53 protein-coding genes, 9 tRNA genes, 1 other RNA gene and 1 pseudogene (1 of these 64 only partly in view) are annotated in these 56222 nt (G+C 71.6%); 31 read left to right on the top strand and 33 right to left on the bottom strand.

The window, feature by feature from the left end; all coding sequences use genetic code 11:
- The 5 genes in view from OG299_RS21440 to OG299_RS21420 are tightly spaced (each overlapping or abutting the next) and all read left to right on the top strand, a layout consistent with a single transcriptional unit that may run on beyond the window.
- Positions 1-117, top strand: the 3' end of a protein-coding gene (locus tag OG299_RS21440) for an NAD(P)/FAD-dependent oxidoreductase (RefSeq protein WP_327362324.1). Its footprint begins 1092 nt before the window's first position; only the last 117 of its 1209 coding nucleotides appear in the window; the start codon falls outside the window, past its left edge; it ends in the stop codon at positions 115-117.
- Positions 104-742, top strand: coding sequence for a serine O-acetyltransferase EpsC (gene epsC / locus OG299_RS21435; protein WP_266627892.1), 639 nt, complete (start codon positions 104-106; stop codon positions 740-742). Before OG299_RS21440 ends, epsC begins: the two co-directional genes overlap by 14 nt.
- Positions 739-2382 carry a methionine--tRNA ligase gene (locus OG299_RS21430; RefSeq protein ID WP_327362322.1) on the top strand — a complete coding sequence of 548 codons (1644 nt, stop codon included), beginning with the start codon at positions 739-741 and terminating at the stop codon, positions 2380-2382. The genes epsC and OG299_RS21430 overlap by 4 nt, the downstream gene beginning before the upstream one ends.
- Positions 2379-3515 (top strand): hypothetical protein, encoded by a 1137-nt coding sequence (locus OG299_RS21425; RefSeq protein ID WP_327362321.1) that lies wholly within the window; start codon positions 2379-2381, stop codon positions 3513-3515. The genes OG299_RS21430 and OG299_RS21425 overlap by 4 nt, the downstream gene beginning before the upstream one ends.
- Positions 3442-3945 (top strand): rhodanese-like domain-containing protein, encoded by a 504-nt coding sequence (locus OG299_RS21420; protein ID WP_266627886.1) that lies wholly within the window; start codon positions 3442-3444, stop codon positions 3943-3945. Before OG299_RS21425 ends, OG299_RS21420 begins: the two co-directional genes overlap by 74 nt.
- A 15-nt stretch (positions 3946-3960) precedes the next feature.
- On the opposite strand, the gene OG299_RS21415 is transcribed toward OG299_RS21420, so the two are convergent.
- Complete coding sequence (locus OG299_RS21415) at positions 3961-4944, bottom strand: helix-turn-helix transcriptional regulator (RefSeq protein WP_266627884.1); 984 nt, start codon at positions 4942-4944, stop codon at positions 3961-3963.
- A gap of 336 nt (positions 4945-5280) precedes the next feature.
- On the opposite strand from OG299_RS21415, the gene OG299_RS21410 reads away from it, so the two are divergent.
- Complete coding sequence (locus tag OG299_RS21410; RefSeq protein WP_327362320.1) at positions 5281-5448, top strand: hypothetical protein; 168 nt, start codon at positions 5281-5283, stop codon at positions 5446-5448.
- Between the two features lie 120 nt (positions 5449-5568).
- Here the strand turns inward: OG299_RS21410 and OG299_RS21405 are convergent.
- The 6 genes from OG299_RS21405 to OG299_RS21380 form a co-directional block, all read right to left on the bottom strand.
- Positions 5569-5641, bottom strand: a tRNA-Lys gene (locus tag OG299_RS21405).
- Between the two features lie 157 nt (positions 5642-5798).
- Positions 5799-8048, bottom strand: a complete 2250-nt coding sequence (locus OG299_RS21400; RefSeq protein ID WP_327362319.1) for a DEAD/DEAH box helicase — start codon at positions 8046-8048, stop codon at positions 5799-5801.
- A gap of 307 nt (positions 8049-8355) precedes the next feature.
- The gene (locus OG299_RS21395) at positions 8356-8868 is read right to left on the bottom strand and encodes a hypothetical protein (RefSeq protein ID WP_266627878.1); all 513 of its coding nucleotides are present in this window, start codon (positions 8866-8868) and stop codon (positions 8356-8358) included.
- Positions 8869-9098: 230 nt separating this feature from the next.
- Positions 9099-9473, bottom strand: a complete 375-nt coding sequence (locus OG299_RS21390) for a fluoride efflux transporter FluC (protein ID WP_266627876.1) — start codon at positions 9471-9473, stop codon at positions 9099-9101.
- Positions 9470-9967, bottom strand: a complete 498-nt coding sequence (locus tag OG299_RS21385) for a FluC/FEX family fluoride channel (RefSeq protein WP_327362318.1) — start codon at positions 9965-9967, stop codon at positions 9470-9472. The genes OG299_RS21390 and OG299_RS21385 overlap by 4 nt, the downstream gene beginning before the upstream one ends.
- Positions 9964-10314 carry a metallopeptidase family protein gene (locus tag OG299_RS21380; RefSeq protein WP_030160118.1) on the bottom strand — a complete coding sequence of 117 codons (351 nt, stop codon included), beginning with the start codon at positions 10312-10314 and terminating at the stop codon, positions 9964-9966. Before OG299_RS21380 ends, OG299_RS21385 begins: the two co-directional genes overlap by 4 nt.
- Positions 10315-10442: 128 nt before the next feature.
- Here OG299_RS21380 and OG299_RS21375 point away from each other — a divergent pair.
- From OG299_RS21375 to OG299_RS21365, 3 genes are all read left to right on the top strand, one after another.
- Positions 10443-10515: transfer RNA gene (locus OG299_RS21375), tRNA-Glu, on the top strand.
- A gap of 39 nt (positions 10516-10554) precedes the next feature.
- Positions 10555-10628 (top strand) — tRNA-Asp (locus tag OG299_RS21370).
- Positions 10629-10650: 22 nt separating this feature from the next.
- Positions 10651-10727: transfer RNA gene (locus tag OG299_RS21365), tRNA-Phe, on the top strand.
- 36 nt (positions 10728-10763) lie between these two features.
- Here the strand turns inward: OG299_RS21365 and OG299_RS21360 are convergent.
- From OG299_RS21360 to OG299_RS21350, 3 genes are read right to left on the bottom strand one after another with little or no spacing between them, the layout of a single operon-like run.
- A complete protein-coding gene (locus OG299_RS21360; protein WP_327362317.1) occupies positions 10764-11609 on the bottom strand; it encodes a cytochrome c biogenesis CcdA family protein in 846 nt (281 codons plus the stop codon).
- A complete protein-coding gene (locus tag OG299_RS21355) occupies positions 11606-12415 on the bottom strand; it encodes a DsbA family protein (RefSeq protein ID WP_327362316.1) in 810 nt (269 codons plus the stop codon). The genes OG299_RS21360 and OG299_RS21355 overlap by 4 nt, the downstream gene beginning before the upstream one ends.
- A gap of 55 nt (positions 12416-12470) precedes the next feature.
- Positions 12471-12629, bottom strand: a complete 159-nt coding sequence (locus tag OG299_RS21350; protein ID WP_266627866.1) for a hypothetical protein — start codon at positions 12627-12629, stop codon at positions 12471-12473.
- Between the two features lie 388 nt (positions 12630-13017).
- On the opposite strand from OG299_RS21350, the gene hrpA reads away from it, so the two are divergent.
- Positions 13018-16953, top strand: coding sequence for an ATP-dependent RNA helicase HrpA (gene hrpA / locus OG299_RS21345; protein WP_327362315.1), 3936 nt, complete (start codon positions 13018-13020; stop codon positions 16951-16953).
- Positions 16954-17022: 69 nt separating this feature from the next.
- A tRNA-Asp gene (locus OG299_RS21340) sits at positions 17023-17096 on the top strand.
- Between the two features lie 585 nt (positions 17097-17681).
- On the opposite strand, the gene bldC is transcribed toward OG299_RS21340, so the two are convergent.
- Together bldC and OG299_RS21330 are read right to left on the bottom strand one after the other, a co-directional pair.
- Positions 17682-17888: a developmental transcriptional regulator BldC gene (bldC, locus tag OG299_RS21335; protein WP_003949541.1), complete on the bottom strand. Its 207-nt coding sequence runs from the start codon at positions 17886-17888 to the stop codon at positions 17682-17684.
- A 558-nt stretch (positions 17889-18446) separates the two neighbouring features.
- Positions 18447-19301 (bottom strand): DUF8083 family protein, encoded by an 855-nt coding sequence (locus tag OG299_RS21330; RefSeq protein ID WP_327362314.1) that lies wholly within the window; start codon positions 19299-19301, stop codon positions 18447-18449.
- A 193-nt stretch (positions 19302-19494) separates the two neighbouring features.
- Here OG299_RS21330 and OG299_RS21325 point away from each other — a divergent pair, with 193 nt between their 5' ends.
- Positions 19495-20622, top strand: coding sequence for a Leu/Phe/Val dehydrogenase (locus OG299_RS21325; protein WP_327362313.1), 1128 nt, complete (start codon positions 19495-19497; stop codon positions 20620-20622).
- Positions 20623-20902: 280 nt separating this feature from the next.
- Positions 20903-21169, top strand: coding sequence for a DUF3073 domain-containing protein (locus OG299_RS21320; RefSeq protein ID WP_030292353.1), 267 nt, complete (start codon positions 20903-20905; stop codon positions 21167-21169).
- 139 nt (positions 21170-21308) lie between these two features.
- Here OG299_RS21320 and purM read toward each other — a convergent pair whose 3' ends face one another.
- The gene (gene purM / locus OG299_RS21315) at positions 21309-22379 is read right to left on the bottom strand and encodes a phosphoribosylformylglycinamidine cyclo-ligase (protein ID WP_266627856.1); all 1071 of its coding nucleotides are present in this window, start codon (positions 22377-22379) and stop codon (positions 21309-21311) included.
- A gap of 105 nt (positions 22380-22484) precedes the next feature.
- The gene (purF, locus tag OG299_RS21310; protein ID WP_266627855.1) at positions 22485-24002 is read right to left on the bottom strand and encodes an amidophosphoribosyltransferase; all 1518 of its coding nucleotides are present in this window, start codon (positions 24000-24002) and stop codon (positions 22485-22487) included.
- Positions 24003-24150: 148 nt separating this feature from the next.
- Here purF and OG299_RS42775 point away from each other — a divergent pair, with 148 nt between their 5' ends.
- Together OG299_RS42775 and OG299_RS21305 are read left to right on the top strand one after the other, a co-directional pair.
- Entirely contained in the window at positions 24151-24246 is a 96-nt protein-coding gene (locus OG299_RS42775; RefSeq protein ID WP_350325720.1) for a putative leader peptide, read from the top strand.
- Between the two features lie 116 nt (positions 24247-24362).
- Positions 24363-25784, top strand: coding sequence for a sulfatase family protein (locus OG299_RS21305; protein ID WP_327362311.1), 1422 nt, complete (start codon positions 24363-24365; stop codon positions 25782-25784).
- Between the two features lie 34 nt (positions 25785-25818).
- Here OG299_RS21305 and OG299_RS21300 read toward each other — a convergent pair whose 3' ends face one another.
- The 6 genes from OG299_RS21300 to purS all read right to left on the bottom strand — a co-directional run bounded on the left by OG299_RS21300 (position 25819) and on the right by purS (position 31188).
- Positions 25819-26625: an META domain-containing protein gene (locus OG299_RS21300; protein ID WP_327362310.1), complete on the bottom strand. Its 807-nt coding sequence runs from the start codon at positions 26623-26625 to the stop codon at positions 25819-25821.
- A gap of 38 nt (positions 26626-26663) precedes the next feature.
- Positions 26664-27446, bottom strand: a complete 783-nt coding sequence (locus OG299_RS21295) for a maleylpyruvate isomerase family mycothiol-dependent enzyme (RefSeq protein ID WP_327362309.1) — start codon at positions 27444-27446, stop codon at positions 26664-26666.
- Positions 27427-27921, bottom strand: a complete 495-nt coding sequence (locus OG299_RS21290; protein ID WP_327362308.1) for a hypothetical protein — start codon at positions 27919-27921, stop codon at positions 27427-27429. Before OG299_RS21290 ends, OG299_RS21295 begins: the two co-directional genes overlap by 20 nt.
- Before the next feature lie 86 nt (positions 27922-28007).
- Entirely contained in the window at positions 28008-30257 is a 2250-nt protein-coding gene (purL, locus tag OG299_RS21285; RefSeq protein ID WP_327362307.1) for a phosphoribosylformylglycinamidine synthase subunit PurL, read from the bottom strand.
- Positions 30254-30934: a phosphoribosylformylglycinamidine synthase subunit PurQ gene (purQ, locus tag OG299_RS21280; RefSeq protein WP_327362306.1), complete on the bottom strand. Its 681-nt coding sequence runs from the start codon at positions 30932-30934 to the stop codon at positions 30254-30256. The genes purL and purQ overlap by 4 nt, the downstream gene beginning before the upstream one ends.
- 2 nt (positions 30935-30936) lie before the next feature.
- Entirely contained in the window at positions 30937-31188 is a 252-nt protein-coding gene (gene purS, locus OG299_RS21275) for a phosphoribosylformylglycinamidine synthase subunit PurS (protein ID WP_008740952.1), read from the bottom strand.
- Positions 31189-31534: 346 nt separating this feature from the next.
- Between purS and OG299_RS21270 the strand changes: the two genes are divergently transcribed.
- From OG299_RS21270 to OG299_RS21245, 6 genes are all read left to right on the top strand, one after another.
- Positions 31535-31852 carry a histone-like nucleoid-structuring protein Lsr2 gene (locus OG299_RS21270; RefSeq protein ID WP_266627841.1) on the top strand — a complete coding sequence of 106 codons (318 nt, stop codon included), beginning with the start codon at positions 31535-31537 and terminating at the stop codon, positions 31850-31852.
- A gap of 131 nt (positions 31853-31983) precedes the next feature.
- Positions 31984-32055 (top strand) — tRNA-Gly (locus OG299_RS21265).
- 80 nt (positions 32056-32135) lie between these two features.
- Positions 32136-32208, top strand: a tRNA-Gly gene (locus tag OG299_RS21260).
- A 183-nt stretch (positions 32209-32391) separates the two neighbouring features.
- Positions 32392-33630, top strand: coding sequence for a sensor histidine kinase (locus OG299_RS21255; protein WP_327362305.1), 1239 nt, complete (start codon positions 32392-32394; stop codon positions 33628-33630).
- Entirely contained in the window at positions 33627-34238 is a 612-nt protein-coding gene (locus tag OG299_RS21250) for a response regulator transcription factor (protein ID WP_266627837.1), read from the top strand. Before OG299_RS21255 ends, OG299_RS21250 begins: the two co-directional genes overlap by 4 nt.
- A 24-nt stretch (positions 34239-34262) precedes the next feature.
- Positions 34263-34338 (top strand) — tRNA-Gly (locus tag OG299_RS21245).
- A 122-nt stretch (positions 34339-34460) separates the two neighbouring features.
- On the opposite strand, the gene OG299_RS21240 is transcribed toward OG299_RS21245, so the two are convergent.
- The 6 genes from OG299_RS21240 to ffs all read right to left on the bottom strand — a co-directional run bounded on the left by OG299_RS21240 (position 34461) and on the right by ffs (position 42791).
- Positions 34461-35363 carry a phosphoribosylaminoimidazolesuccinocarboxamide synthase gene (locus OG299_RS21240; protein ID WP_266627835.1) on the bottom strand — a complete coding sequence of 301 codons (903 nt, stop codon included), beginning with the start codon at positions 35361-35363 and terminating at the stop codon, positions 34461-34463.
- 86 nt (positions 35364-35449) lie between these two features.
- Positions 35450-36928, bottom strand: coding sequence for a N,N-dimethylformamidase beta subunit family domain-containing protein (locus OG299_RS21235; protein WP_266627833.1), 1479 nt, complete (start codon positions 36926-36928; stop codon positions 35450-35452).
- A 252-nt stretch (positions 36929-37180) separates the two neighbouring features.
- Positions 37181-38788, bottom strand: a complete 1608-nt coding sequence (locus OG299_RS21230; protein ID WP_266627831.1) for a M48 family metalloprotease — start codon at positions 38786-38788, stop codon at positions 37181-37183.
- A 289-nt stretch (positions 38789-39077) separates the two neighbouring features.
- Positions 39078-40331, bottom strand: coding sequence for a phosphoribosylamine--glycine ligase (gene purD, locus OG299_RS21225; protein WP_327362304.1), 1254 nt, complete (start codon positions 40329-40331; stop codon positions 39078-39080).
- Positions 40332-40391: 60 nt separating this feature from the next.
- Positions 40392-42626, bottom strand: a complete 2235-nt coding sequence (locus tag OG299_RS21220; RefSeq protein ID WP_327362303.1) for a DNA polymerase III subunit gamma and tau — start codon at positions 42624-42626, stop codon at positions 40392-40394.
- Positions 42627-42692: 66 nt separating this feature from the next.
- Positions 42693-42791: signal recognition particle sRNA small type (gene ffs, locus OG299_RS21215), an RNA gene on the bottom strand.
- Between the two features lie 131 nt (positions 42792-42922).
- On the opposite strand from ffs, the gene OG299_RS21210 reads away from it, so the two are divergent.
- The 4 genes and pseudogenes from OG299_RS21210 (at position 42923) to OG299_RS21195 (ending at position 44896) form a co-directional block, all read left to right on the top strand.
- A tRNA-Ser gene (locus OG299_RS21210) sits at positions 42923-43007 on the top strand.
- Between the two features lie 359 nt (positions 43008-43366).
- A pseudogene (locus OG299_RS21205) lies at positions 43367-44188 on the top strand (helicase-associated domain-containing protein); the annotation flags it as partial.
- Between the two features lie 73 nt (positions 44189-44261).
- Complete coding sequence (locus tag OG299_RS21200) at positions 44262-44477, top strand: type II toxin-antitoxin system VapB family antitoxin (RefSeq protein ID WP_266627823.1); 216 nt, start codon at positions 44262-44264, stop codon at positions 44475-44477.
- Complete coding sequence (locus tag OG299_RS21195; RefSeq protein WP_327362301.1) at positions 44474-44896, top strand: PIN domain nuclease; 423 nt, start codon at positions 44474-44476, stop codon at positions 44894-44896. Before OG299_RS21200 ends, OG299_RS21195 begins: the two co-directional genes overlap by 4 nt.
- A 45-nt stretch (positions 44897-44941) precedes the next feature.
- On the opposite strand, the gene OG299_RS21190 is transcribed toward OG299_RS21195, so the two are convergent.
- Positions 44942-45595 (bottom strand): DUF1326 domain-containing protein, encoded by a 654-nt coding sequence (locus tag OG299_RS21190; protein ID WP_327362300.1) that lies wholly within the window; start codon positions 45593-45595, stop codon positions 44942-44944.
- A 183-nt stretch (positions 45596-45778) separates the two neighbouring features.
- Between OG299_RS21190 and OG299_RS21185 the strand changes: the two genes are divergently transcribed.
- Complete coding sequence (locus OG299_RS21185; protein WP_266627817.1) at positions 45779-46606, top strand: DUF2182 domain-containing protein; 828 nt, start codon at positions 45779-45781, stop codon at positions 46604-46606.
- A gap of 58 nt (positions 46607-46664) precedes the next feature.
- Here OG299_RS21185 and OG299_RS21180 read toward each other — a convergent pair whose 3' ends face one another.
- The gene (locus OG299_RS21180) at positions 46665-47177 is read right to left on the bottom strand and encodes a PadR family transcriptional regulator (protein ID WP_266627816.1); all 513 of its coding nucleotides are present in this window, start codon (positions 47175-47177) and stop codon (positions 46665-46667) included.
- Positions 47178-47268: 91 nt separating this feature from the next.
- Here OG299_RS21180 and OG299_RS21175 point away from each other — a divergent pair, with 91 nt between their 5' ends.
- Together OG299_RS21175 and OG299_RS21170 are read left to right on the top strand one after the other, a co-directional pair.
- Positions 47269-47823, top strand: coding sequence for a hypothetical protein (locus tag OG299_RS21175; protein WP_327362299.1), 555 nt, complete (start codon positions 47269-47271; stop codon positions 47821-47823).
- A 54-nt stretch (positions 47824-47877) separates the two neighbouring features.
- Positions 47878-48282: a TOBE domain-containing protein gene (locus tag OG299_RS21170; RefSeq protein WP_327362298.1), complete on the top strand. Its 405-nt coding sequence runs from the start codon at positions 47878-47880 to the stop codon at positions 48280-48282.
- Positions 48283-48286: 4 nt separating this feature from the next.
- Here OG299_RS21170 and OG299_RS21165 read toward each other — a convergent pair whose 3' ends face one another.
- Complete coding sequence (locus OG299_RS21165) at positions 48287-49756, bottom strand: PucR family transcriptional regulator (RefSeq protein WP_327362297.1); 1470 nt, start codon at positions 49754-49756, stop codon at positions 48287-48289.
- Positions 49757-50021: 265 nt separating this feature from the next.
- Here OG299_RS21165 and OG299_RS21160 point away from each other — a divergent pair, with 265 nt between their 5' ends.
- From OG299_RS21160 to OG299_RS21150, 3 genes are all read left to right on the top strand, one after another.
- Positions 50022-50849: an FAD binding domain-containing protein gene (locus tag OG299_RS21160; RefSeq protein WP_327362296.1), complete on the top strand. Its 828-nt coding sequence runs from the start codon at positions 50022-50024 to the stop codon at positions 50847-50849.
- A complete protein-coding gene (locus OG299_RS21155; protein WP_327362295.1) occupies positions 50846-53638 on the top strand; it encodes a molybdopterin-dependent oxidoreductase in 2793 nt (930 codons plus the stop codon). Before OG299_RS21160 ends, OG299_RS21155 begins: the two co-directional genes overlap by 4 nt.
- A gap of 80 nt (positions 53639-53718) precedes the next feature.
- Complete coding sequence (locus OG299_RS21150; RefSeq protein ID WP_327362294.1) at positions 53719-54165, top strand: molybdopterin-dependent oxidoreductase; 447 nt, start codon at positions 53719-53721, stop codon at positions 54163-54165.
- Positions 54166-54209: 44 nt separating this feature from the next.
- On the opposite strand, the gene OG299_RS21145 is transcribed toward OG299_RS21150, so the two are convergent.
- From OG299_RS21145 to OG299_RS21130, 4 genes are all read right to left on the bottom strand, one after another.
- Complete coding sequence (locus OG299_RS21145; protein WP_266627800.1) at positions 54210-54629, bottom strand: TOBE domain-containing protein; 420 nt, start codon at positions 54627-54629, stop codon at positions 54210-54212.
- 151 nt (positions 54630-54780) lie between these two features.
- Positions 54781-54972, bottom strand: coding sequence for a DUF1059 domain-containing protein (locus tag OG299_RS21140; RefSeq protein ID WP_266672894.1), 192 nt, complete (start codon positions 54970-54972; stop codon positions 54781-54783).
- Between the two features lie 61 nt (positions 54973-55033).
- On the bottom strand, positions 55034-55330 hold the full coding sequence (locus OG299_RS21135; protein WP_327364566.1) for a DUF397 domain-containing protein: 297 nt from the start codon (positions 55328-55330) through the stop codon (positions 55034-55036).
- Positions 55330-56187 carry a helix-turn-helix domain-containing protein gene (locus OG299_RS21130; RefSeq protein ID WP_327362293.1) on the bottom strand — a complete coding sequence of 286 codons (858 nt, stop codon included), beginning with the start codon at positions 56185-56187 and terminating at the stop codon, positions 55330-55332. Before OG299_RS21130 ends, OG299_RS21135 begins: the two co-directional genes overlap by 1 nt.
- Between the last annotated feature and the right edge of the window lie 35 nt (positions 56188-56222).

Genomic DNA, 56222 nt, shown 5'->3' with positions numbered 1-56222 from the left:
GTCGAGGGCGGGGCCGTCCCCGGCAAGGCCGTGCAGGAGCTGCTGGAGCCGTACCGGCCGCAGCGCTTCCTCGCGGGCCGCCCGATCCGTCCGGAGGCCCCGTATGACCACATGTGAGCCCGGCCCGGAGCAGGAGCTGCGGCGCCCGCTGCGCGAGGTGCTGCGCGAGGACGTGCAGACCGTCCTCGCCAAGGACCCGGCCGCCACGTCCCGCGCCGAGGTGCTGCTCTACCCGCACATCCACGCCCTGTGGAGCTACCGCGTCGCGCACTGGCTCTGGGGCCGCGGCCACCGGGTCGCCGCCCGCGCCCTGTCCCTGCTGGCCCGCGCCGTCTCCGGCATCGAGATCCACCCCGGGGCGCGGATCGGCCGCCGCTTCTTCGTCGACCACGGCACGGCCGTCGTCATCGGCGAGACCGTCCGGATCGGCGACGACGTGATGCTCTACCACCAGGTCACGCTCGGCTCGGTCGGCTGGTGGAAGGACCTGCGCCGCCCCTCCGGATCCCGCCGCCACCCCGTCGTCGGCGACCGCGTCGTCATCGGCACCGGGGCCAGCGTGCTCGGCCCGGTCACCATCGGCGCCGACTCCCGCATCGGCGCGCACTCGGTCGTCCTCGACGACCTGCCGCCGCGCAGCCGGGTCGTCGCCGCCGCCTCCGCCGCGCTGCCGCCGCTCGACACCGCGGCCCCCCTCGACTCCTCCGCCCTGATCGTCCCCGAAGGAAGCCACGCATCATGACCTCCTACGTCGTCACCAGCGCCCCGCCGAACCCGAACGGCGACCTCCACCTCGGCCACCTCTCCGGCCCCTTCCTCGGCGCCGACGTCCTGACCCGCCACCTGCGCCAGCGCGGCCACGACGTCCGCTACGTGGGCTACTCCGACGAGCACTCCTGCTACGTACCGCGCCGGGCGGCCGAGATCGGCTCCACCGCGTACCCGACCGCGAAGCTCTTCGGCGACCGCATGGAGGAGACCCTGTCGCTGGGCGCCATGCACCACGACTGGTTCACCCGCCCGCTCACCGACTCCACCCACACCGAGTTCGTCCAGCGCTTCTTCCTCGAACTGTGGGAGTCCGGCGCCCTCGAGGTGCAGGAGCTGCCCGTCTTCCACTGCGCCCCCTGCGAGCGGTACCTGTACGAGGCCGAGGTGCGCGGCGAGTGCCAGTTCTGCGCCGAACCCTCCGACGGCGTGTACTGCGAGGCCTGCGGGCTGCCGCAGGACCCGGCCGGGCTCGCCGCCCCCCGCTGCACCGCCTGCTGGAACGCCCCCGAGACCACGACCATGCGCCGCATCGTCTTCCCGCTGGAGCGCTGGCGCGAGCGCCTCCAGGCGTACTACGCCGACGCTCAGGCCAAGGCCGAGTGGCGGCCCCGGCTGATCTCGTACCTGGACGGCCTGTTCGAGCGGGCCCTGCCCGACACCGCGATCAGCCGCGAGGCGGACTACGGCATCCCGGTCCCGCTGCCCGGCTGGGAGGGCCACGTCCTCGACACCTGGTTCAGCGGCATCTGGGGCTACGCGGCGGGCACCGCGCGGGTCGCCGAGGCGAACGGCGACCGCTCGCAGTGGGAGCGGCTGTGGACCGACCCCGAGACCCGGATCGTCAACTTCATCGGTTTCGACTGCTCGTTCTCGCACGCCGTGCTGTGGCCGGCGCTGCTGCTCGCCCAGGGTGAACTGACCCTGCCCGCGCAGGTGGTCATCAACGAGTTCTACCGGCTGGAGGGCGACAAGTTCTCCACCAGCCGCGGCCACGCCATCTGGGGCGGCGAGTTCCTGCGCCGGGTCAACGCGGACGCGCTCCGCTTCCACCTGTGCCTGACCGGCCCGGAGCGGGCGCAGAACAACTTCTCCATGAAGGAGTTCGCCGACACCCTCAGCACCGTCCTCGCCGGCGGCCTGGAGCGGTGGACCGACACCGTACTGGACCTGCTCGGCCAGGACTTCGACTCCGTCGTGCCGGCCGCCGGGCCCGCGGACGGCCCGCTGGCCGCCGAACGAGCGGCGCTGCCCGGGCAGATCGCCGCCGCCCTCGGTGCGGAGGCCTTCTCCCCGCAGCGCGCCGCCGACACCCTGGCCACCGTGATCGAGCGGGCCGACGCCGACCTGCGGGAGCTCGCCCTGCTGCGGGCCGCCGGATCCCGCGAGGAGTACGCCGGCCGGCTCGCCGCGCACGTGGAGCTGCTGGCGGCGGTCGCGGTCACCGCGGCGCCGCTGATGCCGGGCTGGTCCGCCTTCCTCGCCGGGCACCTGGGCCTGCCGGTGGACCTCGGCACGCGGATGCCCGTCTGGGCCGGCGTGGAGGGACGGCTCCTGGCGGAGGGCACGACGCTGCCGACCGCCACCCCGCTGTTCTTCCACGAGTTGTCGTGAGCCCGGGTCGGGCGCCGGCCGCGGCCGCCGGGGCGGCTCCGGTTGCGCCTTCCGGGGCGGCTCCGGGGACCGGCGACGGCTGGTCCGCCGGTGCGGCGCAGGCGCTGGGCGCGGTCCTCGGGGCCGGAGCCCTGCTGCTCCCGGCGGCCCTCGCCCCGCAGCCCGGCCCCTGGACCGGGGTCGCGGTGGCGGGGGTGCTGGCCGGCTGGTGCCTGCTGGTCGCCGCCGCCGGCGGTACGGCGGACGCCGGGCCCGTGGCCTTCGTAGGGGACCGGCTCGGTCCGGGACCGGCCCGGGCGGCCACCGCGCTCTACTTCGGCGGCTTCGCCACCGGGCAGGCCGGAGTGGCCCTGGGGGCCGCCGGGTTCGCGCTCGGCGACTCGGGCTGGCGGGCGTACGCGGCCGCCGCCGGGGTGTTGTGCAGCGCGGCCGCGTCCGCGTGGTTCGCCCCGCGGGGGCTGTCCCCGGCGGGGCGGCGGCTGCGGCCGGCCGCGGTGCTGGCGCTGGCCGTCGCCTGGCGGGTGCTCGGCGGGCCGCTCCCGGGGCCCGGGGCCGAGGACCGGGCGGGCTGGGCCGCGCTCCTGGTGGCCGTGCCCCTGCTGTTCGGCTGGGTCGGCCTCGAAGGGGCGGTCCCCGCCGCGGCGCGGCGGCGGACGCTGGGCGGAACCCTGCTCGGCATCGCGCTGGCGGCCGCGCTGTACTGCGTACTTCTGGGTCCGCCGCCGGCCGTTTCGGCGCCGCCCCCGGCCGCGGCGGCCGTCGGGGCCACACTCGGGATCGGCTCCGCCGCGCTCTGCTGGACGTACTGCCGTACCAACCTCCAGGCCACCGCCGCCCGTTGGACCGAGCTCACCGGCCGGACCCGGCGCGGCGGCGTGGTGGCCGCGGCCCTGATCGCCCTCGGTGTCCTCGTCCTCGGCGGGGCCGCCCGCTGGGGCCTGCCCGCCCTGCTCATCGGCCCCGGTGCAGCCACCGCGGCCCTCTACACCCTCATCGCCGTGGCGGCCGTACGCCGCCCCCGCCCCCGTCCTCGTCCTCGTCCTCAGGAGCCCACCGACCATGACCACGCAGACCCCGGCCACTCAGAGCGCGCCGCCCACGTCCTCGAAGGTGCTGCGCGTCCCGCCGGCTGATCCGGCGACCGCGGCGGCCCACTTCCACCGCCGGTTCACCTTCGAGGCCGACGTCGCCGACGTGCACGCGGACGTGGAATCCGCCGCCGGGGGCTTCGTCCTCGTCGACAGCCGCAGCGCCGAGGCCTGGGCGCAGGGCCACGTCCCCGGCGCCGTGCACCTGCCCACGGACGAGATCCCGGCCCGGGCCGCCGAGTTGGTGCCGCCGGGCAGTGTCGTGGTCACGTACTGCTGGGGCCCCGGCTGCAACGGCGCGACCCGGGCGGCGTACGCCTTCGCCGCCGCCGGGTACCGGGTCAAGGAGATGCTGGGCGGCTTCGAGTACTGGTCCCGCGAGGGCTTCCCGGTCGAGGACTCCGCCGGTATCCGCCAGTCGCCGCCGGACCCGCTGACGGCCCCCGTCGCGGCGGGCGCGGCCTGCGGCTGCTGAGCACGCAGGGCCCGCTCACAGCAGGCCCTCCTCGACGGCCCGCTGCCCGAGCTGGAAGCGGCTCTGCGCGTCCAGTCTCTCCATCAGCTCCGAGATGAGCCGCCGCTCGCTGCGCAGGGAGATGCCCAGCCGGCGCGCGGCGGCCTCGTCGGTGTAGCCCTGGGCCAGCAGGCGCAGCAGCTCGCGCGGCTGCGAGCCGGGGTCGTCGAGGCTGCGCCGGGGCGGCTCGCCGAACGGGGTGGCCGTCTCCCACACCGAGTCGAACAGCGCGCAGAAGGCGGCGACCGCGCCCGGCTCCCGCAGCAGCACCGCGCCGAGCGCGCTGTCCGCCGGGTCGATCGGCATCAGCGCGAACTCCCGGTCGGTGATGACCATCCGCATCGGCAGCGAGGGTACGGTCCGCACCTCACCGCCCCGCTCGGTCAGCCAGCGCGCGTGCTCGAGGCTGGCGGCGTCGTTGCGGATGGCGTCCTGGTAGATGGTCCGGATCTTCACGCCGCGGGCGATGAGGTCCTCGGTCAGCGGCTCGCTGGCCTTGAACTGCTCGGCGGGCACCGGCCCGCCGGGATGGAAGCTGATCGACTCGCGGCGGGTCCGGGCCGACATCTCGCTCAGCTTGGCCCGGACCGCTTCGACGCCGAGGAACCGCTCGGCCTCGTGCGCGGGCTGGGCCGGGTGCAGTTCGGCGTACTGCGACAGCAGCGCGCTCGCCGCGGCCTGGCTCTCGGCGAGGGCGCGGTGGCGCTGGGCGATCTCCGCCTGCTGGTGCGCGAGCAGCGAATCGAGCGCGGCCTTCGGGTTCACCGCCCGCAGCCGCCCGTCGGTCCGCCAGGACGGCGCGAGGAGGGAGAGACGGGTCAGCTCCTCCAGGTCCGCGCGTACGTCGTCCTCGGACCGCGAGAGTTCCGCGGAGACATCGGCGACGGCGATATCCGGCCGTCTGAGGATGAGGCGGTAGAGCGCATCTGAACGCTCTGTCAGCCCAAGAGAAACCAACAAAGGGAGCCCCCCAGCTCGCGGTTCGGAGCGGCATCACAGCTGTGGACCGACAACGCTGGCGGTACGCGGCCCTCCGAGGGCCGATCTTGCACCCGGATTGTCCCCACCAGCCGACGGCCGCACAAACACCGTCCATCACGCGGACACGGCGGGCGGGTGTCCGGAAGTCGCCCGGACCGGAAAACCGGCCGGCTGGCACGGTTATGTCAGAGCGCTTTGTGCCAGCGGAAACGCGCGACACGGCCCTGCCCGGCTCGGCACGATGGCGGCACGCCGGAACGAGAGATCCGGCCAACCGCCCCTCATCCCACCGGCTCGATAAGAGGCTTCCCCACCATGCGTCGCAAGCTCGTCACCCTCGTCACCGTCACCGCCGCCGCCCTGATCACCGTGATCGGCACGAGCACCGCCGGCCAGGCCCGCGAACTCGCCCCCGCAACCGCGGCAAGCACCCCGGCCCCGCCCCTCCCCCAGGCCGCCCCCCTCGAGCCGGGCTGGTCGTAGAACCGGGGGAGGCCGGCGAGGCGGTGCATGCGCCGGGAAACGACTGAGCGCCCCGTCCGGCCGAAACCGGAGGGGCGCTCAGTGGCAGGTCAGAGGGTGTTCCCCCCGGCCTCGGAGCGGTAGGCCATGTCGGACTCGAACCGACAACCAACGGATTAAAAGTCCGCTGCTCTGCCAATTGAGCTAATGGCCCTCATGTGCTCACCCCAGAGCATAGCCGCAGACCACCGGCCAGCCGATCGAGTATCGGCTGACCGGCCCCGTCGCGGCCGGCGAAACGCAGAACAGGGCCCCCACGACGGTGTCGTGGGGGCCCTGTCAGGCCATCAGCTCAGAGCCGGGGGCCGGTGTCAGCCGTTGCGCTTCCAGCGGGGCTTGTCGTCGCGGCGGCCGCCGAAGGAGCCGGTCGAGCCGGAGCCGGAGGGGCGGTCGTCACGGCGGAAGCCGCCGGACGGGCGGTCGCCGCCGCCGGAGCGGAAGCCACCGGAGGGACGGTCGTCGCGGCGGAAGCCGCCACGGTCGCCACCGCGGTCGTCACGGTTGAAGCCACCCGACGGACGGTCGTCGCGACGGAAGCCGCCGGACGGGCGGTCGCCGCCACCGGAGCGGAAGCCACCGGAGGGACGGTCGTCGCGGCGGAAGCCGCCACGGTCGCCACCGCGGTCGTCACGGTTGAAGCCACCCGACGGACGGTCGTCGCGACGGAAGCCGCCGGACGGGCGGTCGCCGCCACCGGAGCGGAAGCCACCGGAGGGACGGTCGTCGCGGCGGAAGCCGCCACGGTCGCCACCGCGGTCGTCACGGTTGAAGCCACCCGACGGACGGTCGTCGCGACGGAAGCCGCCACCACGGTTGTCGTCACGACGGTCGCCACCCGAGCGGAAGCCGCCCGACGGACGGTCGTCGCGGCGGAAGCCGCCACGGTCACCGCCGCGGTCGCCGCCGCGGTCGCCACCACGGTCGCCACCACGGTTGTCGCGGCGCTCGTAGTTGCCGCGGTCGTCGCGGGCCTGGAAGGCCGGGCGCTCCTCGGCGGCCGGCGTGGCCGCGACGGCGGCCGCGACCTCGGCCTCGGCGGCCTCGGCCACCTCGGCGACAGCGGCCTCCGGGTCCTCGCCGCGCTCACGTGCGGAGCGGGCGACCAGGCGGTCGGCCTCCTCGCGCAGCTCGGCGGCACGGCGCGTCAGGCGCTCCAGCTGCTTGGTGAGGTCGGCGACCTCGCGCTCGGCCTGCTTGGCGGCGTTGTTCGCGGAGTCGGCCTGGACCTCGGTCAGCGAACGCGCACCGGTGATCTCGGCGACCTCCGGGTCGAACGCGCCGGCGCCCTGGACGATGTGGCGCGAGGCGTCGACGCCCGCGTCCTCCATCAGGCGGAAGATCTGGCGGCGCTGGTGCGGAAGCGCCAGCGAGACCACGACACCGGACTTGCCGGCACGGGCGGTACGGCCCGAGCGGTGCAGGTAGTCCTTGTGGTCACCGGCCGGGTCCACGTTCAGGACCAGGTCGATGCCGTCGACGTGGATGCCGCGGGCGGCGACGTCGGTCGCGACGAGCGCGTTGACGTAGCCGTCCTTGAAGTCCGCGAGGACGCGGGTACGGGCGCCCTGCGTCATGCCGCCGTGCAGTGCGTCGGCCTTCACACCGGCCTCGACGAGCTGCTCGGCGATGCGGTCGGCGCCCAGCTGGGTGCGGACGAAGATGATGGTGCGGCCCTTGCGGGCGGCGATGGCGGCCGTGACCGGCGCCTTGTCCTTCGGCTTCACGACGAGGACGTGGTGCGTCATGGTCGTGACGTTGCCCTGCGCGCTGTCGACCTCGTGCGTGACGGGGTTGGACAGGTAGCGCTTGACCAGGGTGCCGATCTCGTTCTCCATGGTGGCGGAGAAGAGCATGCGCTGGCCGCCGCCGGGGATCTGGTCGAGCAGCTCGGTGACCTCGGGCAGGAAGCCCAGGTCGGCCATCTGGTCGGCCTCGTCGAGGACGGCCACCTCGACGTTCTCCAGGGAGCAGGCGCCGCGGTTGATGATGTCGCGCAGACGGCCCGGGGTGGCGACGAGGACGTCGACACCGCGCTCGAGGGCGTAGATCTGGTTGCCCATCGACGTACCGCCGCAGACGACCTTCATCTTCAGGCCGAGCACGTCGCCGTACGGCTGGAGGGCGTCCGCGACCTGCATCGCGAGCTCACGCGTCGGCGTGAGGATGATCGCGCGGGGCTTCTTCTTCTCGGTGTGGCCACCGGCCAGGCGGGCCAGGGTGGGCAGACCGAAGGAGAGGGTCTTGCCGGAGCCGGTGCGGCCGCGGCCGAGGATGTCCTTGCCGGCCAGGGCGTCCGGGATGGTCGCGGCCTGGATCGGGAAGGGGGAGGTGACACCGTTCTGCGCGAGCTTGCGCACGACACCCTCGGGCAGACCGAGGGCGCCGAAGGTGATGGTGGGCTCGGCGTCGGCGTCGTCCGCCTCGGCCTCGATGGACTGGTCGGTCGTCACGTCGGCCTCGAGGGCCTCGATGATCTCGTCCGCCTCAGCGGCCTCGATCGCCTCGGTGACCACAAGGGCCTCGACGGCGTCGACGATCTCGTTCGAGTCGTTCTCGGGCATGACGGCACGGTCAGAACTGGAAATGGACATGCGAAATGCGAAACCTTCCGGAGTCTCGGCACGCGCCCAAACTCCGTGAATCGCAAATCGACCGCCTCAATGCGGTCAGCCACGGCTAGGGAGAGTACGCGCCACACGGCGCTCTTCGGATTCGGCGCCGGGCAATGGGATCAAACGATCTATAACCATACGCACCCTCCCCCGGGTCTGGCAAGTCGTTCCGGCCAGACCCGCCCTGACCTGCGACGATCCAGCCGATCCAGGGGGCGGGCACCCGCCCGCGACCGCTCCCGGAGCCGCCGCGCGGCTACGCGGAGGGCGAGGCGCTGGGCTCCGGCGCGGGCGGCGTCGGGGCGGGCGGAGTGGGCGAAGTCACGGGCGGCAACGGGCTCGGCGACTGGACAGGGGGCGGGACCTGCGCCCCACCAGAGCCACCGCTTCCGGATCCGCCCGAGGTCGGCTGCTGCGGACCCTGGCCGCCGGCGCCGCCTCCCGGACCCGCCGACGGCGACGGGGCTCCGGGCCTGCCGGCGGGCGCGCCCGGGCTGGGGGAGGCCCCGGTGGCACCGGACGCCTTGCCGTCCTCGGCCGGCTTGCCCTCCTCGCCCGCCGCGCCGGGCTTCGAGCCGCGGCCGTTGCCGTGGACGCCCGACCCCCTGCCGGAAACGGAACCTCCGGTCGCCTCGGCGGCCGCCTTGCGGTCCGCCGAGGAGGAGGGCCCGGGCTTCGCGCCGTCCTCACCGACGCTCATGCAGCCCGCCGTGGCCGCGACCGCGAGCGCGGAGACGGCCAGTCGGAGGGAAGCGGACAACTGGCGCACGGGGCACCTCCTGGGGGGGCTCCCCGGCAGTGGCCGAGGGAGGGCGGTCAGGGTCCGCGGTGAGCGGGTCAATGTGCCCAACTCCCTTTGCCCCGTAAGGGACACGCCCTTGGGGACACCGCCTGTCCGCAATCCGCCGCCCCGCCGGGCGCACACCGGCGGATCCGGCACGTACCGGCACGTCCCGGCCGCCCGGCCCGGCCCGCCCGGCCCGGTCAGAACAGGCCGGTTCAGGCGAACAACTGCCGTGCCACCTGCGACCCCAGCGTCACCGCGCCCAGCCCCGCCAGCACCGAGGCCGCCACGTTCGCCGCCGCCAGGAACCGCCAGCCGCGCTCGTACAGCCGCAGCGTCTCGTACGAGAACGTCGAGTACGTGCTCAGCGCCCCGCACAGCCCGGTCCCCAGCAGCAGGTTCAGCCGCGCCGAGGCCGCACCGGCCAGCACCGCCCCCGTCAGCAGCCCGAGCACCAGGCAGGCGGCCGCGTTCACCACGAACGTCCCCCACGGGAACACCGAGTCGTGCCGCGCCTGCACCGCACGGTCCGTCAGATAGCGCAGCGGCGCCCCGACGACGGCACCCGCCACCACCAGCAGCCAGTTCACGCCCGCCCCCGCAGTGCGAGGCGGGCCGCGCAGCGGGTCGCCGAGGCCGCCGCCCACACCGCGCCCAGCGCCGCGACCACCGTGAGCCCGGCGTACGCCAGCGCGGTCCCGGGCTCCCCCTCCTCCAGCAGCCGCGAGAAGTCCACCGCGTACGTGGAGAAGGTGGTGAACCCGCCGAGCACCCCGACCCCGAGGAACGGCCGGACCAGCGGATGCGGCGCCGACCGGCCGCCCTCGCTGATCAGCACCATCAGCACCCCGATCAGCGCGCAGCCGATCACGTTGGTCCAGAACGTCGCCCACGGGAAGCCCCCGGGCCCGGCCGGCCACAGCAGCGCCGCCCCGTACCGCGCCGAGGATCCGAGCGCGCCGCCCGCGGCGATCGCGGTGAGCACCGGGCCCGGCCGTTCGGCGCGCTGCCCCGGCACATGGAGGTCGACGTCCGGATCGATCGCCTCGGCGGGGCCGGCGACGCCCGGCTGCGGGCCGGTCACCCGTAGCCCAGCGCGTGCAGCCGCTCGTCGTCGATCCCGAAGTGATGGGCGATCTCGTGCACCACGGTGACCTCCGTCTCCGCGATCACGCTCTCCCGGTCCTCGCACATCCGCAACGTGGGGTTCCGGTAGATCGTGATCCGGTCCGGCAGCACCCCGGCGTACCACTCGCCGCGATCCGTCAGCGGGGTCCCCTCGTACAGCCCGAGCAGCTCGGGATCATCCGCCGGCGGTTCGTCCTCGACGAACACCGCCACGTTGTCCATCAGCCGCGTCAGCTCCGGCGGGATGCGGTCCAGGGCCTCTGCGACGAGCTCTTCGAACTCCTCGCGCGTCATCTCCAGCACCCGGCCATTGTCCCTCCGGTGGGAGCGCCTCCGGCTTGCGGGGGAGAAACCGTTTTGGCGATAGCTCCCCGGATCCCATATGCTTCTCACGTCCCCGACGCGCTGGAAAGCGCCCAGGCGGGCCTTTAGCCCTCATCGTCTAGTGGCCCAGGACGCCGCCCTTTCAAGGCGGTAGCACGGGTTCGAATCCCGTTGGGGGTACGCATTACCGTGTGCAAGACTTGGTCTCGCACACTGCAAGGTCCTGTGGAGCAGTTGGTTAGCTCGCCACCCTGTCAAGGTGGAGGTCGCGGGTTCAAGTCCCGTCAGGATCGCTGAGGCCGGAAACGGTCTCGTGGCTGGGTAGCTCAGTTGGTACGAGCGATCGCCTGAAAAGCGATAGGTCGCCGGTTCGACCCCGGCCCCAGCCACCACAAGAAGGCCCCGTCCATCGGACGGGGCCTTCTGCGTTACTCCGCCCCGCTCTCGGGACCGGTACGACGACGCCACTGCGTCACACCGACGGCCGCCGCGCCCGCCGCCACCAGCCCGAGCAGCGCCCAGTCCGGGACCGCGTCCGCCAGCGACCGGACCCGCTGCTCCACCGCGAACGAGTCGTCCACGTCGAGCAGCCCCGGCAGCGCGCTCGCCCCGTCGTACGCGAGGAACAGCGCGCCGAGGGCGATGAAGAACAGCCCGGACAGCAGCGAGGTGGTGTGCAGCTCGAAGCGGCCCAACCGGACGGCCCGCCCGCGCAGCCAGCGCCGCCGGCCCAGGTCGAACCGCTCCCAGAGCAGAGCCAGCAGGAACAGCGGTACGGCCATCCCCAGCGCGTACACCGCCAGCAGCAGGCCGCCGTAGACCGGACTGCCGCTGACCGCCGCCACCGTCAGGACGCTGCCCAGGATCGGGCCGGCGCAGAACCCGGCCAGCCCGTAGACCGCGCCCAGCGCGTACACCGACAGGGCGGTGGTCGGCCGGATCCGGCCGGACAGCTCCGAGATCCGCTTCGAGGCGAAGCCCAGGCCCAGGATCTGCGCGAGCCCGAGCGCGATGATCAGCCAGCCGCCGGCCAGGACCAGCCCGTCGCGGTTGCTGTGGAAGAACCGCCCGGCGTACGAGCCGGCCGCGCCCAGCGGTACGAGGGTGCTCGCGAGGCCCGCGTAGAAGATCCCGGTCCGCGCCAGCAGCCGCGAGGCGGAGTCGATCGAGTACGCGAAGAACGCGGGCAGCAGCAGCGCGCTGCACGGGCTGAGCAGCGCGAGCAGCCCGCCCAGCAGTGCGGCCAGATATCCGATGTCGCCGACGCCGGTCACTGCGCGGCCCGGCCGTCGGCCTGGGGCTCGGCCTGGGGCTCGGCCTGGGCCTTGGTCTGCGCCTTGGCCTTGGTGATCGCCGCGGCGAAGGCGTCGAGCGGCTGGGCGCCCGCGATCGGCTGCCCGTTGACCAGGAAGGACGGGGTGGAGCTGACACCGATGCGGTAGCCCTCCTCCTGGTCCTTCTGCAGGGCGGCCGCGGCGGCTTCGCCGGCCATGTCCCGCTGGAAGCGCTCCAGGTCCGGGACCCCGGCCTCGCGGGCCAGCTCCATCAGCCGCGCCTGGCCGAAGCCCTTCTCCTTGGCGCCGTCGGCGTACGCGGCGGCGTGGAACTGCGCGAACCGGCCTTGCTGCCCGGCGGCCCAGGCGGCCTTGGCGGCGGCCTCGGAGTCGGCGCCGAAGATCGGGAAGTTGCGCCACTCGATGCGCAGGGTGCCGTCCTCGACGTACTTCTTCACCAGTTCGGGTTCGGTGTCGCGGGCGAACTTGCCGCAGTAGCCGCACTTGAAGTCGGAGTACTCGATCAGCACGACGGGGGCGTCGGCCCGGCCGGCGGCGAGCTGGTCGCCGGACTCGCGGCGGGCCAGCTTCGCCAGCTCGGCGTGGACGTCGGAGCCCTTGGGCGCGGCCGCGGCCGAGGAGGAGTTCCGGGCGGGCCTGTCCTCGGGCGCGGTGGCCTGCCAGGACACGATCCCGAGGGTGACGGCGGCGACCGCGACCCCGGCGGAGATCAGCAGCCGCTTGCGCGCGGAAGCGGAAGAAGAAGCGGAAGAAGAGGAACGCGGACGGGAAGGGGAAGGGGACATACGGGTGCTCCAGAGCTGCGCGTGGTGAAGGTGGACCGGCGGGAGGGCCGGTCCTCTACACCCGCATCACGGACAGCTCCACCGGCCCCGGAGCCGGCTGGTCCGGCCCCCGTACGAGCACCCGCACCTGCGCCACCCGGTCCGCCCAGGCCTGTTCCACGGCGGTCCGCCCCACCGGGGCGTGGGCGTGCTCCCCGGCACCGCGGGGCGGCACGCCCGGGGCCTGCCCGTGGTCCCGGGTCCCGGGATCACACGAGGGCCCCCGGTCGGCGGAGGCCACGGCGTGGACAGGAGCAGTGGCCGGAGCAGCGGCTGAAGCTGCGGCCGAAGCTGCGGCCGAACCGGCCGCCGAAGCGGAGGCCGAAGCGGACGCCGCACTCGGAAGCGGACCCGAATGCGGAGTCGGCGCCGCGGGCACCGCGCACCCCACCAGGACCGCGAGAACGGCGCCGAGCAGCCACCACACTCCACGGACGCGGGACATGGCGGGCCTCTCACTCGGTCGGCGGGTCGGTTCAGGCGATCTCGTCCCGAAATGGTACGGGGAGGGGGCACAAATGCGTTCGCCACCCGGCACCTGCGGGTGAGATCCTCGATCAGGTATGTCTACTTCCTTCGCCGCCCTGCAGACGCTTCTCGGTGAGATCTCCCTCCGTGACGCGCACCGCCTCGGCCGCCGCCTCGAAGGCGCCCGCCGCATCCGCAAGCCCGAGGCCAAGCAGGCCGTGCTCGACGAGATCGCCGCGGAGGCCGAGAAGGCCGCCGCGCGACTCGCCGGCCGTGCCTCGCGGATGCCGGAGGTCACGTATCCCGAGAACCTGCCCGTCAGCCAGAAGAAGGACGAGATCGCCGAGGCGATACGCGACCACCAGGTCGTGATCGTCGCCGGTGAGACCGGTTCCGGCAAAACCACGCAGATCCCCAAGATCTGCATGGAGCTGGGCCGCGGCGTCCGGGGCATGATCGGGCACACCCAGCCCCGCCGGATCGCCGCCCGCACCGTCGCGGAGCGCATCGCCGAGGAGCTGAAGTCCGAGATCGGCCAGACGGTCGGCTGGAAGGTCCGGTTCACCGACCAGGTGGACCAGGACGCGACCTTCGTGAAGCTGATGACGGACGGCATCCTGCTCGCCGAGATCCAGACGGACCGCGAGCTGCGCGCGTACGACACGATCATCATCGACGAGGCCCACGAGCGGTCCCTCAACATCGACTTCCTGCTCGGCTACCTCTCCCAGCTGCTGCCGAAGCGCCCCGACCTCAAGGTCGTGATCACCTCGGCGACCATCGACCCGGAGCGGTTCTCCCGGCACTTCGGCGAGGCCCCGATCGTCGAGGTCAGCGGCCGTACGTACCCGGTCGAGGTGCGCTACCGCCCGCTCCTCGAGGACGACAGCGAGGAGAGCGACCGCGACCAGATCACCGCGATCTGCGAGGCCGTGGACGAGCTCCAGTCCGAAGGGCCGGGCGACGTCCTGGTCTTCCTCTCCGGCGAGCGCGAGATCCGCGACACGGCGGACGCGCTGAACAAGCGGAACCTGCGGTTCACAGAAGTCCTCCCCCTCTACGCCCGCCTCTCGCACGCCGAGCAGCACCGTGTGTTCCAGCAGCACACGGGGCGCAGGATCGTTCTCGCCACCAACGTCGCCGAGACCTCCCTCACCGTCCCCGGCATCAAGTACGTGATCGACCCGGGCAACGCCCGGATCTCCCGCTACAGCCACCGCACCAAGGTCCAGCGGCTGCCCATCGAGCGGATCTCCCAGGCCAGCGCCAACCAGCGCAAGGGCCGCTGCGGCCGTACCAGCGACGGCATCTGCATCCGGCTCTACTCCGAGGACGACTTCCTCTCCCGTCCCGAGTTCACGGACGCCGAGATCCTGCGCACCAACCTGGCCTCCGTCATCCTGCAGATGACCGCGGCCGGTCTCGGCGAGATCGAGAAGTTCCCCTTCATCGACCCGCCGGACCACCGCAACATCCGCGACGGCGTCCAGCTGCTCCAGGAGCTCGGGGCCCTGGACCCGTCCGAGAAGGATCCGTCGAGGCGGCTCACGCAGATGGGCCGCCAGCTCTCGCAGCTGCCCGTGGACCCGCGCCTGGCCCGCATGGTCGTCGAGGCCGACAAGAACAACTGCGTCCGCGAGGTCATGGTCATCGCGGCGGCCCTGTCCATCCAGGACCCGCGCGAGCGGCCCTCGGACAAGCAGACGCAGGCCGACCAGAACCACGCCCGCTTCAAGGACGAGACGAGCGACTTCCTCTCGTTCCTGAACATGTGGCGCTACCTCCGCGAGCAGCAGAAGGAGCGCGGCTCGTCCTCGTTCCGCCGGATGTGCAAGCAGGAGTACCTGAACTTCCTGCGGATCCGCGAGTGGCAGGACATCTACTCGCAGCTGCGTACGGTCGCCAAGGGCATGGGCATCCACGTCAACGAGGCCGACGCCCCCGAGACGAGCGTGCACATCTCGCTGCTGGCCGGACTGCTCTCGCACATCGGCCTCAAGGACACCGACAAGAACGAGTACCTCGGCGCCCGCTCCGCCAAGTTCGCGATCTTCCCGGGCTCGGCGCTCTTCAAGAAGCAGCCGAAGTTCCTCATGTCGGCCGAGCTGGTGGAGACCTCGCGGCTGTGGGCCCGGGTCAACGCCAAGGTGGAGCCCGAGTGGGTCGAGCCGCTGGCCCAGCACCTGATCAAGCGCACGTACAGCGAGCCGCACTGGGAGAAGGACCAGGCGGCCGTCATGGCGTACGAGAAGGTCACGCTGTACGGCGTGCCGATCGTCGCCCAGCGGAAGATCAACTACGGCCGGATCGACGCCGAGGTCTCGCGCGAGCTGTTCATCCGCAACGCACTGGTCGAGGGCGACTGGCGCACGCACCACAAGTTCTACGCCGACAACCGCAAGCTCCTCACCGAGGTCGAGGAGCTCGAGAACCGGGCGCGGCGCCGCGACATCGTGGTCGACGACGAGACCCTCTTCGACTTCTACGACCAGCGGATCCCCGAGCACGTGGTCTCCGGGGCGCACTTCGACTCCTGGTGGAAGCACAAGAAGCGCGAGGAGCCCGAACTCCTCGACTTCGAGCGCGAGATGCTGCTCACGGAGAAGGCGGCCGGGGTCACCAAGGCCGACTATCCGGACTCCTGGCGGCAGGGGCAGCTCACGTTCCGGGTGACCTACCAGTTCGAGCCCGGCGCGGACGCGGACGGCGTGACCGTCCACATCCCGCTCCATGTGCTGAACCAGGTCACCGGCGAGGGCTTCGACTGGCAGATCCCGGGCCTGCGGGCCGAGGTCGTCACCGAGCTGATCCGGTCCCTCCCGAAGCCGATCCGCCGGCACTACGTGCCCGCGCCGAACTTCGCTACCCGCTTCCTGGACACTGCGGTGCCGCTGCAGGAGCCGCTGCCGGCCACCCTGGCGCGCGAGCTCCAGCGGATGGTCGGGGTCCCGGTCTCCGCCGAGGACTTCGACCTGTCCCGGATCCCGGACCATCTGAAGATCACCTTCCGGATCATCGACGAGCGCCGCAAGAACCTCGCCGAGGACAAGGACCTGGAGGCCCTGCGGCTGAAGCTGAAGCCGAAGGCCCGCCAGGCCCTCTCCAAGGCCGCCGCGGCCACCGCCGAGCGGGCGGGCGGGGAGTCGCTGGAGCGCACCGGTCTGACCGACTGGACGATCGGCACGCTGACCAAGGTCTTCGAGACCCGGCGGGCCGGGCAGCCGGTGAAGGCGTACCCGGCGCTGGTGGACGAGGGTGCGAGCGTCTCCGTACGGCTCTTCGACACGGAGGCCGAGCAGCAGCAGGCGATGTGGCTGGGCACCCGGCGCCTCATCCTGCTGAACATCCCGGTGAACCCGGCGAAGTTCGCCTCGGACCACCTGACCAACCAGCAGAAGCTGGCCCTGTCCCGCAATCCGCACGGCTCCATCCAGGCGCTGTTCGACGACTGCGCGACCGCCGCGGCCGACAAGCTGATCGCCGACCACGGCGGCCCGGCCTGGGACGAGGCGGGCTTCCGCGCGCTCTACGAGGCCGTACGCGCCGACCTGGTGGACACGACCGTGCGGACGGTGGGCCAGGTGCAGCAGGTACTGGCCGCCTGGCAGGCCTGTGAGCGCCGCCTGAAGGCCGTGAACAGCCTGGCCCTGGTGGCGAACGTGCAGGACGTGAAGAGGCAGCTGGCGGCCCTCGTGCCGGCCGGCTTCGTCACCCTGACGGGCCTGCGGCGGCTTGCGGACCTGATGCGCTACCTGGTGGCGGTGGACCGGCGGCTCCAGCAGATGCCGACGGGCGCCCAGCGCGACACCACGCGCATGGAGAAGGTCCACGAGATGCAGGACGAGTACGCGTGGCTGCTGGAGCAGCTGCCGAAGGGCCGGCCGGTGCCCTCCGCGGTCACCGACATCCGCTGGATGATCGAGGAACTCCGGGTCAGCTACTTCGCGCACGCGCTCGGAACGGCGTACCCGGTCTCCGACAAACGGATCGTGAAGGCGGTGGACGCGGCGGCCCCGGGCCCCGCCCGCTGATCGGGTTCGACTGCACCCCCTGAGCTGGGGTACAGTCTGATTCGCAGCCGCCCAACGGCCGCAAATCAAGGACCTGTGGAGCAGTTGGTTAGCTCGCCACCCTGTCAAGGTGGAGGTCGCGGGTTCAAGTCCCGTCAGGTTCGCAACAACATCAGGGCCCGTATCCCCCAGGGATACGGGCCCTGATGCGTTGTCGGCACCTTCCGACCCCACCCCGCCACACCGTCCGCCCGGCCCGCCGGCCCATCCGCCGCCGCTGCGCGCCCCCTTGAGGGCCCCGGCGGCCGCTCAGGGGCCGCCAGAGGCTCCTGGGGGTCCCTGGGGGTTCACCTCGGCCCTGCCCGGGCATCCGCAGCGAAAATCCCCCATCCGCATGAGGCACTCTGCGACGCACGTCCCCTTACGGGTGCATTGCGGGTTGTACAAGAGTGACAGCCTGTGACGGGAGTCACCACATGAGTTTTTGAGACTCGCACATTTATCGCACCCATACGCGTGCTCGATTTAATATGTGCAATGGCACCCACTCCGTCGGCGCCCCGCACCAGCCCGATTCCGCCGTCCCCGGACATAAAAAAAGATCGCGCTGGACCCGGCGGAGTCCAGCGCGATCGAACGCCGAGAACCTGTTGGGGCAGGTCCGAGCGTTTGAAGCCATGTGGGTTTCATCGGATTGGGGGACCCGATTCAAGCCCGGTAAAGCGGGGTGCTTACGTGCTTGCGCGACCTCAGGCCTCGCTGCGCTGCTGCGGAATTCCCGCGAGCAGTGCGCGAACCTCGGCCTCGCGGTATCGGCGGTGTCCACCCAGGGTGCGGATGGACGTGAGCTTGCCAGCCTTGGCCCAGCGGGTGACCGTCTTCGGGTCCACGCGGAACATCGTGGCAACCTCAGCCGGGGTCAGCAGCGGCTCGGCATCAGGGGTGCGAGCGGTCATGAGCGGCCTCCTCGGGAGAACCGAACCATCTCGGTTCTTTCCTCTAAATTCTGCACCTTGGCCCGCGTTGCCCGAAATGGACATACGCGGGCCGAGTCGGTTATAGGACGAACGGCTTGTCCTCGGCACTACAACTACACCATCCGTCCAGCCTCGACGGCCAAACCGATGGAATTGCCCTCCGAGGTGTTCATCAGCGGCGGAAGCCGATGGACCGTCCCATAACGGACAGTCACCCCACTGTGACGATCAGTCACAGAGCGATCAGGAGTCGTCAGGACCCCCCGTAGAGTGCAATGCCGAGCATTCCGCCCATAGTTGGGCGGAAGGAACCCTCCCCGGACTCCTTGTCCTATTTTGGCACGAGGGTAGGGGAAGGGCGCAAGGGTGTAGTAAGTGCGGTCCGTCACGCTTGGGCCAATGGCCCGTATCGGGACGTAGGTCCTGGCACTAAGGCCTGAATGTGGTGATCAAGCCTCCGATCAGCCACTTGTGGCTGATCGACCGATACGCACGGTACGCGACGCCCTCGCCGGCGCCCTCCACCGCCGCTTCCGGTCAATTCGCGAACAGTCTCTCCCGGACCTCCCGCCAGCGCTCCGCGAGCTCCTCGTACGCCTCCGCCGCCCCGGCCTCGTCCCCGGCCCGCAGCGCCGCGATCCCCGCCGCCACGTCCCGAGCGGAGCGGTCGGCGCGCAGCCGGTCCGCCGGCAGCGCGTGCACCAGGCCTCCGTAGTCCAGCTCGACCATCGAGCGCGGGTGGAACTCCTCCAGCCAGCTGCCGACCTCCACCAGCCCGTCCGCGAGCCCCCCGTACCCGTCGGCCTCCCGCAGCGTCCGCAGCCCCCGCGCGAGTCGCCGCCGGGCCTGCACCATCGGCGTCCGGTAGCGCATCCGCTCGCCCGGCAGGTACTCCCGCTCGTCGTCGGCCACCAGTACGAACCAACGCAGTGGCACGTGCCACACCCCGGTACGGATCCACGGGCGCGCATCCGGATTCCGCTCGCGCCAGCGCTCGTACTCCTCGGCCGCCCGCCGCCTCGCCACCGGCGGGAGCGCCGCGTCCAGCACGGGCAGCGGGAACTGCTCGACCAGCTCCTGGAGTGCCAGCCAGCCGCGCAGCCTGGTCCGCCACGGACAGACCAGCAGCACCCCGTCCACCTCCGCCGTGAACGCGTCCGCGCTCTCGTGCGCCGGCACCCCGACCACCGGGACCCGGACCAAGTCGGAGAGGGAGCGACGCAGTTCGTCCTGGGCGGTCGGGACCACCCCGCGCCGGGCGTACGAGGCCCAGTGCGTGCGCTCCGGCTCCGCGAAAGCGGCCAGGGGCTCGTAGACGCGCAGGTAGGAGGCGTACGGGACGGTCGGCGCCGAGCGCGCCGAGGGCAGCCTGGGGTCGGGGGTTTCGCTCACGCTCTCGTACTCCCCCGGACCGCCCGGCGCTACTCCGCCGGGTGTCCGCCGGACCTCCAGGACCGGCCGCTCATACTCCGGGAGTGTTTCGATCTCCGGACAGGTCGACTGCACACGCCCTGCAGGTCTTACGCTGCTCCCAGCGCGCCCTCCCCCACCCGCAGGGCGGGCGTCATTCCGCCGCATCTCTTCCATGGGAGTCACCACCGTGACCGAAATGACCGACGGCGTCCTGCACACCCTGTTCCGTTCGGAACAGGGCGGCCACGAGCAAGTCGTGCTGTGCCAGGACCGAGCCTCCGGCCTGAAGGCCGTCATCGCGATCCACTCCACCGCTCTGGGCCCCGCCCTCGGCGGTACCCGCTTCCACGCGTACGCCTCCGACGAGGAGGCCGTCATGGACGCGCTGAACCTCTCGCGCGGCATGTCGTACAAGAACGCCATGGCCGGTCTCGACCTCGGCGGCGGCAAGGCCGTGATCATCGGGGACCCGGACGTCCTGAAGTCCGAGGAACTGCTGCTGGCCTACGGCCGGTTCGTGGAGTCCCTCGGCGGCCGCTACGTGACGGCCTGCGACGTCGGCACGTACGTGGCGGACATGGACATCGTGGCCCGCGAGACCCGCTGGGCGACCGGCCGCTCCCCCGAGAACGGCGGCGCCGGCGACTCGTCGGTCCTCACCGCGTTCGGTGTCTTCCAGGGCATGCGGGCCAGCGCCCAGCACCTGTGGGGCGACCCGACGCTGCGCGGCCGCAAGGTCGCCGTGGCCGGCGTTGGCAAGGTCGGCCACTACCTGGTCGAGCACCTCCTGGAGGACGGTGCCGAGGTCGTGATCACGGACGTCCGCGAGGAGTCGGTGCGCCGGATCCTCGACAAGCACCCGCAGGTCACCGCCGTGGCGGACACCAACGTCCTGATCCGCACCGAGGGCCTGGACATCTACGCCCCCTGCGCACTCGGCGGCGCGCTGAACGACGAGTCGGTACCCGCCCTGACCGCCAAGGTCGTGTGCGGCGCCGCGAACAACCAGCTCGCCCACCCGGGTGTGGAGAAGGACCTCGCGGACCGCGGGATCCTCTACGCGCCCGACTACGTGGTGAACGCGGGCGGGGTCATCCAGGTCGCCGACGAACTGCACGGCTTCGACTTCGACCGCTGCAAGGTCAAGGCCGCGAAGATCTTCGACACCACCCTGGCCATATTTGCTCGCGCGAAGACGGACGGGATCCCGCCGGCCGCGGCGGCCGACCGGATCGCCGAGCAGCGGATGGCGGACGCCCGCGCCGCGAAGGCCGCGAAGGGCTCCGTCCCGGCCCTGTAGGGACCTGACGTGCGCCCGCCGGGGTTGCGGCGAGACGGAACTCACTGCACTTCGGCGGGTCGCCCGCCAGGAAAGGGTTAAAATCGCAGCTGACCAGCGAGGACGGGGTGCCTCATTGGTCCTGCTCCGGGGCACGTCATGCGGGCGGCGTACCGTATGGCCGCGGAAGCAGGTACCGTTAAACCCCTACGGACGGTCTCTCCACGGAGAGCCCGCTCCGAACCATGAACGCGTGTCAGACTCTGGGGCCGTCGAGCCCCGTCACCGAGGGGGTCGAGCCATGGGGCGCGGCCGGGCCAAGGCCAAGCAGACAAAGGTCGCCCGCCAGCTGAAGTACAACAGCGGCGGGACTGACCTCTCGCGTCTGGCCAATGAGCTGGGCGCATCGCCGACGGAACCGCTGCTGCCTGTCAGCGAGCCGGTCGAAGTCGATGACGATCTGGACGACGACGACCCGTACGCCAAGTACGCGGATCTGTACAACAGCGATGATGACGACGACGAGGACGAAGAGTCCGGTCCGTCGGCCCAGCGCCGCGGCGCTTGACGCTCTCCTGCGTCTCTTTCGCGTCTGCACCACAGGTGGCGGCCAGTCAGTGACTGACCCCGGCTGAGCAACACAAGAACCCGGTCCAGGGCCTCGCCCCGGACCGGGTTTCAGTGTTGGTCGCCGCCGTCCCGGCTGGTCAGCTCCCGTACGCGCCGGTCAGGGTCGCACCCTCGGTGTGCGCACCGCGCTCCAGGATCTCTCCCGCGACCCAGGCGTCCACGCCCCGGTCGGCCAGCGCGGTCAGTGCCACGTCCACCGACTCCTGCGGGACCACGGCCATCATGCCGACGCCCATGTTCAGGGTCTTCTCCAGCTCCAGCTGCTCGACCTGCCCGGCCTTGCCGACCAGGTCGAAGATCGCGCCCGGGGCCCAGGTCGATCGGTCGACCGTGGCGTGCAGGTGGTCCGGGATGACCCGGGCCAGGTTCGCCGCGAGACCGCCGCCGGTGATGTGCGAGTACGCGTGGACCTCGGCCGTACGGGTGAGGGCCATGCAGTCCAGCGAGTAGATCTTGGTCGGCTCCAGGAGCTCCTCGCCGAGGGTCCGGCCGAGCTCCTCGACGTGCTGCTCGAGGGACATCTTGGCGCGCTCGAAGAGGACGTGCCGGACGAGCGAGTACCCGTTCGAGTGAAGGCCGGAGGACGCCATCGCGATGACGGCGTCACCCGTACGGATGCGATCCGCGCCGAGCAGGCGGTCGTATTCGACGACACCGGTGCCGGCGCCCGCCACGTCGAAGTCGTCCGGGCCCAGCAGACCCGGGTGCTCGGCGGTCTCGCCGCCCACCAGGGCGCAGCCGGCGAGGACGCAGCCCTCGGCGATGCCCTTGACGATCGCCGCGACACGCTCCGGGTGGACCTTGCCCACGCAGATGTAGTCGGTCATGAAGAGCGGCTCGGCGCCGCAGACGACGATGTCGTCCATGACCATCGCGACCAGGTCGTGGCCGATGGTGTCGTACACGCCCAGCTGGCGGGCGATGTCCACCTTCGTGCCGACCCCGTCGGTCGCGGAGGCCAGCAACGGGCGCTCGTAGCGCTTGAGGGCGGAGGCGTCGAAGAGGCCGGCGAACCCGCCGAGGCCGCCGAGGACCTCGGGGCGCTGCGTCTTCTTCACCCACTCCTTCATCAGCTCGACGGCGCGGTCTCCCGCTTCGATGTCCACGCCTGCGGCTGCGTAGCTGGCACCGGTGGTCTTCTCTGTCATGACAGGGAGAGCTTTCGTGTCGTTACTGCTTGTGGTGCCGGGCCCTGGGAGAAGCTTGAAAGGCAGGGCCCGGCGCAGGTGGAGCAGGGGATGCGGGCCGCGGCGCTACGGGCGCCGGAGCGCGTCGGCGGCGTCGGTGCCGCCCGCGAGCTCGGATTCCAGAAGCTGCTTGCCCAGGAGCTGCGGGTCGGGCAGCTCCATGGGGTACACGCCGTCGAAGCAGGCACGGCAGAGATTGGGCTTCTGGATGGTCGTCGCCTCGATCATCGCGTCGAGCGAGATGTACGAGAGCGAGTCCGCGCCGAGCGACGTGGCGATCTCGTCGACCGTCATGCCGTTGGCGATCAGCTCGGCCCGGGTGGCGAAGTCGATGCCGAAGAAGCACGGCCACTTCACCGGCGGCGAGGAGATCCGGATGTGGACCTCGGCCGCGCCGGCCTCGCGGAGCATCTTGACCAGGGCGCGCTGCGTGTTGCCGCGGACGATCGAGTCGTCCACGACCACCAGGCGCTTGCCCCGGATGACTTCCTTGAGGGGGTTGAGCTTCAGGCGGATGCCCAGCTGGCGGATCGTCTGCGAGGGCTGGATGAAGGTCCGGCCCACGTAGGCGTTCTTGACCAGGCCGGATCCGTACGGGATCCCGCTGGCCTCGGCGTATCCGACCGCGGCGGGCGTGCCGGATTCCGGCGTCGCTATCACCAGGTCGGCGTCCACCGGGGCTTCCTTGGCCAGTCGCCGGCCCATCTCGACACGCGAGAGGTAGACGTTCCGGCCGGCGATGTCGGTGTCCGGGCGCGCCAGGTAGACGTACTCGAAGACACAGCCCTTGGGCTTTGCTTCCGCGAAGCGGGAGGTGCGCAGACCGTTCTCGTCGATCGCGATGAGCTCGCCCGGCTCGACCTCGCGGACGAAGCTGGCGCCGCAGATGTCGAGGGCGGCGGTCTCACTCGCGACCACCCAGCCGCGCTCCAGGCGGCCGAGGACCAGCGGGCGGATGCCCTGCGGGTCACGGGCGGTGTAGAGGGTTCCCTCGTCCATGAACACGAGCGAGAACGCACCCTTGACCTTCGGGAGGACCTTGGTGGCCGACTCCTCGATCGTCAGGGGCTTGCCGTCGTCGTCCGTCTGGCCGGCCAGCAGGGCGGTGACCAGGTCGGTGTCATTGGTGGCCGCCACCTGGGTGGCACGGCCGTCCTGACGGGGGAGGTCGGCGACCATCTCGGCGAGCTCGGCGGTGTTCACCAAGTTGCCGTTGTGACCCAGGGCAATGGAGCCGTGGGCGGTCGCACGGAAAGTGGGCTGCGCGTTCTCCCAGACGGAGGCTCCGGTGGTCGAGTAGCGGGCGTGACCGACCGCGATATGACCCTGGAGCGAGCCGAGAGAGGTTTCGTCGAAGACTTGGGAAACGAGGCCCATGTCCTTGAAGACGAGGATCTGGGAACCGTTGCTCACAGCGATTCCCGCGGACTCTTGTCCACGGTGCTGCAGCGCATACAGTCCGAAGTAGGTGAGCTTGGCGACCTCTTCACCCGGAGCCCAGACACCGAAGACGCCGCAAGCGTCCTGGGGGCCCTTTTCGCCGGGGAGCAGGTCGTGGTTGAGTCGTCCATCACCACGAGGCACGCTTCCGAGTGTAGGCGAGATCGACCACTGGTCCGAATTGGGGACGGCCGGGAAATGTCACAGCACAGAGGGTGACCGGACGGCTCCGTCTCGGCATTCGGATCACCTTGTTGACATCTACGAGGGCATTCGTACAGGCTCTCGGCCCATGCAGCCTCTCGGTGACCGTTCCGTCACCCTCGTCGAGCGCCGCCACGTAGACCTGGTCCGTGTCGCGAGCGCCATCTGTCGCTGTTCCGCGTAGCCGCAACTCTCCTTTCCCTTTTCTTTTTTCCGCTCCGGCCGCCCCTGCCCCGCCGTGCCGCGCGCCGTCCTGCGCGCCCGCCGGGCCGGGTGGCCGAGCCGTGCCCTGGAGTACTTGTGCCTTCGTACGACAACCACCTGTCCCGGCGTGCCTTCGGCGGCGCCGTCGGAGCGACCGCGGCCGCGGCGGCCGTGGGGCTGGGCGCCGCCCCCGCCCAGGCGGCCCAGGAGACCGCCGGGCCGCAGGAACGGGAGTTCCGCGCCGCCCGCGGCCGGCACTCCCGGCGGCCCAACATCCTGTTCGTCCTCGGCGACGACCTCGGCTGGGCCGACCTGTCCTCGTACGGCTCCCCGCACATCAAGACCCCGAACCTGGACCGGCTGGCCCGCCAGGGCGTCCGCTTCACCGATGCCTACTCCGGCTCCGCCACCTGCTCACCGACGCGGTTCAGCCTGTACACGGGCCGCTACCCGGGCCGTGTGGAGGGCGGCCTCGCCGAGCCCATCGCCGACAAGAGCGTCGGCCTGGAGCCCACCCACCCGACGCTGGCCTCGCTGCTGCGCGACGCGGGCTACGCGACCGCGCTGATCGGCAAATGGCACTGCGGCTACCTGCCCGACCACAGTCCGACCAAGTCGGGCTGGGACGAGTTCTTCGGCAACTTCGGCGGGGCCCTGGAGTACTACTCCAAGCTGGGCCTCGGCGGCGAATACGACCTCTACGAAGGCGACGCCACCTACAAGGACCTGCGCTACTACACGCGGATCATCACCGAGCGGGCCGCCGAGTACGTCTCCCGCGACCATGGCGGCAAGCCGTGGCTGCTCAACCTCAACTTCACCACCCCGCACTGGCCGTGGATCGCCGACGGGGACACCGGGGCGAGCGCCGAGGTCGAGCGCCGGATCAAGGCGGGCGACGCCCGGGCGCTGTGGCACCAGGACGGGGGCTCCGTCGAGAAGTACCGGCAGATGGTCGAGGACCTCGACCGCTCGATCGGCGAGGTGCTGAAGGCGCTCGAGCGCTCGGGGCAGGCGGACGACACCCTGATCGTCTTCTCCAGCGACAACGGCGGCGAGCGGTTCTCGTACAACTGGCCGCTCTCCGGCAACAAGGCCTCCCTCCAGGAGGGCGGGATCCGGGTGCCGAACATCGTGCGCTGGCCGGCCCGGATCGACGGCGGCCAGGTCAGCCGGGTCCCGGTCTTCACCCCCGACTGGACGGCGACCCTGCTGGAGCTGGCCGGAGCCCGGCCGCACCCGGCCTACCCGCTGGACGGGGCCAGCCTGGCCGGGTACCTGCTGCGCGGCGAGAAGACCGCCGAGCGGAACCTGTTCTGGCGGGTGCGCGGCGAGCGGGCCCTGCGCCGGGGGGACTGGAAGTACTACCGCGGCAAGACGGGCCGGGACCAGCTGTTCCACCTGGCCGGGGATGCCCGGGAGCAGGCCGACAAGGCGGCCCTGGAACCGGCCCGGCTCGCGGAGCTGCGCGCGGCCTGGGAGAAGACGGACGCGGGTCTGCTGCCCTACCCGGCGTGACGTCCCGGGTGCCGGGTGCGGCGGGTCGTTCCGCTCATTCCACGGTCGAGGCGGCCCTCGCGGTCAGGCCCTTGCCGTCGGGCGCGGTGAGGGTGAGGCTCCGGCCCTCGATGTGCCAGGTGAGCGGGGAGGCGGCGAAGAGCTCGGTCAGCGTCCGCTCGACCTCGCCCACCGGACCCTCGCAGGCCATCCGGGTCGTGGTCAGCGGCCCGAAGGTGAGCTGGGCTCCGTCGCCGGTGGCCTGGGCGCTGAACCGGTTGCAGCCGAGGCTGCCGCTCGCGGCGAGGTCGGCAGTCAGCAGGAACCGTGTCTTGCCCGCGGCCTCGGCGGGCAGCGGGGACACGCTGTCGCCGCTGATCAGGGACTCGACGATCCACTCGGTGCCCGTGATGCGGGAGTCCGGGACCGGGGGCTTCGTGCTCATCGCGATCGTGCTCCCGTCGGCGGTCTTCAGGGTGAGCCGGTCGGGCCCCCGGTCCATGGTCAGCCGGCCCGTGAAGAGTTTGGCGAACTCCTTCTCGAACTCCATGTCCGCGCAGGACGTGAGGGTCGTGGGGCCGGGGGTGACCGTCACCGCGGAGGTGCCGGCGAAGGCGACCGCCGCCTTGAAGCCGTTGCAGCCGTAGTTGACCGTGGCCTCCTTCTCCGCGAGGTCCAGGCGGGCGTTGTCGGGCGCGTGCAGGGTGCGGCCGCCGGTGGTCAGGGACTCGACGGCCCAGGAACCCTTGAGGTCCGGAAGCACACGGGTCTCGCTCTCCCCGCCCTGGCTGCAGGCGGTGAGGACGAGCGCGAATGCCGATGCGACGGCCAGGCCGGTGGGGACGTGCCGATGGGTACCCATGTTCCTGGGACGGGCGGGTCCGGCGGGCGGTTCCACCCTCACCGCATCACCGGCAGCAGCGCCGCCAGGTCGGCCCGCTCCCCGCTGGCCCTGACCTGCGCGCCCTCGACGGCCGCGGCCCAGTCCGTACGCCCGGTGGCCAGCCGGATCCAGGTCAGCGGGTCCGTCTCGACCACGTTCGGCGGGGTGCCGCGGGTGTGGCGGGGCCCCTCGATGCACTGGACCACCGCGAAGGGCGGGATCCGCACCTCGACCGAGGCGCCCGGGGCCTTGAGCGCGAGGGCGTCGGCGAGCAGCCGGGTGCAGGCGGCCAGGGCCTGCCGCTCGATCGGGATGTCCACCCCGGCGGCCCGGGCCAGGTCGTCGGTGTGGACCACGAGTTCCACGGTCCGGGTGACGAGGAAGTCGGCCAGGGTCATGTCCCCGATCCACAGGTCGAGCACCCGGCTGCCGGGGTTCTCGGCCAGCGCCTCGGCCATGCGGGCGCCGGCCCGCTCGTAGAGCTCGGGCAGCGGGGCGCCCTCGAGGGTCTCCTTGGCCGCTTCGGCGATCTTCCCGGCGAGGGAGGCGGTGGCGAAGGGCCATTCGACGGCCGTCAGCTCCGGCACGGCGGCGGGGGGCCGGGCCAGTCCGCTCGCGAGTGAGTCCGCGATCCACGCGATGTGCGCGGCGAGATCGGCGACGGTCCAGTCCCCGAGGCCACTGGGCCGCGCGAGCTGCTCGTCGGTCAACCCCCGTACGGCCTCGGCCACATGCCCGAACTGCGCGGTGACGGCCGTACGGACCCTGGCGGCGTCGTACTTACGGATCTTGGGTGCCATGGAGGGAGTCTGCCCGATCGGTCGCCGCCGCCGCAGCCGGCTTCCACGGCTTCAGACGGTGGAGGCGGACCGGCAGCAGCGGAGCGGCGGTGAGCTCGGAGGCGATCGTGCTGCTGCCGGACAGGACGGCGTGGACGGCGTACTCGAGGAGCACCTCGGCTCCCTCGCAGGGCACTCCGTACAGGATCGCCTCGTAGGGCTCACGGGTGTCGTCGATGCCGTGGTGCTCGGCGCGCAGCCGGCTCTCCGGGCCGCCCAGCAGGATCCGGCCGCCCCGGAACCGGACGCGGTGGGTGTCCTCGAACCGGCTGCGGAAGCCGATCAGGGGCGGGGCCGTGGTCGCCGCGGCGTCCGCAACCAGCCAGGTGGACCCGCGGGCGCGGCGGCGGACTGCGACGCGCAGCACCGGCTGCGGTCCGTCGTGCAGCCGCCGGGCGGCGCGCCGTGCGGTGAGGCCGCGCCCTATGTCCTTCACCGCGTCAGTATGCGGACGTGCCCTCGCAGGTCAGAAGGCCTGCGAGGGCACGGAATCACTACAACCGCCGGGCGGTGCAGGCGAGATCAGGCCAGCAGGGCCGGGATCGTCGCCTCGTGCGCGGTACGCAGTTCCGCGAGCGGGATCGTGAACTCGCCCTGGATCTCGATCTCCTCGCCGTCCACCACGCCGATGCGGGTGGCGGGCAGGCCCCGCGCACCGCACATGTCGGTGAAGCGGAGCTCCTCGCTGCGCGGGACGGCCACGATGGCCCGGCCGGCAGACTCGGAGAACAGGAAGGTGAACGCGTCCAGACCCTCCGGCACCACGACCCGCGCACCGTTGCCGCCGCGCAGGCAGGACTCGGTGAGCGCCTGGATGACGCCGCCGTCGGACAGGTCGTGCGCCGCGTCGACCATGCCGTCGCGGGACGCCGAGATCAGGATCTCGCCGAGCAGCTTCTCGCGGCCCAGGTCCACCTTGGGCGGCATGCCGCCGAGGTGGTCGTGGACGACCTGGGACCAGGCCGAGCCGCCGAACTCCTCGGCCGTGTCGCCCAGCAGGTACAGCAGCTGGCCGGCCTCCGCGAACGCCATCGGCGTACGGCGGTTGACGTCGTCGATCACGCCGAGGACCGCCACGACCGGGGTCGGGTGGATCGCGACGTCACCGGTCTGGTTGTACAGCGACACGTTGCCGCCGGTCACCGGGGTGCCCAGCTCCAGGCAGCCGTCCGCGAGACCGCGGGTGGCCTCGGCGAACTGCCACATGACGCCCGGGTCCTCGGGGGAACCGAAGTTCAGGCAGTCGGAGATGGCGAGCGGCTTGGCACCGGTCGCGGCGACGTTGCGGTACGCCTCCGCCAGCGCGAGCTGCGCGCCCGTGTACGGGTCGAGCTTCGCGAAGCGGCCGTTGCCGTCCGTCGCCATGGCCACGCCGAGGTTGGACTCCTCGTCGATGCGGACCATGCCGGCGTCCTCGGGCTGCGAGAGCACCGTGTTGCCCTGCACGAAGCGGTCGTACTGGTCCGTGACCCAGGACTTCGAGGCCTGGTTCGGGGAGGAGACCAGCGCGAGGACCTGCGCGCGCAGCTCCTCGGAGGTCTGCGGGCGCGGGAGCTTGCCGGCGTCGTCCGCCTGGAGCGCGTCCTGCCAGGAGGGGCGCGCGTAGGGGCGGTTGTAGACGGGGCCCTCGTGGGCGACGGTGCCTGGGGGCACATCCACGATCTGCTCGCCGTGCCAGAAGATCTCCAGGCGCTCGCCGTCGGTCACCTCACCGATGACGGTGGCGATGACGTCCCACTTCTCGCAGATCTCCATGAAGCGGTCGACGTACTGCGGCTCGACGATCGCGCACATGCGCTCCTGCGACTCGCTCATGAGGATTTCCTCGGGCGAGAGCGTCGCGTCGCGCAGCGGGACGGTGTCCAGCTCCACGCGCATGCCGCCGGAACCGGCGGAGGCCAGCTCGGACGTGGCGCAGGAGAGCCCGGCGCCGCCGAGGTCCTGGATGCCCGCGACGAGCTTCTCCTTGAAGATCTCCAGGGTGCACTCGATGAGGAGCTTCTCCTGGAAGGGGTCGCCGACCTGCACCGCGGGACGCTTGGTGGGCTTCGTGTCGTCGAAGGTCTCGGACGCGAGGACCGAGACGCCGCCGATGCCGTCGCCGCCGGTGCGGGCGCCGTAGAGGATGACCTTGTTGCCGGGGCCGGAGGCCTTGGCGAGGTGGATGTCCTCGTGCTTCATCACGCCGATGCAGCCGGCGTTGACCAGCGGGTTGCCCTGGTAGCAGGCGTCGAAGACGACCTCGCCGCCGATGTTGGGCAGGCCGAGGCAGTTGCCGTAGCCGCCGATGCCCGCGACCACGCCCGGCAGGACGCGCTTGGTGTCGGGGTGGTCGGCCGCGCCGAAGCGCAGCGGGTCCACGACCGCGACGGGGCGGGCGCCCATGGCGAGGATGTCGCGCACGATGCCGCCGATGCCGGTGGCCGCGCCCTGGTAGGGCTCGATGTACGACGGGTGGTTGTGCGACTCGACCTTGAAGGTGACCGCGTAGCCCTGGCCGACGTCGACGACGCCGGCGTTCTCGCCGATGCCGACGAGCATGGCGTCGTTCTGGGGGACCTTCTCGCCGAACTGCTTCAGGTGGACCTTGCTGCTCTTGTACGAGCAGTGCTCGGACCACATGACGGAGTACATGGCGAGCTCGGCGCCCGTGGGGCGGCGGCCGAGGATCTCCCGGATGCGGGCGTACTCGTCCTCCTTGAGGCCGAGTTCCTTCCAGGGCTGGGAGGCGTCCGGGGTTTCGGTGGCGTTCTTGACCGTGTCGAGGCTCATGCGGAGACCAGCTTCTTCAGGACCGAGGTGAAGAACGGGAGGCCGTCGGTGCGGCCCGTCCCGATCAGCGGCTCCACCGCGTGCTCGGGGTGCGGCATGAGGCCGACGACGTTGCCCGCGGCGTTGGTGATGCCGGCGATGTCGCGGAGCGACCCGTTCGGGTTCACGTCGACGTAGCGGAAGGCCACGCGGCCTTCGGCCTCGAGCTCGTCGAGCACGTGCTCGTCGGCGACGTACCGGCCGTCCATGTTCTTGAGCGGTACGGAGATCTCCTGGCCGGCGGTGTAGTCGCCGGTCCACGCGGTCTCCGCGTTCTCCACCCGCAGCTTCTGGTCGCGGCAGATGAAGTGCAGGTGGTTGTTCCGGAGCATCGCCCCCGGCAGCAGGTGGGCCTCGGTGAGGATCTGGAAGCCGTTGCAGATGCCCAGGACGGGCATGCCGCCCTTGGCCTGCTCGATGATGGTCTCCATCACCGGCGAGAACCGGGAGATGGCTCCGGCGCGCAGGTAGTCCCCGTAGGAGAAGCCGCCCGCGAGGACGACCGCGTCGACCTGGTGCAGGTCCTTGTCGCGGTGCCACAGCGAGACGGGCTCGGCCCCCGCGAGGCGGACGGCGCGCAGCGAGTCACGGTCGTCGAGCGTTCCGGGGAACGTGACGACTCCGATGCGAGTGGTCACCGTCAGGCCTCGACCTTCACGGTGAAGTCTTCGATGACGGTGTTGGCGAGGAACGTTTCGGCCATCTTGTGGATGCGGTCGAGGGCGGCCTGGTCGACCGGTCCCTCCACCTCGAGCTCGAAGCGCTTCCCCTGGCGGACGTCGGCGATCCCCTCGAAGCCAAGGCGCGGCAGTGCACGCTGCACCGCCTGGCCCTGAGGGTCGAGGATCTCCGGCTTGAGCATGACGTCGACTACGACGCGTGCCACTGGCACTCCCGATGGGTGGTTGGTGCGAAGGCGGTTCCCTCAGCGTACCCGTCCGAAATTTCTACGCGGGTAGATATCCTTCGGCCGCGATCGTCCGCCCGTTTCGGCTTCACCAACGCTTCGCAAAATCCACCGGAAAACCACGTGCCCGGGATTGCGGCAGGACACGCGGAGACAATTAACTGGGCTTCGCAATGCAATGGGAATCGCGGTACAAAGGATTCCACCGGATCGGCGGCATTTGTAGCCTCTCGACCCGGGGCGGAAAGTTGCATTGCTCCGAAACATCCACACAGGCGACATCACCGCACGTCCAACGTGTGAGTGGCGTCGCACGAAGGGACCGATATCCGTGGCGCAGCGCGTAGTAGTCACGATCTCCGACGACATCGACGGCGGAGAAGCGGCGGAAACGGTCACGTTCGGCCTGGACGGTAAGTCGTACGAGATCGACCTCAATCTGGCCAACGCAGAGAAACTGCGGAAGAGCCTCGAGCCCTTCGTGGCCGCCGGCCGCCGCCAGGCCCGCTCCGGGAAGACGTACAAGCACACCTCGCTGGCCCCGGACCCGGCGGTCGTACGCGCCTGGGCCCGCTCCAACGACCTCGACGTGCCGCCGCGCGGCCGCATCCCGAAGCGGGTCTACGCGGCGTACAACGAGGCGCACTGAGGCCGGCGGGGCCCAGCGGGGCCCGCTAACGAGGCCCGGAGGGGGCCGATTTGCCATCCACCCCCTCCGGTCCGCTAGTGTGTGGATCACGCCGAGGGGCCAGACCGCAAGGTCAAAGCCCCGAAGGTCGTGCGGGTGTAGTTCAGTAGCAGAACATCCTCCTTCCAGGAGGAAGGCGCAGTGTGCGATCCCTGTCACCCGCTCTGCACGCTTTACCGACCACGGTTGTGGATCAGGTAGAGTGATGCACGCATCGCAGCGACATTCGTGTTGCCGCAAGCATGCGGACGTAGCTCAGTTGGTAGAGCACCACCTTGCCAAGGTGGATGTCGCGCGTTCGAGTCGCGTCGTCCGCTCAGCGTACAAAGGCCCTGATCATTGATCAGGGCCTTTGTCGTATGCCTTGCGTGCAATCGGCTTGTGCTGACAAATGTCATCGGGGGAGATGACGGCGCGCACTGATGCCGCCCGCGGGCCGCCGCGAGGCTGGAGTCGTGCACGGCCGGCGACCGCCGGAGCGTGATCGGGGGACTGGGACTGTGTCGAAGCTGACCGGATGGTGGAAGAACCGCAGCAGTGCGGGGAAGGTCGAGCTGTACACACGCTGCTCGTTCCACTTCTTCGTACTGATCGAGATCATGTCGTTCGGATTGCCCCTGGTCGGCTCGGCGGCGGTGCGGACGTCCTCGCGTCCCGTGGCCGCCGCGTTCTTCCCGGCACTGTGCGCGCACTCCGTGCTGGTCGCGTTCCTCTCCTCCAGGGCACTGGACTGGCTGGTCGGGCGCCGGGCGCGGCCGGTGCGGCTCGCGGTGGCCACGGCGGTCCTGACGGCCGTCGCGTGCCTCGCCGCCCTCGTCCTGCGCAAGACCGGGCACATCGACGCGTCGGCGGCCCCGTCCCTGGTGATCGGCATGAGCTGCTTCGCCACGGGATCGTTGGTGCTGTGCCTGAAGAGGGTCCGGCGCATGTGGTGCGTCGCCCCGGCCGCGACGGCCGGCACGGCCGTCGTGATGGTCGCCCTCGGCCTGCCCCCGGGCGAGGTCGCCGGCTACGCGGTCGGAGTCCTGCTGAGCGGCCTGTTCATGAGCCTGGCCTACGGGTTCTCCGGGTGGCTGCTGAACACCGTCCACGAGCTCGAGCGGGCCCGGGAGCTCCAGGCGCAGCTGGCCGTCGCCGAGGAGCGGCTGCGCTTCGGGCGGGACCTGCACGACGTGATGGGCCGCAATCTGGCGGTGATCGCGCTCAAGAGCGAGCTGGCGGTCCAGCTGGCCCGGCGTGAACGCCCGGAGGCCGTGGACCAGATGATCGAGGTCCAGCGGATCGCCCGGGAGTCGCAGCGCGAGGTACGGGACGTCGTGCGCGGCTACCGCGAGGCGGATCTGACGGCGGAGCTGGAAGGCGCCCGCGGGGTGCTCAGCGCGGCCGGGATGGAGTGCCGCGTCGAGATCGAGGCCGGCCGCGCACTGCGCCCCGAGGTGCAGTCGGCGCTGGGCTGGGTGGTCCGGGAGGCGACCACGAACGTGCTGCGGCACGGGGACGCCCGCAGCTGTGTGATCCGGCTGACGGCGCCCGACGAGGGCGCCCTGACGCTGGTGGTGGAGAACGACGGGGCCCCCGAGGCGCCGGCCGGACCGCCGGGCTCCGGGCTCGCGGGACTTCGGGAGCGGCTCGCGGTGCTGGACGGCACCTTGGAGGCGGGCCCGGTCGACGGCGGCCGGTTCCGGCTGCGGGCGCGGATCCCGGGCGGACAACTGCGAGGACTGGAGGTGCGGGCGTGAGCCCCGTACGCGTACTGCTGGCCGATGACGAGCACCTGATCCGCGGCGCGCTCGCCGCGCTGCTGGCCCTGGAGGACGATCTGCTGGTCGTCGCGGAAGCGGCCTCGGGGCCGGAGGCCCTCGCGATGGCGCGCGCCCACCGGCCGGACGTGGCGGTGCTCGACCTGCAGATGCCGGGGGCGGACGGTGTGAGCGTGGCCACATCGCTGCGGGCCGAACTCCCCGACTGCAAGACCATGATCGTGACGAGCCACGGGCGCCCCGGGCACCTGAAGCGGGCCCTTGCGGCAGGGGTGCGGGCCTTCGCACCGAAGACCGTGTCGGCGCAGCGGCTGGCCGAGCTGATCCGGACCGTGCACGCCGGAGGGCGTTATGTGGACCCGGAGTTGGCGGCCGACGCGATCAGTGCGGGGGACTCCCCGCTGACCGCGCGCGAGGCCGAGGTGCTCGAACTCGCGGGGGACGGGGCGCCGGTCGCGGAGATCGCGGAGCGGGCCTCGCTGTCGCAGGGGACCGTGCGGAACTACCTGTCGTCGGCGGCCTCGAAGCTCGGCGCGGAGAACCGTCACACGGCAGTGCGTCTCGCACGCGAGCGAGGTTGGGTATAGTGGTTCTCGCGCTACGGCGCACCTGCGGACATAGCTCAGTTGGTAGAGCACCACCTTGCCAAGGTGGATGTCGCGCGTTCGAGTCGCGTTGTCCGCTCCATCGAAGAAGCCCCCGGTCATCTGACCGGGGGCTTCTTCGTGTTCCGGGACCGGGACCGGGCCGGGGCCCGGCGTCCACGCCCGGGTTCCGGGCCCGGCGTCCCGGGCCCGGAACCGCTGGCCTCAGGCCCAGGTGAGGCCGGTGAGCCGCTCGTACGCCTCGATGTACTTGGCGCTGGTCTGCTGGACGACCTCCTGCGGGAGGGCCGGCGGCGGGAGTTCGCCCTTCCGGTCCCAGCCGGACGCCGGGGAGGACAGCCAGTTGCGGACGAACTGCTTGTCGAAGGAAGCCTGCGTGCGGCCCGGCTCCCACTGGTCGGCCGGCCAGAAGCGGGAGGAGTCCGGGGTCAGCACCTCGTCGCCGGCGACGAGGGTGCCGTCCGCGTCGAAGCCGAACTCGAACTTGGTGTCGGCCAGGATGATCCCGCGCTCGCGGGCGATGTCCCGGGCCCGGCCGTACACGGCGAGGGTGGTCTGGCGCAGCAGCGCCGCCGTCTCGGCGCCGGTGGTGCGCGCGACCTCCTCGTACGAGACGTTCTCGTCGTGCTCGCCGACCTCGGCCTTGGCGGCCGGGGTGAAGATCGGGGCGGGCAGCTCGGAGCCGTCCACGAGCCCCTCGGGGAGGGCCAGTCCGCAGACCGTACGGGTCTGCTCGTACTCGGCGAGGCCGGAGCCGGTGAGGTAGCCGCGGGCCACGCACTCGACCGGGACCATCAGCAGGCTCTTGCAGATCAGCGTGCGGCCGGCCCAGTCGGCGGGGGCGCCCTCGGGCAGCTCGGTGCCGATCACGTGGTTCGGGACGAGGTCCGCGAGCTGGTCGAACCACCAGAGGGAGAGCTGGGTCAGGACGCGGCCCTTGTCCGGGATCTCGGTGGGGAGCACCCAGTCGTACGCGGACATCCGGTCGCTGGCGACCATGACGAGGTTGCCGTCGCCGTCGCGGTAGAGGTCGCGCACCTTGCCGGTGTGGAGGTGGACGAGGCCGGGCACCTGAACCGGCTCGGGCTTTTCGACGAATCCGGACACGGGGTCTCCCTGTGGTTCTGTACGAGCGCAGCCCCATTCTCCCGCACGCGTCCGCGAACAGGGACAACGGGTCGGGTCGGGTCGGGTCAGTCCCGCTTGCAGATCCGGTCGAGGAGGTTGGCGGTGGCCCGCTGGACCCGTTCGTCGACATGGCCGGGGCGGTCGAGGGCCGGGGACCAGGCGAACGTGCCCGACGCGAAGACCAGCGCGCCGCTCGGGGACCGGTACAAGGAGGTCTCCTGGTGGCGCTTCGCGCCCTCGCTGTCGAGGTACGGGGAGTGCGCGAGCAGGATGCGATCCTGGTGCTCGGGGAGCTGGGTGCGCGGGAAGTAGCGGTCGGCCTCGCCTGCGACGAGGCCGGGGAGCTCGTCGTTCTCGGCGGCGCCGGTGGAGTCCCAGAGCCAGTGCGTGGCATTGCGCACGATCAGGGGCGCGGGCTCGGGGACCCGCCCTGCGTACTGGATGCCGAGCAGCTGCTGCTCCGGGCGGTCGATCTCGCGCCAGAGGCTGGGGCGGCCGGGGCCGCGGCGTTTTCGGCAGGTGAGCAGCCGGTCCTCGACCCCGGAGGGGGAGGGGCCCAGCTCGACCTGCCAGTACATGGTGTTGGCGGAGAGGAAGACGAGCGAGGTGCCGTGGTCGCGGGCGCGCTCGACGGTGCGGCGCATGGGGGCCGACCAGTACTCGTCGTGGCCGGGGAAGACCAGGCCGCGGTAGCGGGTGGGGTCGACGCGGCCGGCGTGCAGATCACGGGTGTCGGCGTAGGCGATGTCGTAGCCGTAGCGCTCGGCCCAGCGGATGAAGTCGTAGGCGTGGCCCACGTGCAGGGGCAGGCCGGCGCCGGCGTAGGGCCGGTCGAAGGAGACGGTGACGGCCGCGTCCCGCTCGCCGAGCAGCCGGCCCTCGTCGTCCCAGGCGTGGTAGAGGCTCGCGCCGGTCCGCCCGTCCTCGGGGTAGAGGTTGTAGGCCTGCCAGGTGATGTCGGGCAGCAGCAGGAGCAGATCGGCGGGGTGGTCGTCGCGGACGGTGAAGGGGATGTGGGACCGGTACCCGTCGGCGGTGGTGAGCACGGCGACGTACGCGCCGACGCTCCAGTAGGAGGGGACCTGGAGCCGCCAGGAGAGCCACCAGTGGTGGCAGGAGACGGTGCGGTCGGCGGTGAGGGGGGCCGGCTGGACGATGCCCGAGAGCCGGGGGCTGGTGGTGATCTTGGAGGCGCCGTCGCCGCCGTAGTGGCCGATGCGGTAGACGTCGACGGAGAACTGCTGGGGCGGGTCCACGGTGATGTGGAAGTCGATGGCCTCGCCGGGCGCGACGGCCCCGGTGGAGGCGAAGCCCTTGATCTGCCGGTGCACGTCGTCGGCGGTCCGCGGGCCGCCGTTGCTGCGGGCGCGGGGGTTCTGGCCGGGGGCCAGGGCCGGGTCCACGTACCAGGGCACGACCTGCCCGGTGTCGTCGAAGTACAGCTCGCTGCCCCGGAACCACGGCAGCGGCCCCTGGCCGAAGGGATCGGTCACCGCGTGCGCGAGCGCCCCTGATTCCCAACGCCGGATCTGGTCCGCACCCATCCCCGCTCCCCTCCCTCGCTCCCCCGAACGGTCTCTTCTTCGCTCCGATGCGGCACGGCTTCAAGGCATCGAACCGTGACCGGTCCCAGCACATCACATAACGCACTCATTCCGTCACCGTTCGCCACATTCGGAGCCACGGAGTACCGGGAGCCCGGACCCGGGCTCGGCGAACGCCACGCCCAGCGGCGCCGGCCGCGGGCGGCTCAGGGCGACTCGCGGGCAGGGCCGCGTGCCGGCTCGCGGGCGGAGTCACACCAGGCGGACCGGCTTTTCCGGGCGGACGCCCAGGGCGGCGAGCCAGTCGCGCAGGGGTTCCGCTTCGCCGTCCTCCACCAGGGTCAGCACCCGGGGGGCCAGATCCGCGCGGCGTTCGCCGCCGACCAGGAGGACGGGGCCGTCCAGCCAGTCCAGCCCGGGCGCGGCATCGGCCGAGTCCACGGCCGCGGCGCACACCATCGCCGTCACGTGGTCGGCGAGCAGGTCCCGCCCGCTGCGGGGCGGCTGGAGCGGGAACAGCGGCACGGCATCCGCCCCGCGCGCCACCCCGGCACCCACGCCGGCGGCGCCTGCGGAACGTTCCTCCCTGGCCAGGTCACCGCTGAGCAGCCCGGCCAGCGCCTCTCCGGCCGCGCCCTCGCCGGCCCCGTCCGCGAGATAGCCCAGCACCCGGTCCAGCGTCGGCCCGGGCCCGGCCGGCACGGCGAGGGCGTCCAGCGCCGCATGCAGCCGGGCGGCCTCGGCGCGCCATTTGCGGTCCACGACCTCCTCCGGATACGCCGCCCAGTCCACCGGCGACCAGTCCGGACCGGCCTCGGCCGGACCGCCGTGGAAGAGCCGCGCGGCCAGCAGCGAAGCGGCCTCGTCGACCACACCCGGACGCTCCAGCAGATCGCACGCGGGCCGCTCGCCCAGCCGCGAGGTGAACCCCTCGGCCAGCCGGTCCCGCCGGGACAGCTCGGTCAGCGCGGAGACGACCCCTGCGTCGAGGTGCGCCGGCCAGCGGCCCATCCGCCACGCGGGCAGCGCGACCCGGGTCAACAGCCGGTCCCAGCCCGCGTAGGCGAGGCCGACCTGCTCCTGGGCGACGATGCGCAGCCCGTAATCCACACCCTGTGCACGGTCCGAGGCAGCGGCGGCCACGCCGCGCTCCATCTCGGCGGCGTCCGTCTGGCACAGCCTCAGCAGCAGCCGGGCCGGCCTGCCGATCCAGCCGAGGCCGGGCCTGCTGCCCACGTCCACGGCGGCATCGAGTCCGCGGACGAACCCGCGGGCATCGGCTATGTCCGGATGCGCGGAAGGGCCCGTACCGGCGACGACCGGCGCCAGGACCGCCCGCAGCTCGGCGACCCGCATCCACCACAGGAACGGCGAGCCGATCACCAGCACGGGAGCCGCACCCGGCTCCGACTCGCGGCCGCCGGTTATGCCGCCGCGGCGGTGCGCCGCATGCGTGCGGTCCTCCAGCCAGCTGTCGCAGTCCGGCGTCAGGGCTATCGCGGAGGGCACGGGCACGTCCATCCGGTCGGCCAGATCCCGCACCAGCCGGTAGAGGTCGGGCGCGGCGGTCTCCGGCAGCGGCACCGTCGGCGTCACGGCCGGGCTCGCCCGCAGCACCACCGCGGCGAACACCCCGCCGACGAGCAGCACCAGCACGGCGACCACGCATACGACGAGGGTCACGACGGGCCAGGGATCCCCGGCCAGCCGGCCCGTCATCCGGGCGCTCAGCAGCACCACCGCGAGGGCGGCGGGCAGCACCCCGAGGGCCATGGCCCTGCTGCGCACGCGCAGCACGGCCAGGGCCCGGGAGCGCGCGGACGGCGCGCCCACTTCCACGATCGAACCGGTTCCGGACACGGCCGGACCTCACCCCCTCTGCCCTGCGGCGGTTTCGCTCACTCCCCCACTGTGACACCCGCCACTGACATCGCAATGCCGGTGGGCCAAGTGCCGGAATGCTTGGCATCGCACCCTAGTTGGGGACCGTTCGGCAGTCAGCCGGACCGGGCGACCATCACCCGATGGAATGGCTTTGGGCAAAGGTGGATGCGTTCGAACGCGGCCGGATGCACTCGCACGCGAACACGCGCGCGGGCCCGGGCGCACCGAGGTGCGCACCGGGCCCGCGTCGCGACTGCCCCGCTGGTCAGCGGCCTTCGGCCGCCTTGGCGGCAATGTCCGTACGGTGCTGGGAACCGTCCAGCCGGATCCGCGCGACGGCCTTATACGCCTTCTCGCGGGCCTGTGCCAGATCGGAACCGGTCGCCGTCACCGACAGCACGCGGCCGCCCGCGCTGACGACGGCTTCGCCCTCGCGCCGGGTCCCGGCGTGCAGGACGTACGCGTCGGGACCGTCCTCGGCGGCCACTTCGGCCAGGCCCTCGATCGGGTCCCCGGTGCGCGGGGTCTCCGGGTAGTTGTGGGAGGCGATGACCACGGTGACGGCTGCGTCCTCGCGCCAGCGCAGCGGCGGCTCGGCGTCCAGCGTGCCGTTCGCGGCGTTCAGCAGCACGCTCGCGAGCGGGGTGCGCAGCCGGGCCAGGACCACCTGGGTCTCGGGGTCGCCGAAGCGGGCGTTGAACTCGATGACGCGGACGCCGCGCGAGGTGATCGCGAGGCCCGCGTACAGCAGCCCGGAGAACGGGGTGCCGCGGTGGCGCAGCTCGTCCACGGTCGGCTGGAGGACGGTCTCCATGACCTCGTCGACCAGCTTCGGGTCGGCCCAGGGCAGTGGCGAGTACGCGCCCATGCCGCCGGTGTTGGGGCCCTCGTCGCCGTCGAGCGCCCGCTTGAAGTCCTGCGCGGGCTGGAGCGGCAGCACGGTGACGCCGTCGGTGATGGCGAAGAGGGAGACCTCGGGGCCGTCGAGGTACTCCTCGATGACGACGCGGTCGCAGCCGAGCGCGTGCGCGCGGGCGGCGGCCAGGTCGTCGGTGACCACGACGCCCTTTCCGGCGGCGAGGCCGTCGTCCTTGACGACGTACGGGGCGCCGAAGGCGTCGAGGGCCGTGTCCACCTCTTCGGGGGTGGTGCACACGTAGCTGCGCGCGGTCGGGACGCCGGCCGCGGCCATCACGTCCTTGGCGAACGCCTTGGAGCCCTCCAGCTGCGCCGCTTCCGCGGACGGGCCGAAGACGGGGATGCCCGCGGCGCGGACGGCGTCGGAGACGCCGGCGACCAGGGGCGCCTCCGGGCCGACGACGACCAGGCCGACACCGAGCTCGGTGGCGAGGCGGGCCACGGCCGCGCCGTCGAGGGCGTCGACCGGGCGCAGCTCCGCCACCTCGGCGATGCCGGCATTGCCGGGAGCGCAGTACAGCGCGTTGACGTCGGGGTCGAGGGACAGAGAGCGGCACAGGGCATGTTCGCGGGCGCCGCCGCCGATGACGAGGACCTTCACGCCCTGCAGCCTAGCCCGCGTGGCGGGATGTCTTTCGTGCGGCCACCCAATGAGACGGCCCTACTCGTTCGTGTATTCCTCTATGACGGTGGCTCCGAGCTCGCGCACGATGAGGTCGTGTCCGGTCAGGGCGCTCTCGACGAGGTCGGGATCGTCCTCCTCCGGCACGTCGTCCTCGGGCGCGACCGGCTGGGGCGCCTGCCGTACGGGAGGCTGCGGCGCGGAACCGCCCTGCTGGGGCTGCTGCGGCGGCTGGTACGGCTGCTGCGGGGCGGGAGCCTGCTGCGTCGGGGCGGGGGCGGCCGCCGGCGGGCTGTAGGCGGGCGCGGCCGGGGCGGAGTACGAGGACGGAGCCGGCTGGCCGCCTCCCCCTCCCAGCACGGCGTCGATCTTCCAGTTGACCTGGAACTGCTCGGCCAGGACGGCCTTGAGCACGTCCTCGCTGCCGCTGCTCGCGAAGTTGTCGCGGGCTCCGACGTTGGGGAAGCCGAGCTGCAGGGTCGTCCCGTCGAAGCCGGTGACCTGGGCGTTCTGGCTGAGCAGGATCCAGGTGAAGCGGCGGCGGTTCTTGACGGCCTCGAGGATGCCGGGCCACATGGCCTGGATCTGCCCGGCGCCGGCGGCCATGCCGGGCGACGGGGCGGCGGCCGGAGCGGGAGTGGGCGCGGAGGCGGCCGGAGTCGCAGCCGGGGCCGGGGCGGCGGCCGCGGGCTGGCCCGAGCCGGGCGCGGCGGCACTGGGCCAGGCACCGGCGGCGGGGGCGGAGGCGGCCGGAGCCGGGGCGGCAGCGGCGGCTCCGGGCCAGGCGCCGGGGGCACCGCCACCGGGCTGCGCGGCCCCGGGCCAGGCACCGGGCGCGGGGGCCGAAGCGGCGGGGGCCTGCGCAGGAGCGGGAGCCGGAGCCGGAGGCTGCACCGCGGCAGGGGCCGGAGCCTGGACCGGAGCCGGGGCCGGCGCGGCCGGGGCCTCCGGCTCGGGGGCCCGTACGCCGGCAGCGGCGGCCCGCGCGGCGGCGACGCCCCCGCCGGGCCCGGCGGGGGCCATGGCATGCGCCTCGGGCCCGGGCACGTACCCCATGGCGGGGCTGCCCGCCGGGGCGGCGGCCATACCGGGCATCCCGGCGGCGCCGGGGGTGAACCCGCTGCGCTCCAGCCGGTCGAGCCTGGCCTGGAACGACCGCTCGTCGTCGAAGGCGGCGGGCAGCAGCACCCGGGCGCAGATCAGCTCGAGCTGGAGCCGCGGCGAGGTCGCGCCGCGCATCTCGGTGAGCCCGGTGTTGACCAGGTCGGCGGCGCGGCTGAGCTCGGCGGCCCCGAACACGGACGCCTGGGCCTGCATCCGCTCGACGACATCGGCGGGGGCGTCGATGAGCCCCTTCTCCCCGGCGTCGGGCACGGCGGCCAGGATCACCAGGTCACGCAGCCGCTCCAGCAGGTCGGCGACGAAGCGGCGCGGGTCGTTGCCGCCCTCGACCACCCGGTCGACGACCTCGAAGGCGGCCGCCCCGTCCCCGGCGGCGAAGGCGTCGACGACGGAGTCGAGCAGCGACCCGTCGGTGTACCCGAGCAGGGAGGTGGCCATGGCGTACGTCACACCGTCGTCGGCGGCGCCGGCGAGCAGCTGGTCCATGACGGACATCGAGTCACGCACGGAGCCTGCGCCGGCCCGCACGACGAGCGGCAGCACGCCGTCCTCGACCTTGGCCCCCTCGCGCCCGCAGACCTCGCCGAGGTAGTCCCGCAGCGTGCCGGGCGGCACGAGCCGGAACGGATAGTGGTGCGTACGGGACCGGATGGTCCCGATCACCTTCTCCGGCTCGGTGGTGGCAAAAATGAACTTGAGGTGCTCCGGCGGCTCCTCGACCACCTTCAGCAGGGCGTTGAAGCCCGCCGAGGTGACCATGTGGGCCTCGTCGATGATGTAGATCTTGTAGCGGCTGGAGGCGGGCCCGAAGAAGGCCTTCTCCCGCAGGTCACGGGCGTCGTCCACACCACCGTGCGAGGCGGCGTCGATCTCGATGACGTCGATCGACCCCGGTCCGTTGCGCGCCAGGTCCTGGCAGGACTGGCATGCGCCGCAGGGCTCGGGAGTGGGACCCTGCTCACAGTTCAGGCACCGCGCCAGGATCCGCGCGCTGGTGGTCTTGCCACAGCCTCGGGGCCCGCTGAACAGGTACGCGTGATTGACCCGGTTGTTCCGCAGGGCCTGCATCAGGGGGACAGTGACATGCTCCTGCCCGATGACCTCGGCGAACGACTCGGGGCGGTAGCGGCGGTACAGCGCAAGGGACGACACGTCTACGAGGTTATCCGGGCCCACCGACAAAGACGCCCCGCCGACGGTCCTGCCGACCGTCCCGGAACGCAAAGCGCCCCCCACGCACCCGCCAGAGCCCACTTACCCTTGCTGCCTTCCGGCCCTGGGGGAGTTGGGTGAGATAGCGCCACGTGAGGGGCTGGGCCCCACCCTAGCGGATGAAAGCCCCCGGATTCGACCCGTCCCCGCTCCGGATCCCGACCGGCTCCCCGCCCGGATCCCCGGCAGACGATCACGTTCGCGAGCACCCCTCAACGTCTTGTATTGTTTGCCGCGGAGGATTCGCCTAGTGGCCTAGGGCGCACGCTTGGAAAGCGTGTTGGGGGCAACCCCTCACGAGTTCGAATCTCGTATCCTCCGCACTCGCCCGCCAGGGCAAACGAAGGACCCGACCGCACAGCGGCCGGGTCCTTCGTCGTTCCGTGGTTGCATTTCGGGTTGCGTTTATGTCGCCTCGATCCATCACATTGAGGCGAACCCGTGGTGCCACCGCCCGCGAGAGAGCCTGCGTCCAGGGGGAACCCCTCCCGTTCTGCACCCGCGACCCCGACGAAGGCACCATGCTTGAGCTCGCACCGGAGTGGATTCGGTGTTTGCTCCGGCCTGGTCCGGCGAGGTGCCCGCATGAAGTCCCGATCAACGCTGGCAGCCTGGCTGGGCCGTCTCGACCCTCGGCACCTGGCGCGCGTACTCGCCGCACGGAAGGACGCGGCGTCCTCTCCGGAACCGCGCACGGCTTCAGTGCAGGAAGCGTTCGTCGGGCACTGGACGCCGGGCACTCGCCGGACGGCCTCACAGCCGACCTGGCCGCCGTCGCTTCCGGGCCGCTGCCCCAGCCCTTGTCCTATCTCATCGCCGACACCGCCCGCGGCCACGGCCGCGTGCGCATCGCCCCCGCCGCCTGCGTCATCCACGGTGAGGAGCCGGCGCTCCTCACCGAGCTTGCCGCCCACCGCAAGCTCGGCAAGCTCGGCCTGCGGCAACTCGCACCCACGGTGCTGGTCAGCCGAAGCCCGATCGACGCAACCCTTGCCGCGCTCCGCGCCGAGGGCTATGCCCCCGTAGCCGAGACCGCAGACGGAACCGTACGCATCGAGAAGACCCGACCGCAGAGGGCCGCTGCCGTACCAACCCCCCGGAGGTCCGGCACGGGCGCCGATCGCCGCAGCGCAGTCCGCCATGCCGCGAAGACTCCGGCGACCGTCGACCCGAACGCCCTGGCCACCCGGCTGCTATCCGCCCCACCGACCACCCCTGAACCCGACCCTTACGGCAGCGGGGTCCCTTTCGGCACCGACACCGAGGAAATCGTCGCCGGGTACGCGAAGCGACTGTCCTACACCGACATCCGCCAACTCGCCCATGCCATCGACACCGGGACAGCCATCACTGTCGAATACGTCGCCACCTCCGGCAACCGCACCGTACGCACCCTCAGTCGCCTCGAACTCGACCCGCCCTACCCGGACGCCTGGTGCCACCTGCGGAACGACGAGCGCGTCTTCACCCTCTCCCGCATCCACAACGTCATGCCCTCGTAGGACGAGATCGCCCAGCACCCCGACCCACAGGGCGAGATATACTTTGCTCCATCATTGATATCAGGAGGTGCACATGAGCCGGACCGTCATCGACCTGGACGACGAGTTGGTCGCCGATGTGGCAAAGGCCCTGGGGACCAGCACCAAGAAGGAAACGGTCAACACGGCGCTGCGCGAAGTGCTGGAGAACCGGCGACGAGCGCTGGCCCTCACCCGGCTCCGGGCCACCGCCGATCAGGGTGCCTTCGACCTGGAGCTGTTCGAGGACAAGAGGAACTACCGGCGGTGAACGCGGCACAGTTCCTGATCGACACCAGCGCCCTGGCACGGTTCCTGCGGGGGGACGCGGAGCAATACGGCTGGGACCAGGCGGCAGCCGCCGGACTCATCGCCACGTGCCCGATCACGGAGCTGGAATTCTTCTACAGCGCCCGGTCTGCCGCTGACCGGGCACGCGGGATCGAGGACATCCGGTTGATCTTCGGCTGGGTGCCGGTCGATGACCGTGCCTACGACCGTGCCTGGCAGGTTCAGGAGGCGCTCACCAAACAGGGAAAGCACCGCGGTGCGGGCGCAGTGGATCTCGTGGTCGCCGCAACAGCGGAGCTCCAAGGCCTCACCCTCCTCCACCGCGACCACGACTTCGAATGCATCGCCGCCGTCACCGGGCAGCCCCTCCAGTGGTACGGCCCAGAGGGCGACAAGTAGGGCCTGTAGTTGCAGTTCTGGTTGCGTCCGTGGTGCGCACACCGGCTAGTCGGGCCCGGTCCAGTCGAAGGTGATGTGTTTGCTCGACTGGCCGTCCCTGCTCCATTGGAAGCCATAGGCATCGGCGCTGTCCGCTGTCGAGCGGCCCCAGGTCGCGACCTGGCCCGGTCCGGTCTCGGCGCCCGGCAGGTTGGTCGACTGCACGCGGGCGCCCTCCGGAGTGTTGGGTCCGGTGAGTGCCTGCGCGCTCGCCTCCACCCGGCCGGGAACCACGGCCCGCCAGCTCGAGAGGTCGTCGGCGACCTCCACCTCGATGGGGGCGAACTCCATGCCGCGCATTTCCGCGCCCATCATGCTCACCATCTCCGCCGGCCAGCTGCCCGCCTGACCTCCGAAGATCATCTGGAGTGCCTCGCGCTGCGCCTCGTCGGCGCGCTCGTCGACGAAGACCGCTGCGTACGTGTCGGAGTGCTCAGCCCATATGTTGCCGACGAAGGAGCCCAGCATCAGCACGTTGAGGCCGTCCAGCGACACGTCCCCGTACCGTCCCTCGCGGATGTGCCACGCGAGGATGCCGTCGCAATCGCCGTAGGTGGGCAGCTCCGCGAACGAGCAGGGGCACGGCACATTGCACTTGCAGGTGTCGAACCAGTCGCCCGCCGCGTGCCACCTCGGAACGGTCGCCGTCGTCTCGGACATCTCCCTGCCTCCTCGTGACCGCCCCGGACGTCGTCTCGGGAGGACGGCGAGGCCCCCGGAAGACATCACCGGCCCACGTCCGGGTCGTACAGGTCTCCACGTCGATTATCCCCCCGCCGCGGCCGCCCGGCGGGGCCCGGTTCCGCCCGCGCACGCACACGCCCGCCGTGATGTGCTGGAAGCGTGCGGCTCGACCGGAATGCCCTGTCACCACCTCTGCGTCCGGCAAACCTGCTGTCGGCCCGGCAGCTGGCGCTCGCCTGGTCCGTGATGGGATCGATCGCCCTGCTCGCCTGGGTGCTGGTCGTCGACCAGGCCCGTGACATGGGGGTCGAGCCGGGGACCATGGGCATGGGCATCCCGCTGTTCCTGCTGCTGTGGCTGGTCATGATGATCGCCATGATGTTCCCGTCCGTGGCCCCGGTGGCGATCACCTGGGCCCGGGCCATCGGCCGCCAGTCGGCCGGAGCCGTCCGCGCGGCCCGTACCGCCCAGTTCGTGGCCGGCTACCTCCTGTCCTGGACGGCCTTCGGCCTGATCGCCTACGGGCTCCTCGCCGCGACCGGGGCCCTGGTGGACGACCACCCCGGCGCCGGGCGGTGGATCGGGGCAGGAGCCTTCCTCATCGCCGGGCTGTACCAGTTCAGCCCGCTGAAGAACCTCTGCCTGCGGCACTGCCGCAGCCCCATGGGCCAGCTCGTGCGCTACGCCGGCTTCCGGCCCATGGCCCGCGACCTGCGGGTCGGGGCCCACCACGGGGCGTACTGCGTCGGATGCTGCTGGGGACTGATGATCGTCCTCGTCCCGCTCGGCGTCATGAACGTCCTGGCCATGGCCGCGGTGGCTCTGGTGATCTTCGTGGAGAAGCTGTGGCGACTGGGCCCCGTCTTCTCGGCCGCCATCGGGATCGCCTTCCTCGTCCTCGCGGTACTGGCCCCCTTCCAGCCCTGGCTGCTGCCGGGCCTGGAGCCGTCGCAGTCGCCGATGACGCACATGCTCCGGCCCTTCTAGCAGTGCTTCGCCACGCGGTCGCACGGGACCGGCTCGTGGACCCTTGCGCGCATCGTCGCTACCGGATCTGGGCGGCCGCCCACCCGGCCCACTCGCGGCGCATGGCGTTGAAGCGCAGGCCGTACTCCAGGGCGATCCTGCCGTGGACCGAGAGGGGGTCGTCGCCCCAGTCGATGGACTCGTCCAGCCGGCGCAGGGCCTCGTGCTCCCGCTCGGACAGCTCCATCAGCTCGGTGAGGTAGCCCCGCGCCTGCTCGGGCGTGAGCACCCCGAGGAAGAAGACCCTCAGCAGGATGTCGCTGCGGGTGTTGCGCTGGGGCTTGGTCTCGGTCAGCCAGTGACGCAGTTCGGCCAGTCCCGCGTCGGTGAGGGTGTACTCCTTGCGCCCGCGTGGACCTTCCGCCGAGACGCTGATCATCCCGGCGTCGGCGAGCTTGGACAGCTCTGTGTACATCTGGCTCTGGGTGGCGGGCCAGACGTTGGCCAGCGAGGTTTCGAAGCGCTTGAGCAGGTCGTATCCGCTGGCCGGGCGCTCTGACAGGAGTCCGAGAAGGGCATGTCGAAGGCTCATGCCCCTCATCTTACCTTCCACTCTTGACATGTCACTATTGGAACCTCTACTTTCGACATGTCAGAACAGGAATATCAGCCGGGGGTTTCCGATGTCGTACGTACGCACCTTCCTCCCGTGGATCGTCTTCGCGGTGCTTCCGTCCGGCCAGTGGCAGTGGGCCGCGCTCGCCGGTCTCGTCGCGGCGGTGGCCGTGACCGTCCAGCAGCGCCGGGCCGGGGCCGGCTTCGACGCACTGATCATCGAGATCGGCTCCGCGGTCTTCTTCGCCGCCCTGACGGTCATCGCCTTCGTCGACCCGCACTCGGGCGTGCACGCCTACTCGGCGGCCCTCTCCTCGGCCACGCTGGCCCTCATCGCCGGGGTCTCCCTGCTCGTGGGCAAGCCCTTCACCCTGGGCATCGCCAAGCGCAGCACCCCCCGCGAGGTCTGGGGCCTGCGGCCGTTCATCCGGACCAACGTCGTCATCACCGCCGTCTGGACCGCGGCCTTCACCGTCACCGCTGGCGCGCTCGCGGCCCTCGCCCACGCCGGGCACGGCCACTCGACGTCCGCCACGCTCGTCCAGGCCGCCGGGTTCGTCGTCCCGATGCTCTTCACCGTCCGCTACGTCGCCGCCGCGCAGGCCAAGACCGGCGCTCACTGAGCACCGCCGTCCGTCCGCGGGCCACGGCCCGCGGGCCGCGGGTAGGGTGCGGGCGTGCCGTTGTACTCGATCGGGCAGGCTGCGGGCCTGCTGGGCGTGAGCGCCGAAACCGTGCGCCGCTGGGCCGACGGCGGGCGCCTGCCCGCCCGCCGAGCGCCCGACGGGGCGCGCACCGTCGACGGGGTGACGCTGGCCGCCTTCGCCAAGGAGCGGGCCGGGGTGCCGCAGCCCCAGCCGCAGGCGGGCAACGGCACGGCCACGTCCGTACGGAACTCCTTCGTCGGGATCGTCACCGCGGTGCGGGTCGACGACGTGGCGGCCCAGGTGGAGATCCAGTCGGGCCCGCACCGGGTGGTGTCCGTGGTGACGCGGGAGTCGGTCGAGGAGCTCGGGATCGCGGTCGGGGTGAGCGTCACCGCGCGGGTGAAGTCCACCGAGGTGTACGTCGACCTGCCGTGACCGCTCAGCCGCAGCGCAGCGCCGCGTAGAGGTCCAGCTTGTGGTCCAGGCGGGACAGGTCACGGCCCGTCAGGGACTCCACCCGTTCGATCCGGTAGTGGACCGTGTTCACGTGCAGGTGCAGCGCCTCCGCCGTGCGGGTCCAGGAGCAGTTGTTGGCCAGGAACACCTCGAGCGTCTCGCGCAGCATCCCGTCCCCGAGCGCCCCCAGCGTCCGGCTCGCGTAGACCGCCCGGACCTCCTCCGGAACCCCGGACAACAGGGTCGCCAGGGTGTCCAGTTGCTCCACCGCGAGGACCGCAGTGGCCTCGTCCGTCGCCGTCAGGGCGAAGCGGGCCTGGTGGATCGACGCGCGTAGTCCCTCGACCCCCGAAGCCCGCGCACCCGCGCCGAGCCGGAGGTCCGCGTCCGGGCCGCCGCACGCCTGGAGCAGCGGCCAGACCGAGCGGAGCCGGCCCGGGACGTCGACCGCCGCGTCCTGGTCCTCGTACAGGACCGCGACCGAGCGCCCCACCGCGTACGGGACGTCCTCCAGGTGGGCCAGCGCCTCGGCCAGGGCGTCGCCGTCCGTCGCCGCGAGCACCCGGTACGCGCCCCCCGCCGGGAGGCCCGTCGGGAGTCCTGCCGCGGCCAGCGCCTCCTCCAGCGCGCCCGGGTCCGCGGCCGGCCCCTCCTCCGCGTCGAGGAGTGCAGCCAGCTCCCGGCCCGCCGCGCGCACCGTGCCGGTGCGGCGCGCCTCACCGTCGCGGTACTGGGCGAAGATCTCGGCGATCTCGTGGAGCACGCGCGGGGGCGCCGCGTCCGCGTCCGGCACGTGCAGCTGCCAGGCGTCGTACGGGGTGCTCTCGGACTCGATGCGCAGCGAGAGCCCCTCGCGTATCGCGCCGGCCCGCCGGGCCGGGATCGCGGGCGCGGAGGGGGTGCGGGCCACGGTACGGCCGCTGGCGGTCATCAGATAGCAGGCGACCTTGCCCAGGTGGGCGCAGGCCCGGTCCAGCAGCTCGGCCGGTCCGGCCCCGCCTTCGAGGAGGCGGCTGAGCTCGCTGCGCACGTTTTCGGGAAGCGCGAAGAGCCGGGTCGGACGGCGGCTCAGGTCGCCCCACTGGCGCAGGTAGACCGCCTCGGTGACAGCCCGGAAGCTGGTCTGCGCGGGCACGGCCACGAGCGGTACGCGGTAGGCGCGGCAGGCGGCCACCAGCTCGTCGGGGACCCGGCCGTGGGTCTCCTCGCCGGCGAGGAGGGCGGTGGCCCCGGCCTCGGCGAGCGCGGAGACGAATCGATCCGCCTTGGCCAGGTCGCCGTCGGCCCACCACACCAGACCGCTGAGCACGAGTTCTCCGGGACCCAGGAAGCGGCGCGGGTCCTCCAGGTCGGTGGCGGTGACCCCGCTGACCTCCTGGCCGAGAAGGGCGTCCTCGCCCCAGAGCAGGGTGAGGCCGAGGTTGTCGGACTGAAGCAGGTCCAGGACGTGCATGGCGGGGACTCCTTGCGGTGGGTGGCAGCCCACATCGGCCACATTCGCCAGGCGAATACGAGAAACACCATCGTAAATGCAAGGGCAAGTGCCTGGTTAGCCTCTTGGTCGATCATCCAGGGCGAACCGCCCGGAGTCCACCCGTTTCCGTGTCCGGCAACAGTCGTCCCGGCCCCGCCCCCGTTGCTTCACTGACTGGAAACGCACGGTATCCCCGGGGCAGCCGCATGTCCCCGCGTCAGGCCAGAGAGGCTGGTGGCTCACCTTGGACCTCAACACGGTGCTCGACGTGCGCGACGCACGCCGCCGCGAACCGTGGCGCCCCGGCGACGCCTGGCTCGGCGGCGGCACCTACCTCTTCTCCGAGCCCCAGCCCCACATCCGCCGCCTGGTCGACCTCTCCCGGATGGGCTGGCCACCTCTGTCCTGGCAGCCCGACGGCTCCCTCGACATCGCCGCCACCTGCACCATCACCGAGCTGTCCCGGTTCGGCCGGACCCTGCCGGCCACCGCCGCCCCGCTCATCGAGCAGTGCTGCCGCGCCTTCCTCGCCTCGTTCAAGATCTGGAACATGGCCACCGTCGGCGGCAACCTCTGCAACGGCCTCCCCGCCGGCCCGATGATCTCCCTCACCGCCGGACTCGACGGCACCGTCTCCCTCCAGGGCCAGGACGGCAGCACCCGCCGCATGCCCGTCGCCGACTTCATCCGCGGCGCCGGCGTCAAGGACCTGCGCGACGGCGAGCTGCTGCGCTCGGTCCGGCTGCCCGCCCGCTCGCTGGAGTGCCGTACGGCCTTCCGGCAGGCCTCGCTCTACGGGCTCGGGCGCTCCGGGGCCCTGGTCATCGGCACGTCCGACCCCCAGGACGGCTCCTTCGCCGTGACGGTCACCGCCGCCACCACCCGCCCCTTCCGCTTCTGGTTCGCGCTGCCGCCGTCCGCCGCCGAGCTGCGCGCGGTGATCGACGACACCGTGCGCCCCGACGAGTGGTTCGACGACATCCACGGCCTGCCCGACTGGCGGCGCCACATGGCCCTGCACCTGGCCGAGCAGATCCGCCGCGAACTCACGCAGGAGGAGGTTTCCCGATGAGCTACGAGATCGAGATCAACGAGCAGCGTTTCGAGGACGAGCCGCGCGCCGGCCAGTGCCTGCGCACGTACCTGCGCGAGCGCGGCTGGTTCGGCGTGAAGAAGGGCTGCGACCAGGGCGACTGCGGGGCCTGCACCGTCCACGTCGACGGGCAGCCGGTGCACAGCTGCCTCTACCCGGCCGTCCGCGCCGAGAGCCGCTCAGTCACCACCGTCGAGGGCCTGGCCAAGCCCGGCGGGGAGCTCCACCCGGCGCAGCAGCAGTTCCTCGACGCCCAGGGCTTCCAGTGCGGTTTCTGCACGGCCGGGTTCCTGATGACCACCTCCGCCCTCCAGGCGGAGCAGGGCACCGCCCACGACGACGGCAAGCTCGCCGACCTCCCGCGCGCCTTCAAGGGCAACATCTGCCGCTGTACGGGCTACCGCGCCATCGAGGACGCGGTGCGCGGGGTGAAGCACACCGAGTCCCCCGAGGCCGGGCAGGCCGTCGGCAAGTCCCTGGGCGCCCCCGCCGGCCCCCTCGTCGTGACCGGAACCGCCCGCTACACGTTCGACGTCGAGGTGCCCGGCCTGCTCCACATGAAGCTGCTGCGCTCCCCGCACCCGCACGCCCGCATCGTCGACATCGACATCCGGGACGCCCTCCAGGTCCCGGGCGTGCACGCCGTCTTCACCCACCACGACGCCCCCGACCGGCTGTACTCGTCCGCCCGCCACGAGCACCCCACCGAGGACCCGATGGACACCCGGGTCCTGGACGACGTGGTCCGGTTCGTCGGCCAGCGCGTGGCGGCCGTCGTCGCGATAAGCGAGCAGGCCGCCGAGGAGGGCTGCCGCCGCGTGGTCGTCACCTACGAGGAGCTCCCGTACGTGATCGACCCGGAGGAGGCGATGCTGCCGGGCGCCCCCGTCATCCATCCCAAGGGCCCCGAATCGGGGATCTTCCGCGCCGAGAACAACGTGTGCGGCGAGGTCCACAACACCCTCGGCGACATGGAGAAGGGCTACGCGGAGGCGGACGTCGTCTACGAGGAGACGTTCCGGACCCAGCGCGTGCAGCACGCCAGCCTGGAGACCCACGGCAGCGTCGCGTACTTCGAACCCAAGGAGGAGGGCGACGGCGAGCGCATCACCGTCCGCTCCTCCACCCAGGCACCGTTCCTGACCCGGCGGGCGCTGTGCGCCCTCTACGACCTGGGTGAGGACGAGGTCCGCGTCGTCGCGGGCCGCGTGGGCGGCGGGTTCGGTGGCAAGCAGGAGATGCTCACCGAGGACATCGTGGTCCTCGCCGCCCTGAAGCTGCGCCGGCCGGTGAAACTCGAATTCACCCGGGCCGAGCAGTTCTACGGTGCCACCACCCGCCACCCCTTCAAGATCACCATCAAGATCGGCGCCAAGGCCGACGGCACCCTCACCGCACTGCGCATCCGCGTGCTCTCCAACACCGGCGCCTACGGCAACCACGGCCCGGCGGTGATGTTCCACAGCGTCGGCGAGTCCTTCGCCGTCTACAAGGCGCCGAACAAGGAGGTGGAGGCGTACTCGGTCTACACCAACGGCGTACCGGCCGGTGCCTTCCGCGGCTACGGCCTCGGCCAGGTCCTCTTCGCCCTCGAATCGGTGATGGACGAGCTCGCCATCCGGCTCGGCATGGACCCGCTCGTCCTGCGCGAGAAGAACGTCATCGGCCCCGGCGACCACATGGTGACCCCGATCGGCCACGAGGAGGACCTCTTCATCGCCTCGTACGGGATGAAGCAGTGCATGGACGTGGTCCGCAAGGCCATCGCCGAGGACCGCAGCCACGAGGACGTCCCGGAGGGCTGGCTCACCGGCACGGGAGCGGCCGTCGCCATGATCGCGACCGGCCCGCCCGGCGGCCACTTCGCCGACGCCCGGGTCAGCCTGCTGCGCGACGGTACGTACGACATCGCGGTCGGCACGGCGGAGTTCGGCAACGGCACGACCACCGTCCACAAGCAGATCACCGCGGGCGCGCTGAACACCACGGTCGACCGGATCGCGGTCCGCCAGTCGGACACGGACGTGGTCCGCCACGACACCGGCGCCTTCGGCTCGGCCGGCACGGTGGTGGCGGGCAAGGCGGTGATGCTCGCGGCGGGCTCCCTCGCGGAGCGCCTCCAGACCTTCGCGGCCCGGCACACGGGCGTGGCCCGGCACCTGTGCAAGCTCGAGGCGGAGGCGTTCGACTGCGCGGGCCGGATCGTCACGCTCAAGGAGCTGTACGAGGCCGCGTACGACAAGGGCAAGCTCGACGAGCTCGCGGCGGACGGCCACTGGGGCGGCTCCCCCCGCTCGGTGGCCTTCAACGCCCAGTGGTTCCGCCTCGCGGTGGACCCGGACACGGGCGAGATGAAGATCCTGCGCAGCGTGCACGCGGCGGACGCGGGCAAGGTCATGAACCCGATGCAGTGCCGCGGCCAGGTGGAGGGCGGCGTGGCCCAGGCACTGGGCGCGACGCTGTTCGAGACCGTACGGGTGGACGAGCGCGGCGAGGTGACCACGGCGGCGTTCCGCCGCTACCGGCTCCCGCAGTACGCGGACGTCCCGCGTACGGAGGTCCACTTCATGGAGACCTCGGACGCGATCGGCCCGCTGGGCGCCAAGTCGATGAGCGAGAGCCCCTTCAACCCCGTGGCCCCGGCGTTCGCGAACGCCCTGCGGGACGCGACCGGGGTGCGGTTCACGGAGATGCCGGTGACACGCGACATCGTCTGGCGGAAGGTGAACCAGAGGTTGCAGGACCTGCAAGGGCAGAATGCACGATGAAGCCACATTTGCGGGTTGTATCAAGCCATCAACCTTGCAGATGAGGTTCCGGAATGACGGGCCCCGGGCATCATCCACACATGGCCAAACTCATGCTGCACGGAGATCTGGACCACCCGGCGACGCTGAGCGTCGCGGACCTGCGGGACTGGGTACAGCACCGGGCCGCGGTCACGTTCGACTGCGCGACGAACGGTCCGCAGCACCATGTGTTCGAGGGCGCGCTGCTGCGCGACGTGGTCGCGGACGCCGGGCCGTCCTTCGACGTGTGCCGGCGCAAGGACCGAAGCCGCTTCCTGCTGGCGGTCAGCGGCGGGGACGGGCACCACAGCGTCCTGTCCTGGGCGGAGCTCGACGCGGACTTCGGCGACAGCCCGGTGCTGCTGGCCACCCGCCTCGACGGGGAGGACCTCGACGAGGCGGGCGCGCAGCTGGTGGTGCCGTCGGACCGGTGCGGGGCGCGCTACGTCAGCGCGGTCACGCACGTGTGGTTCGGCGCGCTGTCGCCACCGAACCTCGGGCTGTGAGGGCAGGCTCAGGCGGTCGCCCAGGCGGTCGCCCAGGCGGTCGCTCAGGCGGTCGCGAGCGAGATCTCGGTGGACTTGATCAGCGCGACGACGGACGACCCGGCAGCCAGGCCGAGGGCCTCGACGGCGTCCTTGGTGATGGCGGCGGTCAGCCCGCCACCGTTCACGTCCACCTTGACGGAGGCCATGGCGCCCCCGGTGGCGACGTCGGAGACGGTGCCGGCCAGCTGGTTGCGGATGCTGATGCCGTCGACGGCGGCGGTGGCCAGCGCCACCTCGGTGGCCTTGACGAGCGCCTTGACCGCGGAGCCCTCGGCGATGCCGAGGTCCTTGACGGCGTCGGCGGTGATGGCGGCGGTGATGTCCTGACCGCCCTCCAGACGGACCTTGACCGTGGCCATCGCCTCGCCGGTGGTGACGGCGGTGACGGTACCGGCGATCTGGTTGCGGATGCTCAGGCTCATGGGGTGCTCAACCTCTTGGGTAGTGGCCTCGTACGATCCGGAGGAACCGCACAAGATCGACCGTAAGCACCCCTGCCCTGCTCTGCATTCGACCCTTCGCATCCGCCAGCCGGAACCACCCGTGCGGCTCGCCTCTGCGGTTGTCGTGTGTTCAGGCGTGCTGGGGCACCTCGGGCTTCAGCATGCCGCGCAGCGCGTCGCGGAACTCCGTGGTGTCCTCTTCGCCGTGCACGGCGACGGCGTGCTGGACGGCCGCCCCCATGACTTCGTCTTCCTCACCCGTGATGGTCAGGGTGCACCCGATGTCACTGGGGTACTCCCTGCAATCCATGACCTTGCGCATGACGCGCCTCCCTTCCACCCCCCACGATCCTCCGCATCCCGCCGGGGCGAAAGCCGGGCAGCTAGGCCTGGCGCGCGTACGAGACGAAGCCGGCCCAGGCCTGGGGCGTGAGCGCCAGCTGGGGCCCGTCGAGGACCTTGGAATCCCGGACGCGAACGGCCTCTGGGCTGGCCGCCACCTCGACGCAGTCGTTGATGTCGCTACTACTGCTGTGGCTGCTCTTGGCCCACCCCACCTCAACGCAAGAGTCACCCTCAGAGCCACTGCTGTAGCTGCTCTTGACCCACGCCACTTCGATGCAGGAGTCGCCTTCGCTGCCATCGCTGTAGCTGCTCTTGAACCAGGCCAACTCGTGCATCATGTCGCTCCCAGCAGGTGCTCGATAAACGCCCGGGACTCCCGTGGCGAGAGAGCCTGGGCTCGGATGATTCCAAATCGCAGCTCAAGGATCCGTAGCCGCTTCGCGTCCGACACCGGACGTCCGTTGAACGCTCCGTCCGAGCGCCCAACCGCCGATCCATCATCAAACTTCAGCACCTCGATGCCGCCGTCCATCCCTGCATGGACCTCGCAGTCGAGCGGCATGACCTGGAATGAGATGTTGCGCAACTGGAGTACCTCCAGCAGATGTTCGAGCTGCCGACGCCACACCATTGTGCCCCCGATCCGTCGGCGCAGCGTGCCCTCTTCTTGGACGAAGCTGAGCGTCGGCGCGGGGTCCCTGCCGAACATGGCCTGCCTGGCGGCGCGCGCCGCCACGAACCGTTCGACCTCTTGCTCCGAGTAGGCGGGCTGCCTCATCTCGAACAGGGATCGCCCGTACTCCGCCGTCTGCAACAAGCCATGGACGCCGTGAATCCGGTACACCGCGATCTCGATGGCCCGGGACTCCATCTTGGCCAGCTCCCGGACCTTCTTCGGGTACCGGACCCGGCTCAGGTCCTCCGCCATGGCCCGGATCAGACCGCCGGCCTTCAGCGCGTCGTCCACCTTGTCCAAGTACTCCGGCTTGGCGATCCGCTTGCCGCCCTCGACCTTGTAGATCAGGGCCTCGCCGTACTGGATCGCCGCCGCCAGGTCGCCGACCCGCATCCCCAATGCCTCGCGCCGCGCCCGCATCTGCCGGCCGAGCGCCGCGACCACCGCCGCGCCCTGCTCGTCCTCGGGGTCCACGGCCCAGCTGTGTTCTTCCGTACCGTCACTGTCCACGCCCATGCGCACCCACCTCCTCAACGCGCCTTACCCGTCAC

It is taken from the genome of Streptomyces sp. NBC_01296, from assembly GCF_035984415.1.
Taxonomy (GTDB): domain Bacteria; phylum Actinomycetota; class Actinomycetes; order Streptomycetales; family Streptomycetaceae; genus Streptomyces.
Note: the sequence above shows the minus strand (reverse complement) of the source record. Positions and strands in the feature narration are given on the sequence as shown.

Coding starts and splice junctions, on each gene's coding strand:
- OG299_RS21400 (WP_327362319.1), bottom strand. CDS start 8,048: ATGCCCGAGAACGACTCGAACGAGATCGTCGACGCCGTCGAGGCCCTT.
- OG299_RS21140 (WP_266672894.1), bottom strand. CDS start 54,972: ATGCGCAAGGTCATGGATTGCAGGGAGTACCCCAGTGACATCGGGTGC.
- OG299_RS21190 (WP_327362300.1), bottom strand. CDS start 45,595: ATGTCCGAGACGACGGCGACCGTTCCGAGGTGGCACGCGGCGGGCGAC.
- bldC (WP_003949541.1), bottom strand. CDS start 17,888: ATGACCGCTCGCACCCCTGATGCCGAGCCGCTGCTGACCCCGGCTGAG.
- OG299_RS21175 (WP_327362299.1), top strand. CDS start 47,269: ATGTCGTACGTACGCACCTTCCTCCCGTGGATCGTCTTCGCGGTGCTT.
- OG299_RS21235 (WP_266627833.1), bottom strand. CDS start 36,928: ATGGGTGCGGACCAGATCCGGCGTTGGGAATCAGGGGCGCTCGCGCAC.
- OG299_RS21150 (WP_327362294.1), top strand. CDS start 53,719: ATGGCCAAACTCATGCTGCACGGAGATCTGGACCACCCGGCGACGCTG.
- OG299_RS21295 (WP_327362309.1), bottom strand. CDS start 27,446: ATGGCACCCAAGATCCGTAAGTACGACGCCGCCAGGGTCCGTACGGCC.
- OG299_RS21200 (WP_266627823.1), top strand. CDS start 44,262: ATGAGCCGGACCGTCATCGACCTGGACGACGAGTTGGTCGCCGATGTG.
- OG299_RS21320 (WP_030292353.1), top strand. CDS start 20,903: ATGGGGCGCGGCCGGGCCAAGGCCAAGCAGACAAAGGTCGCCCGCCAG.
- OG299_RS21165 (WP_327362297.1), bottom strand. CDS start 49,756: ATGCACGTCCTGGACCTGCTTCAGTCCGACAACCTCGGCCTCACCCTG.
- OG299_RS21180 (WP_266627816.1), bottom strand. CDS start 47,177: ATGAGCCTTCGACATGCCCTTCTCGGACTCCTGTCAGAGCGCCCGGCC.
- OG299_RS21130 (WP_327362293.1), bottom strand. CDS start 56,187: ATGGGCGTGGACAGTGACGGTACGGAAGAACACAGCTGGGCCGTGGAC.
- OG299_RS21145 (WP_266627800.1), bottom strand. CDS start 54,629: ATGAGCCTGAGCATCCGCAACCAGATCGCCGGTACCGTCACCGCCGTC.
- purM (WP_266627856.1), bottom strand. CDS start 22,379: ATGACAGAGAAGACCACCGGTGCCAGCTACGCAGCCGCAGGCGTGGAC.
- OG299_RS21325 (WP_327362313.1), top strand. CDS start 19,495: ATGGGAGTCACCACCGTGACCGAAATGACCGACGGCGTCCTGCACACC.
- OG299_RS21430 (WP_327362322.1), top strand. CDS start 739: ATGACCTCCTACGTCGTCACCAGCGCCCCGCCGAACCCGAACGGCGAC.
- hrpA (WP_327362315.1), top strand. CDS start 13,018: ATGTCTACTTCCTTCGCCGCCCTGCAGACGCTTCTCGGTGAGATCTCC.
- epsC (WP_266627892.1), top strand. CDS start 104: ATGACCACATGTGAGCCCGGCCCGGAGCAGGAGCTGCGGCGCCCGCTG.
- OG299_RS21300 (WP_327362310.1), bottom strand. CDS start 26,625: ATGGGTACCCATCGGCACGTCCCCACCGGCCTGGCCGTCGCATCGGCA.
- OG299_RS21420 (WP_266627886.1), top strand. CDS start 3,442: ATGACCACGCAGACCCCGGCCACTCAGAGCGCGCCGCCCACGTCCTCG.
- OG299_RS21135 (WP_327364566.1), bottom strand. CDS start 55,330: ATGCACGAGTTGGCCTGGTTCAAGAGCAGCTACAGCGATGGCAGCGAA.
- OG299_RS42775 (WP_350325720.1), top strand. CDS start 24,151: ATGCAGCCTCTCGGTGACCGTTCCGTCACCCTCGTCGAGCGCCGCCAC.
- OG299_RS21355 (WP_327362316.1), bottom strand. CDS start 12,415: ATGTCCCCTTCCCCTTCCCGTCCGCGTTCCTCTTCTTCCGCTTCTTCT.
- OG299_RS21410 (WP_327362320.1), top strand. CDS start 5,281: ATGCGTCGCAAGCTCGTCACCCTCGTCACCGTCACCGCCGCCGCCCTG.
- purL (WP_327362307.1), bottom strand. CDS start 30,257: ATGAGCCTCGACACGGTCAAGAACGCCACCGAAACCCCGGACGCCTCC.
- OG299_RS21155 (WP_327362295.1), top strand. CDS start 50,846: ATGAGCTACGAGATCGAGATCAACGAGCAGCGTTTCGAGGACGAGCCG.